This is a genomic window from Stenotrophomonas sp. 82F1 (genome assembly GCF_056861525.1).
In genome coordinates, this window is the sequence record NZ_JBSPUD010000026.1 from 1 (window position 1) to 54,335 (window position 54,335).

Below are 54,335 nucleotides of genomic sequence, written 5' to 3' on the forward strand. Positions count from 1 at the left end.
TCCCAACTCTCCCCCCGCTCCCCCCCCCCCGCATGCCGCCGCCCCCCCCCCGGCCCCCCCCCACCGGGTTCTGGGAATGTGCCAAACAAGGATGGCAGCCACCGGGTTCTGGGAATGTGCCAAACAAGGATGGCAGCCACCGGTTCAATGGCCCGGCGATGGCCTTACATTGGTAGGTGCCGACCGTTGGTCGGCACAATTTCTCAGCTGCGATGAACCCTGAAGAAGCGTGCCGACCAACGGTCGGCACCCACCGGGGTCTGGGAGTGTGCCAACCAAGGTTGGCACCTACCCGTGCAACGGTGGTCAGCCGGCCGTACGCAGCGGCGCCATCTTCCACAGCAGCGCGCGGAACGGGGCCAGCAGGCATACGCCGATCGCCAGCTTCACCGCCAGGTCGCCGGCGGCCCAGCTCACCCACGGCAGGGTGGAGCCAGCAAACGCGATCGACCAGAAAATGGTGGTGTCCACCGTCGCGCTGCAGGTGGTGGCCACCATCGGCGCGCGCCACCAGCTGCCACGGCGCAGGCGGTCGAACACGGTGATGTCCAGCAGCTGGGCCACGATGAAGGCCGAGCAAGAAGCGATCGCAATGCGCGGCGTCGCCACCCACACCGACAGCAGCACCGCCACCGCAAAACCAATCCACGCCACGCGGCGGGCCGGGCCCGGGCCGAAGCGGCGGTTGATCAGGTTGCTGACCAGAAACGCGACCGGATAGCTGAAGGCGCCCCAGGTCAGCCAGTCATTGATCGGGTACTGCACCAGCACGTTGGACAGCAGCACCACCGCGCTCATGGCCAGCACCGCCAGCACCAGGGCGCGGGCGGTCAACGGGGCAAAAACAGGCGCAGGACGCACGGACATGGCGAGCCAGGGGAAAAAGGGGATCGTCCATTATCCGCCCGGCCCGCCGCAAAGCCAAAAACGGCCGTTCAGCTTTACAGCTGCTCGCTCAGCGCGTCGCCGGCGGCATAGGCCGTGGGCACATAGGCCAGGGCCTTGCCGTCGCTGTTCTTCACCGTCCAGCCGGCACCGGCATCGGTCGGGTCGAAGCGCACCTGCTGGCCGACCACGAAGCCGGCCACCGGGTCATCGCCCTCGATCGCCGGCCACTGCAGGGTGGCAGTCTGGTCAGCCTTGTCCGGTACCTGCAGCTGCACCTGGCGCTCGCCGGCGGCGGTGGTCGCCACCTGCTTCACTTCCATCGGCGGCAGCGGCACCGCCGGGGTGCGCTCGGCGACTTTGCCATTGCGCTCGCTGGCCTTGAACGGCGCCTTGGACAGCGCTGCAAGGCCCATCGAGGTAGCCAGCGGAACCGACACCACGATCAGTGAAGTGACCAGCACGCTGGCCTGGCCACTATTGATGTGCGGGGCGGCGCCGGCGTGCACGGTCGGCACCGTCAGGGTCGAGAGCAGCAGGGCGGTGGCGGGGGCGCGCAGGGAACGAAGCATGGTGACCTCCTGGTCGGGAAGAGAAGCAGCGGCTCAGCGCTGCGTATCGAAAATGTCGCGTGGGCCGGTGGCTTCGGGCAGGTATTCCAGTGGCCGGCCCTGGTTGTCGCTCACCTGCCAACCGTCGCCCGATCCGGTGGGTTGGAAGTTCACGGTCTGGCCCACGTTGAACTGCACGGCCGGGTCGCCGGGGCGCTTGGGCCATTGCATGGAGGCGGTGTTCTGCGGGTTGCTGGCGTCCCGCAGCAGCACCTCGCGGCGACCATCGACGGTGGTGGAAATGGCGCTGACCTGCATCTGCGGTAGCTTCACCGCGCCCTGGCCCGCGGGCACGCCGGTTTCTTCGGCTTCTTTGGCCGCCGCCGCTTGCGCAGCTGCCGCCATCGGTGCGGACATCTCCAGGCTCGGCCCCTCGGGCACGCTGTTCTGGATGATCACGATGCGGCGCTCGGCATGTGCCGGCGCTGCAGACAACAGGCTGCCGCACACAAGCACGGCCAACGCGGAAAACGGCAGGTTGCGCATCATCTTCTCCTTGCCAGGTCAGGGCGCAGCGGCGGCAGTGTCGGCCGTCGCATGCGCAATGGTCAGTTCCTGCTGCAGCTGGCTGCGCTGGTGCAGGAAGTCGAATACCGATTCCACCGTCACCACCGAGTAGTTGCCGGAAATACGTTCACTGGCCAGATGGTCGGTGGTGGTGGCGTTGGCCACGAACAGGCGCGCACCCACGCGCTTGCCCAGGCCGATATGCAGCACGCTGGGCTGGTACTTCTGCGCACGCAGCCAGTGCTGTGCCTGTTCGCGCTTGACGATCACCGGGCCACCTTCAGCCTGCACCATTGCCGCGGCCAGCACTTCCAGGATCCACTGGTTGGAATTCTGGAAGTCGGTGGCGAACGGATAGGCCACGACGTTGTACTTGGATTCGTGCAGCGCCTTGGGCTGGATCGCCGGTGCTGCCAGCATCCGCTTCAGTGCCAGCTGCAACGCCGGCGGCGGCACGCCGATGCGCAGGTCGGTATGGGTGCCGCTCTCGCCGACGAAATTGCCCAGGCCCTCACGGTACAGCTGCGAACTGTCGGTCTTGCAGCGGTTGAGCAGGTGCATCGCGCGCCAGCGGCCGTCGTCCTCGCGCAGCAGGAAGGCCAGGTGGCTGTGGCGCAGGCCGTAGCGGCTCAGGTCCTGGCCACCACGCGCGGCGATCACCACGTCCACGTCGGGCAGCGCATCCAGGCGCTCAGCGGTGGCCCACGCCACATCGAACATCGCCGCCTGCGCGGCCACGCTGGGGTAGCGCTCCAGGCAGGTGCCGCTGTCGGCCCATGCCGGCGCGGAAGCCAGCAGGCCCATCAACAACAGCAGACCGCAGCGCAGGCGATGCAGACGTTCCATGTATACCGCTCCAGAGGCGGGCAGGCCCGCGCGCCGATCATACCCGCATCGCTGGAATCAACGCTCCACGCCCTTGCGCCGCAATTCCTTGTCGCAGGCATCGCTGATCGGCGCGATCGGCAACGGCGGGCGCTCGTTGCGCGGATTGCGCAGCGCCGGCTGCTCGCGGTAGGCATCCAGCTGCTGCTGGCACGCGTGCGACAGCGGGTCCAGTTCGGTGGGGGTGGTGGAACAGGCCGCCAGCAGGGCCAGCGGCAGCAGAAGCAGGGTGCGCATGGGGACGTCCAGTCCGAGGGGGAGGCTGGACTCTAACTGCGCCGACGGATCGAAATGTTCAAAAAGCGCTGGACGGCATCACCCCAGCGCCAGCCGCGCTTTGACCTCGGCGGCAATCCGCGCGGTCTCGCGCAGTGGTTCGATGCGGTCGTAGTGCCAATCCAACCAGCGCGGCTGCAAACGCCCGCGTTCGCGCAGCTGCTGCTGGAAGCGCGCCAGCCGTCCCTGCGCCGTATGGGCCAGGGCCACCATCACCGGCATGCGCGTGGCGCTGGCCTCGGACAGCAGGTTCACCGAATCGGGCGACACCACCACCCGGTTGGCCCAGCCGAGCAGACCTGCATACGGGTTCACGCCATCGCCGCCATCGCCCCAGATCACATGCGGCAGGTCGGCGAACTTCGCGCGCAGGATCTCGGCCAGCGCCGGCGGCGTGCGCCGCGAGGTCGTCGCCAGCAGGCTGCCACCCTCGCTGCGGATCTGTTCGGCCAGCGCCTGGAACACGTGCACCATCGCCGTCTCATCCCAGGGTGCCAGCGGCGTCGGGCCGCCCACCAGCAGCGCGGTGCGCGGGCCGGGCAGGGTGCTGAAGCTGGCGAACGCGGCGCGGCCCAAGGCCAGCCAGTCATCGTCCACCGGGTTCAGGCTGCCGATCAGGGTCAGCACGTTGCTGCCGCGCAGGGCGTCATGCTCGGGCACCACCACCACGTCCCAGTGGCGGCAACCGATGCGCGGGTCGAGGATCTGCACCACCTGGCTGCCACGCGCACGCAGCACGCGCAGCGCTCCGGCGGCCTGGCGGCCACAGCCGATCGCCAGCGCAGGCGCCTCGGCAGCGAGGGACGCGAACGCCTCGCCGTAGCCGCTCACATCACCGGGCAAGCGCCGCGGCGACAGCCAGCGCCACGGCGCGCGGGGTTGCAGTACCAGGGGGCGGTGGCTGCCCAGGCGCAGCGCCGTCGCCAGCGCGACCGCCTGGCGGACATTACCGGCACGGCCATCGGTGACCGTCCATGGCGTGCTCGATCGTTTCACCATTGGCATTAATTCGTTTCAATCCTGCTGGGTGTTGCAACAGTCGCGACACTCTACACTGCGGATCGACGTTCCGCCCCGCGCCGCCCGCGGGCACTGACCTTAGCCGCCCTGGAGATCCACCGATGTCCCACGCGCTCGACGCTGCTGCACTGGACCAGTTGTTCCGCACCGCCCGTACCCAGAACGCCTTCCTCGACAAGCCGGTCGAAGACGCGCAGCTGCACGCTCTGTACGACCTGCTGAAGTGGGGCCCGACCGCCGCCAACGGCAGCCCGGCGCGCTTCGTGTTCGTGAAGTCGGCCGAAGCCAAGGCCAAACTGGCACCGGCGCTGTCCGAAGGCAACCACAACAAGACCCTGGCCGCCCCGGTCACCGTCATCGTGGCCTTCGACCAGGACTTCCACGAGAAGCTGCCGTACCTGTTCCCGCACACCGATGCCAAGGCCTGGTTCGACGGCCCGCGCGAAGGCCGCCACGAAGGCGCGTTCCGCAACGGCAGCCTGCAGGGTGCCTACCTGATCCTGGCCGCACGCGCGCTGGGCCTGGATGCCGGCCCGATGTCCGGCTTCGACAATGCCAAGGTCGATGAAGCGTTCTTCGCCGGCACCAGCATCAAGTCGAATTTCCTGGTCAACCTGGGGTACGGTGACGATTCGGGCCTGTTCCCCCGTCTGCCGCGTCTGTCCTTCGACGAAGCGGCGCGCATCGCGTAAGTCGCTGTATCGGTTTCGCGCCCGCCCGCCGTGGCGGGCCATTGCTGCACTGTGTTCCCACCCTACGATCCGGAGAGTTCCTGAGATGAGCGCCACCCGTAAACTGCTGCTGCCGCTGGCCCTGACCCTGGCTATCGCCGCCTGCTCCAAGCCGGCCGACACCGCCGCCCCGGCCGCCGATGCTGCTGCCCCGGCCGCCACCGAGCAGGCTGCCACCACCCCGGCCGCCGATGCCGCTGCTGCTGCCCCGGCGGCTGCCGCCATCACCATCGCCTCGGGCACCTACAAGCTCGACCCGACCCACACCGACGTGCTGGCGCAGTGGAGCCACTTCGGCTTCTCCAACCCGAGCGCGCACTTCGGCAACGCCGAAGGCACCCTGGTGTACGACGCCACCGACGTCACCAAGTCCACCGTGGAAGTGAAGCTGCCGCTGAGCGGCCTGAACAGCTTCACCGCCAAGTTCGACGAGCACCTGAAGAGCGCCGACTTCTTCGACGCTGCCAAGTTCCCGGCCGCCAGCTTCAAGAGCACCAAGGTCGAATCGGCCGGCACCAACAAGCTGACCGTCACTGGCGATCTGACCATCAAGGACATCACCAAGCCGGTGACCCTGGATGTGACCGTCAACGGCGGCGGCGAGCACCCGATGGCCAAGGTTCCGGCCGCCGGCTTCGATGCCACCACCACCATCAAGCGCAGCGATTTCGGCGTCGGCGCCTACGCCCCGAACGTCAGCGATGAAGTGAAGATCCGCATCACCACCGAAGCCACCGGCGAGAAGCCGGCTGCTTGATGCAACATCCCGCTCACTCGTCGTGAGAAGGCAGAAGGCCCGCTGAAAAGCGGGCCTTCTTTTTTGGGTGCTCCGGTAGGTGCCGACCTTGGTCGGCACACAATCAATCCGCAGGCCAACCAAGGTTGGCCACTACCGGGTATGCGCGCTCAGCGCAGCGTACCCAGCCACGCGGCCGACGCTTCGCTCGGGCTCTGCTTGGCCTTCACCACCAACCCGCTCGCGCGCACGAACGTCTGCGCGGCCTGTGCCACCACCTGGCGGGCGATCAGCGCGGCCTGCCTGGTCGACGCCTGCTGCTTGCGCAGCTGCACGATATGCACCGACGGGCGACCCACCGGCGCGTACTTCTGGTCGCGGCGCAGGATGTCCGCCACCTGTGCCACTTCATGTTCGGCCTGCAGGTAGCGGTGCTGTGCCTCGACCAGCTCACGCAGCGGTACGCGCGCCGCAGCCGGGTCGGCGAAGGCGGACAGCACTGCGTCGCAGGCGCTGTCGTCGGCCAGGCGGGTACGCAGCGTGTCCACGCCGCTCAGGGTCAATTTGCCCACGTGGGGCCTCGTTGGTGCAGGAAAGGAGCGCGATTGTCGCATGGGGTCGCGGTTACCATGGCGGCCGCACTGAACCACGGAAGACAACACCATGCAGGAAGCGCAGTACTGGCTCGGCGAATTCTGGACCTGCCTGAGCGTGCTCGATCTGATCGGCGGCAGCGTGCTGGGCACCCTGTTGGGGCTGGCGCTGGGCATCTTCGCCTGGCGCTGGCTGCATCGACGCGGCTGGCTGCGGCGACAGCGAGGTTGGCACCACGGGCTGCTGGCCTCGTATGTGGTGCTGCTGCCGTTGCTGGTCGCGTTCTTCGGCCTGCAACTGGGCTTCACCGCCGGCGCGCACCGCGCGCTGTTCAAGCAGCTCGATCACTTCCAGCCGCACCTGCAGACGATGGTGGAAGGCTGGAGCAGTGGCTTCACCGCCTCGCTGGAAGACGAGCGCATGCGTGCAGCGCTGCAGAGCCAGGGCACGGTGGGGGATGTTGCAGATTCGCTGGCCGCGATCTACCTGAGCGAGCATCCGTTGCCCGGCGTGGACCGGCTGGGTGACGGGCCGATGGCACGTGGCGTGGGCTGGGTGATCGGCAAGGTGCGCGCCGGGCTGCTGCGCGCGATGGTGGAAGACACGCTGATCGACAAGGCCGGCACGGTCGGCCTGGAGCCGAAGATGGTGCGCGAGGCGCTGACGATGCGTATCGACGAACTGCTGCATACACGCGGCGTGCTGCGGCTGGTGAAGGCGCAGATCAACGGCATGATGCCGGGCGTGTACCTGGGGTTGCTGCTGCCGCTGGCGATCATCGCGCTGCTGCTGGCGCTGGAGATCTGGGCCGCGCATCGGTTCGGGTGGGTGCGTGGGGCTGCGCCCCGCGCTCTTGTAGAGCCGAGCCCATGCTCGGCTCATCGCGCGTAGCGCGAGGGCGGATAGAGCAGCAGCCGAGCATGGGCTCGGCTCTACATAGTCAAAGACGTGCGGGCCAACGGTCCGCGCCCACCGGCTGCCCGGTCAATCGCCGTCCTGTTCGTCCGGGTGCGCCTTCCAGTAACCGGTCGAGCGGATCCAGTCGCGCGGCACGCCCAGGTGGCCTTCGATGAACTTGCGCATCATCCGTGCGCGGCGCGATTCGGTGGCGATCCAGTAGAACGCATCGCCGTCCGGCGCCTCGAAGTCGGTCAGCATGTCTTCCAGCAGCGTGCTGCTGGCCGCCGGAAAGCCATTGCGCTCCAGCCAGTGGATGCGCACGTTCTCGTACTGCGGCAGATCCTGGCGCTCGTCCTCGTCGGCCACTTCGATGTACGCCTGTACCTCGGCGCCTTCGGGCAGCACGTCCAGCCAGCGGGCGATGGCCGGCAGCGCGGTTTCATCGCCAATCAGCACATAGGCGTCGTAGCTGTCGGCCACCACGAACGAACCGCGCGGGCCGCCGATCACCAGCGTGTCGCCGGCCTGTGCGCGCTCGGCCCACGGCCCGGCAATGCCCTGGTCGTGCAGCACGAAGTCGATGGCCAGCTCGCCGGTTTCGTGGTCCCACCAGCGCGGAGTGTAGTCGCGCGCCGGCGACGGCTGCTTGCCGTCCGGATAGCTGCGGCCCTCGGCGGTCAGCACCGGCAGCACCATCTCGCCGCTGGTGTTGGGGAAGAAAAGCTTGATGTGGTCGTCGGCGCCGGGCGAATCGAAGCCGGCCAGGTCGTCGCCGCCCAGCACGATGCGGCGCATGTGCGGGGTGACAGTCTCGGTGCGCAGCACCGTCAGTTCACGGAAGCGCACATCCAGGCGCAGGCGCGAGTTGTGATGTTCGGTCATGGGGGTACCTGTCAGAAGGTCGCGCGGGGGCGCGCGGCATGGGGGAAGACCTGGCTGGATTCAGTCTGGCTGGGTCGTAGAAAAGGGAGAGGACACGTTGCTGCCCTGGCCATTGATCAGCGCCGACGCGCGCGACAGCAGCGCCGCCACCTGCTCGGCTTCGCCGTCGGCCCAGCGCCCGTGGTGGTGCACCAGCGCCAGCTTGAACTCGCGCAGCGCAGCGGCCAGTGGCGCCGGCAGCGAGGCCTTGGTGATCTCGCGGGCGCGGTCGAACGCGCGCCGCTGCGCCAACCGCACCTGGGTGCGCTGCACCTTCAGCTCGAACTCGCCGGCGCTGGTGATGCGGAACACACGGCGGCCGTCCACCTCTTCCGATTCCACCCAGCCGGCCTGCTCGAAGCTGGCCAGCAGCGGGTACATGGTGCCGGCACTGGGGGTGTAGGCCTGCATGAACATGGTGCTGATGTGCTGCATCAACTCGTAGCCGTGGCGCGGCTGCTCGCCGATCAGCGCCAGCACCAGCAGGCGCAGGTCGCCACGGCTGAGCACGCGCGGCTGGCCGTTGCGGCGGGGTACCGCGGCATCGTCGGTGCGGCTTTTGGGGGAGGGGGAGCGGCCCATTTCGATATATCGGTAACGTGTGCCGCAAACGATATATCGATAAGCCGGACCCGACAAGTACGGTTTCGGCCACAACGCTTGCCAGATCGGGCCATGCAGCCAGCTACTGCAAGGGCTGAAGGGGAGGGTTGCGCGCGGCGCAGGCCACCGTTGCGCGGCCTGACATCCGTATCGGGCCACGCAACGGCGCTGCGGGTTCCGCCCCGGGCGGGGCGCAGCAGACGAGCGGCGAACCGCGGGAAGGGGCCTGCTCGCCGCCAACCGTGCGCAGCGGCGCCCTCTGCGTCGAGAGGCGCGCGCGACACGTTGTCGCGGGTTCAGCGGCAGCCCGTCAGACAACGCCGACACGGCGCCGGCCTTGCCCTACAACGGTCATCCGCAGCAGTAACACTGCGTCCTGCGCATGGGCGCAGCAGGCCGCGAACGACAGCTGGCGCAGCCCTTGCAGGCAGCAACAGCGGCCTGCAGCAGTGCTTTGTCCCGCCGGTGGACGTCCCGGGACATGCCATGCAGACAGGGGTGGCCTGCCTCCATACGCCAGCGTAGCCAAGTGACGAAAGCCCTTGGTGCGCTACACTTTGCGGTCTAGAAATCTATCAACAGTCGCGCGCGTGCGTGCGGTAATGGGAGCGCTAATGAACTGGTTGAACGAGGTGCTGAACAACGACCCGAATCCTGTGGAAACCCAGGAGTGGATCGAGTCGTTGAAGGCCGTTATTGATGTCGAGGGCCCCGAGCGCGCGCATCAGCTGCTGGAAGGCATGGTGGAACTGACCCGTCGTTCGGGTGCCTATCTGCCGTTCTCTCCCACTACCGAATACGTCAACACCATCGAGCCGCAGCTGGAGGCCAAGAGCCCGGGCAACGCCGAACTGGAATGGCGCATCCGTTCGATCATCCGCTGGAACGCGATGGCCACCGTGGTCCGCGCCAATCGCAAGCCGGGTGACCTGGGCGGCCACATCGCCTCGTTCGCCTCCGGCGCAACGCTGTACGACGTGGGCTTCAACCACTTCTGGCGCGCCCCCAGCGAGAACCACCCGGGCGACCTGCTGTTCATCCAGGGCCACAGCGCCCCGGGCATCTACGCGCGTTCCTTCCTGGAAGGCCGCATCAGCGAAGAGCAGCTGGACAAGTTCCGCATGGAAGTGGACGGCGGCGGCCTGTCGTCGTACCCGCACCCGTGGCTGATGCCGGAATACTGGCAGACCCCCACCGTGTCGATGGGCCTGGGCCCGCTGGCCGCCATCTACCAGGCGCAGTTCATGCGCTATCTGGAAAACCGTGGCCTGATCGAGAAGTCCGACCGCAAGGTGTGGTGCTTCATCGGCGACGGCGAGAGCGACGAGCCGGAAACCCTGGGTGCCATTGCGCTGGCCGGCCGTGAAGGCCTGGACAACCTGATCTTCGTGGTGAACTGCAACCTGCAGCGCCTGGATGGCCCGGTGCGCGGCAACGGCAAGATCATCCAGGAACTGGAAGGCGTGTTCCGTGGCGGCGGCTGGAATGTCATCAAGCTGCTGTGGGGCGGTTACTGGGATGCCCTGCTGGCCAAGGACACCAATGGCGTCCTGAAGAAGCTGATGATGGAAACCGTCGACGGCGAATACCAGAACTGCAAGGCCTTCGGCGGCGCGTATACCCGCGAGCATTTCTTCGGCAAGTACCCGGAAACCGCTGCGATGGTGGCCGGTCTGTCCGACGACGACATCTGGCGCCTGAACCGTGGTGGCCACGACCCGCACAAGGTGTACGCTGCCTACCACCAGGCCGTGAACACCAAGGGCATGCCGACCGTGATCCTGGCCAAGACGGTCAAGGGCTACGGCATGGGCAGCGCCGGTGAGGCACTGAACCCGACCCACCAGACCAAGAAGCTGGACGACGAAGCGGTGCGCCACTTCCGCGACCGCTTCAACATTCCGGTGACCGACGCGCAGCTGGCCGACGGCCAGGTGCCGTTCTACCACCCGGGCCCGGATTCGCCGGAAGTGCAGTACCTGCAGGAACGCCGTGCGTCGCTGGGTGGTTACCTGCCGCAGCGCCGCCGCAAGGCCGAAAAGAGCTTCAATGCACCGAAGCTGGAAAGCTATGAGCGCCTGCTGAAGAGCAGTGGCGAGCGCAGCTACTCCACCACCATGGCCTTCGTGCAGAGCCTGAACATCACCCTGCGCGACAAGGAACTGGGCCCGCACATCGTGCCGATCGTGGCCGACGAAGCCCGTACCTTCGGCATGGAAGGCCTGTTCCGGCAGATCGGCATCTACGCGCCGTTCGGCCAGAAGTACAAGCCGGTCGACGCCGACCAGCTGATGTTCTACCGCGAAGACCAGAGCGGCCAGGTGCTGCAGCAGGGCATCAGCGAGCCGGGTGCGATCAGCTCGTGGATGGCCGCCGGTACCAGCTACTCGGTCAGCAACGTGCCGATGCTGCCGTTCTACATCTACTACTCGATGTTCGGCTTCCAGCGCGTGGGTGACATCGCCTGGCAGGCTGCCGACATGCGTACCCGCGGCTTCCTGCTGGGTGGTACCGCCGGCCGCACCACGCTGAACGGTGAAGGCCTGCAGCACGAAGATGGCTTCAGCCATCTGGTGGCCGGTGGCATTCCGAACGTGCGCAGCTACGACCCGACCTTCGGCTTCGAAGTGACGGTGATCCTGCAGCACGGCACCAAGGCGATGATGGAAGATCAGATTGACGAGTACTACTACGTCACCCTGATGAACGAGAACTACACCCACCCGGAAATGCCGGAAGGTGCGGCCGAAGGCATCGTCAAGGGCATGTACCTGCTGACCGACGCCGGCAAGCCGAAGAAGGGCGAGCTGCGCGTGCAGCTGCTGGGTTCGGGCACCATCCTGCGCGAAGCCATTGCCGCGGCCGAGCTGCTGGACAAGGACTTCGGCGTGACCGCCGACATCTGGAGCTGCCCGAGCTTCAACGAACTGCGTCGCGATGGTTTCGACGTGGAACGTGCCAACCGCCTGCATCCGGAAGGTGAGCAGCGCAAGGCCTACGTGACCGAGCTGCTGGAAGGCCGCCAGGGCCCGGCGATTGCCGCCACCGACTACGTGCGTGCGTATGCGGACCAGATCCGTGCGTTCGTGCCGATGTCGTACACCGTGCTGGGTACGGATGGGTTTGGCCGTTCGGATACGCGTGCGAACCTGCGCCGGTTCTTTGAGGTTGACCGGTACTACATCGCGCATGCCGCGATTGCGGCGCTGGCGAAGGACGGGAAGATGACGGCTAAGGATGTGGCCCGGGCGATCAAGCAGTACAAGATTGATCCGGAGAAGGCTAACCCTGTTGGGGTTTGATTTGTTGCCACTGTGCAAAAGGAAGAGGAGGCCAAGGCCTCCTTCTTTCTTTTACAGGGAAGAGACCAATGAGGTCGATTGATTTGTCCGTCGAACGGGTCGAAGGCGCAGCGAAAGTCTTCTGCGCGAGTTCCATTCGTGCAATGGCTGACGACGCGTCGTCAGCGGTTAGAAACTTTGGGCGATTCCTGGATGGAGACGTACTAAAGGGAACGGAAGGGAGCTCGACAGTTAGGGAGCTCTTGGAGCAGATTCACCTCCAGCTCTCTAGGCACCGACCAGACGAATACTTCTACAAGAGCGTCCTTCTGGACCGTATTGTCAGGGGAAGCTTCCGTCCGCATACCGTTGCCGTATTCAATGAGCACCGTGTGCGAAAGAGCCGAGCGGATCTGGTTTTCGTGCGACATGAGGGAGTAGTGTACGAGGTGAAAACGGGCTTGGATGACCTCGCAAAAGCTCCCGCTCAGATTGCAGACTACTACTCAAGTTTTACCCATGTGAATTTGGTATTGGACAGGCGCCATGTCGAGCGCGCTTTGCATGTGGTTCCAAGTAGCGTCGGGATTATGACTTTGAATCGAAGCCGAGGCCTGACAATTCATCGGCGTAGCGTCAAATTTACGGCGGGACTATCGAGCGTTGCAATGTTCGATGCCATGCGTCGGGACGAGTACTTGGAGTTGCTCTCGGCCGCGGACAGGGATCTTGACGTCAGTAGCCATAAATCGGTTTTGCAGCAGATTGAAAGCATGGACCCGGTTGAGGTGCATTCCCACTACATGGCTGCTTTGCGCAGACGTGGACTTGCAAGGCCGCGCATTAAGGACATTGCTGATCTTCCCGCAGCGCTGCTGCCGGCTGCTTATCTCTACAAAATGACAGCTAGACAGTGGGGGGCCTTGATCAACCTGCTTGACAGAGATGTGATGGACGTCTTAGAAAGAGACTCCTGACGGAACAGGGGGGGAGGGACATGTACTTTCCGTACATGCGTGGAAATCTGAATGAGCTATTTGCAGTCTCGGAGTTAGCAAAGGTCACTGCCGGTCCGGGCTTGGTACTTCCCATCTTCCGAGTCGAGAAGATGGATGCTCACCTGTATCGCAGGCTTGAGGTTATTGTTGAGCAAGGGCAGCGTATTGCTGTCATCGCAAATGCCGTTGCGCCAGAGTCGCAGGCACGTTTGTCGGAGTTTGTGAGGAAGCTCCTCCTGGAGTTCCCCACTTTAGTAATTCCTGCCTTCGAGATTTGCTCAGGCGAAATGAACGTTGCCGCCAAACTCTTTGTTCGTTCTTTCGGCGCCGAACAAGTAATGCTGGTGCACCGTATGTCTGCGCCTGCGCATGAAGTTCATCGAGCGTTCGCGAAGCTGCAGAATCCTGCGATCCATGTGTATTTTCAGGCTGCCCACCCAGAGGCGAGTCAACACGGCCTAGCATCATGTACGGACGTGGTGATCAGTGACCCATTCATGAGAAAGGCGAAGAACGGACTCTACCCCGCTCAGAGCCCCTTCTCGTCGGCTTTTGGTCTGTATCGACAAGCCGGATTCCTAGGGTTTGGGGATTTTGGCATTGTCGGGGACTACTACAAGGCCGGCGGAGGACGTGCTTCAAACGTTGCCTTGCACCTGACGGAGCGGCTACGAAACAAGTTCGTATGCAATCACTTCGTATCAGGTGACCATTTGGTGGACTCCCATATCCATTTCCAGTACGCAGATGCACTAGACAAGCTTCGAGCCTATGTGGGCAATCCGCCATCGGCAGGATTTGGAAGCTCAGGTCTGATCGATGGCTATCTCGTAGATGGGGCTTTTCATACCTTGGGGGTAGCTAAACGATGGTCCTTGAAAGGGCATATTCACACCATGCAGAACGCGCTGATGTCTGTTAACGCTCCACGCTCCATATGATTTCTTACGTATCCAAGGACATGGGTAATGAAGCTCGAATTTAGGTCGCTTCCTCCAGGAGAGATGGAGCGAGATCCAACGCAGCGCGACCAGTTCAACAACGATGAGGTCGAGTTGGTCGAAGCTCTGGTTAGAGAGTCGATTCAGAACTCGCTTGACGCATCCACTGGAGGGGCTGTCGAGGTGCGGTTCAGATTCTCCGTGATGGAGGGTAAATCAGCCACCCGCGCCTATGAGTTTCTGGATACGAATGAGCTGGACAAGCATTTGACGCTCTGTGGCCTTAGCCCGGTTTCGGACACCCGATCTGTCTCGATCTTGGTAATCGAAGACTTTGGCACGACGGGGCTGAAAGGTAACTGGAACTCATGGGATCAAGGCCCATTCTGCGACTTCTGGAGACGAATGGGAAAGTCTCACAAGGGAGGTAAATCGCTTGGCCGTTGGGGGCTGGGGAAGCTCGTGTTCTCAAGCTCGTCAAGTGCGCGTACGTTGGTTGGGCTTACCATTCGAGATAACGACACCTCTCCCCTTTTGATGGGGCAAGTAGTCTTGAAACATCATGAACTCGCGGACGGTACTCGTATTGATTCCCACGGCTTCTACTGTGACTTGGATGATGGTGGCATGCAGCTGCCGTCTCGAGACGCCTCAAGGATTGCGGCTTTCAATGACCTCTTTGGATTATCAAGAGTCAAGGAGCCCGGCCTTTCCGTAGTAATCCCGTTCCTGAGGTCTGATGTAGATAGCAACTCGGCGCTACGCGCGGTTGTTACGAATTACTTCGTTCCCATCCTTTTCGGGAGGCTCGTCGTTCAAGTAGATGGGGCGCGGATTTCGGCGAAAAATTATGGCGAAGTAGCGCTTTCAGTTGCGAATAATGACGAGCGCCTTACCGCGACAATCAACTTCATCGATGAGATCAATAGGATCTACAAAATTGCCGCGACGCCGCCATTGGAGCTGCCCGCCGGATGGGCGCGATCTCAGGGAGACCTCATTCCAGATGTAGACGCGGTCAGGACTTTGTTCCAGGGCGGGCAAGTATGCGCATTCAGAGCTCCACTAAAGCTGTTGCGGAAAGATGGTACTCCGGTTGCCTCACATGTCGACGTCTACTTGAAGAAAGCAGATGTTGATGTCGATGCAATGTTTGTCCGCCGATCAATTGTCCTATCTGCGGAAAAGAGATACTTCCGTGGGAAGAAGACGGCATGCGCGATTCTTGCGGAGGACGACGGTGTCGCTGAATTTCTTGCCGATGCTGAGAATCCAGCACATACGGGTTGCTCGGCTAGCGCGGAACGAGTCGTAGCCCGATGGAGGGCCCCTCGCGAGCGGTTGAAGGAAATTCGCGATCTTGCGCAGCGACTGTACTCGTTGCTCAGCGTTGATGTCGAAACTATTGATAAGGACGCGCTCTTTGATTTCTTCTCTGTCCCTAGTGAGGATGGCGCGCGCGGCGGTGGTGCTGGCGGGGAAAAGGTCGATCGACCCGTCATGCCTAAGGTGAGCCCCACGCCCACCCACTACAAGGTCCACTCGACTGATCGTGGATTCGCGGTTGTCGGTGACGCTAGTGCTCCCCCAGGGCTGGTTGTCCAAGTGTCAGTGGCCTACGACCTCGTTCGGGGTGATCCCTTTGCAAAACACCACCCATCAGATTTCGACCTCAGAGTCGGGAGTATTCTGGTGGAATCCGATTCGGCTGATTTCACGCCCAAGACGGCATTCACGGGAATCATTACGAGTAAAGGCGGCGCGTTCCGTGTGGAGTTCAGTGGGTTCGACATGAACCGCGATATCGCTGTCTTGGCGGAGGTGAAGTCATGAGAAGGAGGTTCAATCACACTGGGCGAAAGAGGATAGAACAATCATCCTGTTCCATTTCACTTGACATGGAAGGGGGTATGCAGCGCTTTCGAGCTCATATTGATCTCGCCGGCCTGAGTCTGCCCAATGATGCTCGCGTCTACGTTGAAGCATATGTCAAGAACTCGACCATGCGATTCGACTTTGGGACGGTTCTCCATCTAAAAAACGGAGAGGTTCATGAGCTTGGTGAGTTGGATGCCAGTGGTTCCGTGCTCTTCAGAGTTCGCGTTGTTGATGAGTCAGAACGCATTGGGAGGATCCTTGCTGCCGCAAACCGACTCCGACCGAGCAGCGACGAAGGGAAGGCTGGTAGGCGATCCATTCTTCCAGTCAGATCAGCTGACCTTGGCTCGCAAGTTTGGAAGGTTGAGGTTGATCCCGATGACGGTCCGATGCTTAGCGTAAGCAATAGAGTTCCAAGTCTGAAAGAGGAACTCATCGCTAATCCAGTTTACGCAGCCTTGATTCTTCCCCATGTCTTGCGCGTGATTGTTGCCAGCATCGTTGCCCGTGGAGCCATCGATAGCCAAGATTGGGCTGCGGACTGGGTCACGTGGGTGAATCGGGAGTGCGGGATTGATCTGGTTGTTCAGATTGACAACGAAGTTTTATCGGAAGACATCGAGGATGACGTTGCCGAAGCGTTCTCGGCTCGCCACGCGCTGTTGGAGAGAATGATGACGAGCATGGAGGTGCAGTGATGGTCTGTCTGTCTCGGCTGAATGCCGCTGGGATCTCCATCTTCGAGGAATTCCTGAGCAAGCTTGACGCCGACCCAACCGCACGTGTTCCCGTCGAACTTCTTGACGATGATCGGTATTCCCAGTGCGTTGATGGATCCATTGAGGTTGATCAGCGCAAATTTAAGAATGGATATGAGCTGGGTGAGTATCTAAACAGCATTCTGCTCCCTCTTCCCGTTTCCTCGTTCACTAAGGATGCGGGGATGTGGACGTGGCTATCCCTGATGTTCTTTGATTACATTAGTCCCGCTGACTCGACGGGGTGGAGGCGTGGACGAGAGCGAGCCATCTATGTATTGAGTCCGAGCTTCTCATTCAGAAGCTACTATCGCCATGTTATGAGATCGGCCTGGCAGAGTTATCACGTTCACGGAAAGGCATCGCGAGTTCTCTTGAACACAAGCGCCGACGGTGCTCTTAGATCTGATGTCTCCGAGCAGATTGGTGCGTACGCGGACATATTTAAGACACGGAGTATCATCAGGCTTGCGGATCGCCTCTGGTATGACGACAAGAAGTGTGGGCTGAAGCGTGGCGCAGGCGGGAAGGGGAGCGGTACTCCACGACGTTTAGTTGCGGTCCTTCGTCAGCTTCAACTTACCTACGATCTTGAAGATTGTTCAGTTGATCTATTGTTAGAACTTCTTCCGGCGGAGTTTGATCGCTGGAGGTGAACGCCTCTCCCGTTGACGTGTTCAATCGGCACACTATTCCCTTACTAAACGCTAGCTCTAAAGGGTGACCCACCGGAGGATATGATGAATGCATTGGTGAACTCGGGGAGTATCGCGCTTGGGCTATTCGATTCCGCATCAGAGAAGGAAGTAACTGCAACGGATCGTGGGAAAAGCGCCTATGTATTGTCTCGGGGTCAGGTGGCTGTTCTAACCAACGCCGGGCGAGCGCCGAAGCATGAGGATCCGTTTGATGTATCAATCTTGTTCGATGCCACGATAACCACCGCTGAGGCGACATTCTATGAGTCTGAGCGTGCACCCGACGCAAGCAGGAAGGGGGAGTTGCGCTTAGGGCGGGAGATAGTCTCCCAGTGGATGAGGGTTGGTGACCTTGTTGTCATTGCAAACATTGGCGAGCGGGTGTTTGCGTTCCGCAAGGGGGATTGTCCTGCGGACCCCGAGCAGCTCGCTGAAGTGCTTGCAAAAAGTGCGCCCGCTAGGATTATGGCGCGCGCATTGGGGGTTGCGCCGAGCGGAAACAAAAAGATCGTCCAGCGAAGCGTGTATGAGCGCAATCCGTGGGTTGTCGCAGGAGCTCTCCTTCGTGCAGGCGGGAAGTGCGAGGTGGAAGATTGCGAGGTTTCCCTGTTCTTGCGGGATGATGGCTCGCCATACTTAGAGGTTCATCACATCGAGCCACTTTCCGACGGCGGCCCGGATGTGCTTGAGAATGTCGCGGCCATATGTCCGATGTGCCATCGCAGATTGCATCACGGGAGCGACCGCAGCGCGATTTCCAAGCGCCTCGCTAGTGGGATTCGCTTGAAAACGGCGACACTTTAACGGCGAATTGAAGTGGGGTTCAGCTGTAGCCTTTCCTTGTGCAGATACCTATCAGCGAAAACGTGGAACAATAGAGCGAGCGCTGGCCCCCCGGTGCAAGTCGAGGTTGGTCCTTTTCCTGGACCGATGACGTCAGGACCGTTCGGTTCGCTGGAGCGGGCCCTGATAAGCCGCCATGGGTCGCACGGGCGGGGAGCGTGCGCCTTTCCTGCCGCGCGCGGACAGCTGCGGCACAATCATCGGTCGCTGAGGATGGAGATCTTGGAAGCGGCACTGCTATCATCACCACACCATCTAAGTAGAAACTGGTTGGTCATCACAGGGGGGGCGTGTCGATCAGAAGGCGGGGAGATCGCCCTCACCTATTACATGCCGAAGAGAGAGGTTCTTTGCCTTTACAAACTTTAGGAAGTTGTGCGCGAGCTCATCGCTCACTTTGCTCAAACGGACGCCAATCTCTGTCGGGCCACATGCTGCTGGATCGTCGCCGTTCACTGCGACGAGTTCGGCGTGCTCCAGAATTTCAATCTCCTCCCTGACGTCGCCGCCACGGTACTCACGCACAACCGTGTGGTGAAGTGTGTGCGACCATGCGCCATCAAATCAGCTGGATCGCTTGCGGTTGCGTCGCTCGAGTAGGACCACAAGGAACTCGCGAGTAACCCGCGGCAGTCTTGCCAATTCCCTTCCAAGCTTCTTCAGGCCACCCTGAATCTCGCTGAGATCGATGTCATCTAGTGCAACGCCCGCCCTATCTGCAGAGAACTCTGCGAACGCTATGCCATTGCCAATCCTAGGTTGGATGCGGGGCTGCCATAGATCATATCCGCTAGTGGGATAGGTGTCTTTCTCATCCGGAACTTCAAGCTCTACATGTACCTTCGCGACATTCGCTCGGACTGTTCGGTGGAAGCGTTCCAAGGTGAATATGTCTAGATTTAGAGCCTTGTGCGCGAGAGTGTTCATATCCCATACGCAGTTGCTGTGAAAACTCAGCTCATTGGCCATGTTGGCATCTAAAGTTTAGCTTTGTTGTCTCTCGCAAACGGACAATACAACAAGATTTTTGTATTCATTCTTCTGGTCTGACGTGATCTTGCGGAGAGTATCGTTTACCTTCTGGGAGGTGGCAGATGAGGTGACTTGAATCGCCAGTCCGTTCTTTCTATCGCCAAGATCTAGTCTAGGTTCGTTCGAGTGCTCTTCATTCAGCTCTCAAGATTTGCGTTAAGCAGGCAGTTTAGTACGTCTCGGAAGAAGTTTTCGCAGAATAGCTTAAGGTCCGTGAGCCCTAAGCGATTGCGCATCTTCACCTGTGCACTTATCGAAGCGAGCTCGTCAACAATCTACCCGATGTAATGGCCGCGAGTGATCATGGGTTAATAGTCCTGAAAGAAAGGGCGGTCTCAAGAAGCAAGCGCAACACGTGATGAGCATCGCAACGTGATTGAGGTACTCCTGGCTCGGCCTCGACAGATCAATGCCCTTGGGCAGGAACTGCCGAAGCAGTCCGTTGGTGTTCTCATTGCTGCCGCGCTGCCACGGCGCGTGTGGATCAGCAAACCACACGTCGATGTCCAAGCGGTCCATCAGCTCTGGGTAGCACGTGAGCTCCGTGCCTGGATCGTAAGTCAAACTCGTGCGAATGGATTCATGCAGCTTTTTCAGTTGCCGACTGAAGCCCTCCAGTGCCGCTTCCGCTGTGCAGCCGTCCATCTTGCAGAGGATCACAAAGCGCTTCTTTCGTTCGACCAGCGTCCCAACGCAGGAGCGGTTGAAAGCACCCTTGATCAGGTCGCCTTCCCAGTGACCCGGAACCAGTCGCTTCTGTACTTCTTCCGGGCGATGCACAATGCGCAGCTGCTCAGGAACCCTTGTCCGCTTTGCTGCTGTCGTGCGGCGTAGCCCTCGCGTCGGCTTACTCTGCCGAAGGGCTTCCACCAGCTCTTTCTTCAGCCCTCCACGCGGGTGGGCATAGATGTTGGCGTAAATAGTCTCGTGGCTTACGCGCTGGCTGGAATCGTCCGGGTGCTTGGCGCGAAGCTTGGCAGCAATCTGCTGGGGCGACCAGCGATACAGAACCAAGTGATCACGGACGAACTGAAAGCGCTCGCTGCCCTCGATCAGTCGGCGGCGCCGAACAGAGCGTAGTCGACGGCGCCGAACAGAGCGTAGTCGACGGACACGATAGTCTCTGCCGGCCTCGGTGGCGCTGTACGCTCCAACGTCTTGCCGGGCCAACTCGCGGCTCAGGGTCGAAGGGCTCCGCCCCAAGCGCTTGGCGATGGATCGCATACTCTTGCCATCCTGGATATCGATCTGGACAACAGCGCGTTCTTCCTCGCTCATATGGTTGTAATGCCTGGACATGCTGACACCCTACTCGTTAGTGGGGTGTTGCACTTGGAGATTGAGTCTAAGCATGTTGCTTCCGTGTTGGGATGAAACTGTCGTCCCCCGGATCATCCTCCAAGTAATAGAACTGGCCGCTTGCGAGCCAGTTCTTCGTCAAAGAAATCCCGGAAGGAGATCACGTTCGTGTCGTGATAGTAGAGGGACTCATTGGTCTTCATCTTCAACGACTCCGGCACCACCAGCGTGATCTCTGCCTTTCGTAGATCTGCAAGCGCTTCCTTCGAAACCCGGTCATCCACCGTAGCCAGAAAGATTGCACAATTGAAGCGTTCGTGGGTGATCTGCTTCCATCGCTCGCGTAGAGTCGTCTTGGCCGAAAGAATGGCTGCGTCTTCATATCGCCGCTGCGTGTCCAGGGCTACCGTCGCCTGATCAGGAAGGACGAAGTCCGGCCGTCGCTGGCCAAGAATTGCCTGCGCCTCGAACCTCACTCCCCCCTCCTTCAACATGGCGGCCAGATGGGTCTCAAATGACTTTCCAGCTCGGCTCTTCCGCTGTTGGCTCGCAGAGAGAAATATCGAGTTCAAGGACGCGAAACCGCGTACAGCTGCAGTCGCAGACCGATCATGCTGGGCTAGAACTTTGGCGACTTCTACTGCCCTCATGCGGAGCTCATGTCGGCGGTAGATTGAAAACTCGATGTCCCTGCTTACGCGCATGAGAGCGTCGCCAGGCTTTTTGATATCCCATGGGTTGAACGTCTTCGACCTCACAGATCTGAGGAAATCCAACCGCGCCTCATCCGCAAGCACAAGCGAATCAGGAAGCTTCGAGTACTTCGCAACGAGCGTCTCGACGGTGCCAGTCCTGATCGCGGCATCGATCTCGCTGATCAGTTCCGCAGCTTCGTCCGACTCGATGGCCGAGGCGCGTTTGAACTTCGATGGATCGAAAAGATCGAAGTGGAAGTTCGCTTGGATGTCGAGGCGACTCTCAAGCATTTCCGCTTCCGTAGATGCTGAGTCGATCACCATGAACCAGTGATGCGCATCCCCTTCAGGCTCTTCAAGCGTCCCGCCCAGAAGCCATGATGCGGGATTGAGGCCAGCAAAAAGCTCTGCGGGAATCCTCGTGAAGTGGCACTCAGAGCCCTTGTTGCTGTAGTACTTGATACCTGAGTCGCTCCTGACCTCACCGGTTTGAGGCCAGAAGGATGGACAGTCAGCTTCCAGGATATGCGGGATGTCTTCCCGGGCATGAAGCTTCGGAAAAAATTCAGACTCGCGTACGGCGCGGGGCACATAGAAGCCATACTGATGGCCGCCACCCTCATTAGCCCACGATGCATCATTACGCGAGAGTTTTTTCAGAAACAGCTTGCCGCTGCGGCCGACAAAGGACTCCATCAGCGACCACTGGTCTGAGCTCTGCTCCAGAAAATCCATGTCCACGTTAGTTCTTCCTCAATGAGCTGTTTGTCGTAGGGTCCCGGCCAAGTGATCTAGGAATGAAGCCTGCTCAAGGGCGGTCTTGCCGCGCAGGGAGCACTCCCATACGGTCAGCACCCGCCAGCCCAGGGCTTCAAGCTCGGCGGTAACGCGCAGATCCCGGATCCTGTTCTTGCCAATCTTATCTGCCCAGAACTCCGGGCGCGTATTCGGCAGTCGGTATAGCGGACAATCATGCCCATGCCAGAAGCACCCGTGGACGAACACCACGGTCCGATACTTAGGCAGCACGATGTCTGGTCTGCCAGGCAGCTTTGCACCACCCAGTCGATACCTCAGCCCTCGAGCATGGAGGCCCTTGCGGACAAGGACCTCCAGCTTGGTGTTCGAACCACGGATCCGCGACATCTGCGCGGACCGCTGCTCCGGGGTGAGGCTGTCGACCAAGGTCAGGCCTTGGCCTTCTTCTTAGCCGGCTTTGCCGGCTCCGAATCAGACTTCTGGGGCAGGTGAGGAACCATGATGCGGGCGACTTCAGCGATCACCGGCACAACCACTGAGTTTCCGAACTGCTTGTAGGCACGGGTATCGGAAACTGGAATGCGGAAGTTGTCATCAAAGCCCATCAGACGGGCGCACTCGCGCGGCGTCAGTCGGCGCGGATTCTTCTTCGGGCCTTGGGAAATGAGGATCTCCGAACCATCCTTGTAGTAGCGCGCGGAGAGCGTACGGCAGGTGCTTTCAGGGGTCACTAGGCCGAAGCCGAAACCGTTGCCCTTGTCCCGGTGCTTGGTCGCATAGTTCTGCAGGTACTCCCAGAGCTTGTCCGACAGCGTGTACTTGTCCAGTACCTTGCCCTTTGCACCACCGATGTAGGGCTGATCCTCCCCCTCACTGCCATCCTGCTTGTGCAGAACGGAGGCCATGCGGGGCGAAATACCAAAGTCAGGCAGTTCGAGGTCGTCGAAATTGAATGCGGTCTCTTCGCGGAAGCCTACGATGATGATTCGCTCGCGATGCTGAGGGCCGAAGTGCTTGCCGTTGATGACCTTGGCTTGCACGTGGTAGCCCAGCTCGTTCTTCAGCACGTCCATGATTGTTGAGAACGTACGGCCCTTGTCGTGGCTCATCAGGTTCTTCACGTTTTCCAGAAGGAAAGCGCGTGGACGCTTGGCGTCGATGATGCGGGCCACGTCGAAGAACAGCGTGCCCTGGGTCTTGTCGGAGAAGCCGTGCGGACGTCCAAGGGAGTTCTTCTTGGATACACCGGCAATGGAGAAGGGCTGGCAAGGGAAGCCAGCCAGCAGCACATCGTGGTCCGGAACGTCGTTCTCCTGGACCTTAGTGATGTCCGATGCGAAGACGTGATCGGGGCCATCATGGAAGTTGGCCTTGTATGTCTTTACAGCGTACGGATCCCATTCGCTGGTGAATACACAGCGGCCGCCCTGCTTCTCGAAAGCAGTACGGATGCCACCGATGCCGGCGAACAGATCGATGAATCGGAACTGGCCCTCGCCAGACGGTGGCTCACCGAAGGGCAGAAGGCGTTGGCGGATCGCATCGGCGATGTAGGGCTTGGGTTCGGTCTCGCGCAGCTGCCAGCGGCGGACCGTCTTCGGATCAACTCCCAATGCCTGGGCGACCTCCTTGGGGCTGAAGCGTTGGAGGGAGAGGTCGATCAGTTCGTACGCGTTCATGGGCGCTCCGGGAATTCGGGGGACAGTATGTCCAATTTCTTCCCGTGGGTGAAGTGGGGCAATCAGGGCTTGCCTCGGCACGCTGTCGGGGCAACGCCTCTAGAGAAGGGGGTGGGGCTCGTCGGTCCAGTCCGAAACGCATGGCGGCTTGAGAAGCCGGGGGCATCTTCCACCGGGTCGATCTCAAAAGCTGAGACCCATCATTTCCGAGGAGCGGTCGGTGCTACTTGGGCCAACTCTGCCAACCACCCGCCCGATGCCTGCTCAAGCTTCTGGCCCGACAGGAGCTTCAGGATCTCTGGTGAGATCTTCTGACCCTCCTCACCATAAGTGCCAAGTCTGGAAAAGATCGATACCGGCAGCTCCCGGAATCCAACGGTTCCAGTCCCAGTGATGGTCGTGTGCTTGGCGGATTTTCGCAGGGGTTTCCGTTCGATCAGATCGATCTTCTGGCGTGTCATCTCAACCCCAATGACGGCAGCACGCTCGCGCAACTGCCTGTTGTTGAAGAGATACATGGGCTTGACCGTGATGTCGCGGACGGGTTTGACAATGATCATGTGCGCAGGCCTCAGGCCGGCATCGGACATGAACCTCATCATGCGCAACTCGCCATCGTTCAACCCGAAGTTGTCGCCTGACCCCATAGGGAACTTATGCTTGAGTTCGAGCATCCAGAGTTCCTCACGGAATAGACAGATCCTGTCCAGGTTCCACGTGCCGATGAAGAATGGCTGCAGCAGGAAATTCACAAGGAGCCGCGGAATCACCAGCTGCGTCCAGATCTGCTCAGTGCTGAGCGCCTCGGCAAGGAATCCCCAGATGGCTGTGTTCTGGCGCACCTCATTCTTGACATCTGGTGCGACGGCTTGGTACCTCCGCTTTCGTCCGATATCCCGAACCAGATCCGCCAGAGGCCGTCTTGGCGTCAAGTGCTTCGAATCCCATAGACTGGCATGGAAATCATCGTTGATCAGCTCAAGGTGGTACACGGTGAACACCTTTGCGAGAGCGTCAAGGTAACGTCGTTGTCCCGGCTGAGTGCCCCGGAGCCACACGAAAGCGACTGGAGGAGATCCGGCCGTGGGGGATTTAACAACGAACGTTTCCAGGTCCAGAAGCTGCAGATCACCATTCGATTCACTCGCCGCGTGTTCGAGCATTTGATCGAAGGCGCGTTCAACGACCATGCCCTCGAGAACCTGATGTTTGTCCCACTTCAAAATCTCGTGTGCCAGATCGCGATCAGTGCGATCAAGCGAACTGACGGTTCCCCAAGGAGTTTCGTCCATCATGCTTCGACGTACCTGTCATTTTTCGACAGGATAGCGCCAGAAGCTGTCGCATACGGCACTTAGCCCGATCTAAAGGGTTCACCCCCGTTTTCACGGCCACTTACAAGAAGGCCGATCCAAGCCATAAGGAGTGTTCATGTCAAAGCGTAGGAAGTTCAGTGCCGAGTTCAAGCGCGTTGCGGTTGAGCAGGTGAGCCAGCCCGGTGTCACCTGCGCCCAGGTGGCCCGGGAGATCACCAATCCCATCAACATGAGCGTGGTGGTGATAACTACGGGCGGCACCCTCATGGGCAGCGCTGCGGCAGCACCGCCGCAGCGCACCAGACCCGCAGCGTAGTAGGCACTACCCGCGCACCTGCAGGCACGCACTGGCCTGCGCCGTTAGCGCCACACAAGCCATCTTCAACCCCTCCATCACCCGATCCCCCAGGTACTCCTCGGGTGCGCCATTCTGCCGCGTGCGCTCCGCAGCCAACATCAACTCCGCCACCACGCGCAGCCCAGCCAGCGCGCAATCCGCATCCGCCAACTGAAGGCACCGCCCAGGCAGTTGATGCCGCTCCGGCCAAGGCTGGCCGTCCGCAGCCGCACCGGTGCCGATGCGACGCAGCGTGGCAACGAAGGTGTTGGGATCGGCAGACGGTTCGCGCTCGGCTTCGGCGTTGTCCGGATCGTACTGCGCGTGCAGGGAACGGAAGTCCGATGTGTTCATGGCAATGCTCCGTACAGGACAGATAGCAGCGCCACCGATAAAGGCGGCGGACGATGCGTGGCTCGAAAACCGGTGAATACCCAAGCCGGCGGGTCCGAAGACCCCCACGCACCGCCCGCCATGGAACGCGAACGGATTGCCAGCCGGCGCCATCCGAAGATGGCGCCGACTGGCAAGCGCAAAGCACTGGGTATTCAGACGGGTTTTCGAGTCCCGCGCCACCCTTTTCCGGTGGCACGCCAAGAGATACCCGCACAGATGCCAAATGCCAAGAAACTGCAGAACTGACGATCGCCAGTCCTGACGCTTTCGGGATTGTCGCACACGGTGTTAAGCCGGCACGCGATTGCGCCGCAACGGTCTTGAAGGGCTTGGCGCTATTGGCCCCAAGCGCAGGATGCCCACAGCCAGGCCCATGGCGTAGGACCAATTGCGACAGATTGGAGCAGCGGTTCAGCCGGGCGGCGCCTCGGCCGTGGGCACGAAGCTCAAGCGCACCCGAACCCGCGCATGCCGCGCGACGCCCTCAAGCACGACCGGTTCGAAGCGCCACTGGTCCACTGCGGTAAAGGCTGCACGATCAATCTCCCGCAGTCCGCTGGACCGCGCCACCATCACGTTGGAAACGTGGCCCAGCTCATCCAGTTGAGCAACCAACAGCACCTCCATGGGAACCTGCAGCACGGTATCGGGCGGCGTGGCAGGGGCCGTGGAATACACAACCGCAGGCGCCTGTTGCAGCTCGAAGGTGGGGTTGTCACCGCGCTCTACGACCACTTCGGTGGAAACCTGCGGGTCTGCCGCCATGGTCATGGCAGGTGTAGCGCCCAGCAGCATCAGAACGAGCTTCAGTGCCAGGGCGGCGTTCAAACGGGGCATGCGTGGTTTCCATTCTGGTACGCTGCCAGCATAGCGGCCATCCCCTGGCATCGCTTGCCTTGAATGCCGGCGTGCCGGACGGCTGCGCGGATCACACAGGCACGCCCGGTCGTGGGCACAGCGCATCGTCACGTTCCAGGTCGTAGTCGCCGCCGAAGGCGAGCGCTGCGTCGCGTGGTGGAAGGTCTGCGTAGCTGCGCAGCAGGTACTCATCCATGCCGGCATCGCTATGGTCGATGGCGAACAGGTGGAGGAGCTCTTTGTCGAAGGCTTCCAGCCATGTGGGGTCGATCTTGGCCATGGTCATCCTCCAGTGGGGAGCTGAGTTTGGCCGCGGTAGATCTCACAGGATGGGATAGGAGCTCGACAATCACTTGATTTCATTCTGGTCCGATTGCCAGCCCGGGCAGGTCGGGGTAGAAAAGCTACGGCTTATCCAGGTGAGCATTCACCAATCATCTGCACATGGGCTGGGAACATCAGGAAAACTACGCTCCAGTGTCGGAGCGAGAGTGAGAGGGAAGCAGCGCATGGATCCGATTTCAACCCGCCATCCTCGAAAAAGGGAGTTCTTTCTCCTTGAGCCAGGGGCGATAAGCGGCCCTGCCTGCGGGGTCGTCTTCGAGAATCTGGATCGCCTGCTGTCTCCCCCTCGCATGATCTTGCTGCCGGAGGAAGGCGGCGTCCCCTCGCTTCGCGAGCCGCCGCGCCTGATACTTAGATTGAGCGAAGGACCGCCGCCTGGGGATCTGGAGTCGGGGTTCTGCGGCTACTGGCTGGTCTCTGAGCGGCTGCATGACGTGATGGTTTCCGTCGATCCCCACGCCTTCGCCTTTGCGGAAGTCGACTATCGTCTGGAAGATCGGAGCCAAGGTGATCGCCGCTTCCTGTGCAGTGTGGTCCAGGTCATTGACGCGTTGGACGAAGGTGCCTCCAAGCTCCTCATCGACACCACGGAGGAATTCATCAACGGGAAGTTCTACGACTTGGGCGGCGGTGCGAGTGTGACGTTCGACCGGGAGAGGCTGGGGCAGGCTCACGTCTTCAGGACTCCATTCTCCGGCTCTGTGTTCTGTGACCGCGTGTTTAGGGACGCAGTGGCTGCAGCCGGGATAGACACTGACAGCGATGCCGACGGCGTGTGGTTGACGGATGCGGCGGATCTTTAGGGTGTGGCCCCTGCCGGCAGAGAATCCATGAGTGGCTGGCCTTCACATAACTGACAGCCGATGCCTTCCCGAAACCCGGCTATGTCTCTACGTTGGAGTGCGAACATCTGGATGAGAGGAAAAAGCATGGAACCGTCGAAGCCGCCCCATTCTGTGCCTGGCGAATTCTTCCTCCTGATGCCTGATACCACGCGCGGGGGAAAGGGGCACGGCGTTGTGTTCGAGAACGCGAAGCGGCTGCGCATCCCGCCTCGCCTGATCCTGCGGCCAGAAGAAGGGGGATTTCCGCCCATGGCGGAGAAGCCGCTGCTGGTGTACTCAGCAAAGAAGGGGAGCCTCCCAGAGAATCTGGAGGGGGGGCTGAGCGGCTACTGGATGGTCTCCGAGCGATTACGCGACGCTCTTGTCTCTGTGGATCCGGCTGGCTTTGAGTTTGTAGAGTGTGACTACCGCACTGCCGATGGATCCAAGGGGCCGCGGTACTTCCTGTGCGATGTAACCCGTGAGCTCGATGCGGTGGACGAAGAAGCCTCGAAACTTCGGATCATCACTGACGCAGGCTATCGAGGTGGGAAGTTCTACGATCTCAGGGGCGGAGCAAGTCTGGCGTTCCGCAAGCAGGTCATTGGTCGAGCCAGAATATTCCGGACGCCTTACTCGGGAAACCTCGTCTTCTGCGACAGAGAGCTCCGCGACGCTGTGTGGAACGCTGGAATCGGTGGGCCGCGTGCATCGCGAGGCCTCTGGTTCACTGACGCGGCCAGCATCTAAGTCAGAGTTCTAATGGCCGGACTTTTGGCCGCCCTCCAGATTCGCTTCAATTGCTCATGAGCGACTTCGATTCACATCAAAACGTGGGATGACAAGCATGGGATCGAACTTCAACAATCAGCCGCGCGAGAGGGCATGGCGTTGAGATCGAGAATGAGGACGCACTGCTGACGCCTCCCAGGCTGATCATCCGCCCCGAAGAAGGCGGTTTTCCTCATCTGGCGCAGAGGCCGCGTCTGGTTCTCGACCCAAAGCTGGGGGATCCACCGCAGGACCTCGAAGGAGGAATGAGCGGCTACTGGTTGGTATCGGGGCGCCTCAAGAAGGCCTTCACTGAAATCGATTCCGATGCCTTTGAGTTCGTGGAGTGTGATTGCCGGCTTCCGGACGGCACAGAGGGCCCAACGTACTACCTGCGCGAGGTTGCTCGCGAACTGGATGCCGTCGACGAGGAAGCATCGAAGTTCTGGGTCAACGTTGATGGGGGCTATCCTGGCGGAAAATTCTATGACCTTCGTGGCGGAGCAAGCTTGGCGTTCAAGAGGGAAGTAGTCGGGGACAGTCATGTCTTCCGAAGCCCGTACTCCGGTGATCTTGTCTTCTGCGATCGCATGTTCCGGGATGCCATACGGGGTGCGGGAATCGGAAGTGACAGGGAAACGCGCGGTCTGAGGTTCAAGGACGCATTCAGAATATGAGCCAATTTCACACAGCTCGCTGTCAGATCCAGATCTGATCGATGTAAGCTATCTCACAGATCGTATTGCAAGAAACCCAAAGGAAAACGACGATGGAATCGACGGCAATCAATGGGCCTGAATCGAGAAGATTCTTCTTGTTTGCGCCGGACCTTGAAAGCAATCGTCCGTTCAGAGGGGCGGTCTTCGAGAACGTTCAGGCGCTGCTGTCGCCACCGCGGATAATCCTTAGGCCAGAGAACGGTGGATTTCCCGAGCTCCGGGAGATGCCCCGAATTGTGTTCGATGCTTCTCAGGGGCCTGCGCCGCGGGATCTGGAGGGTGGCTTCAGCGGGTACTGGCTGGTTTCGGAGCGACTCCAGCGCGTAATGAACGCCTTGGATCCAGGCGCCTTCGCATTCGCCGAATGTGATGTTCGCTTTGCAGATGGCGCGCAGGGGCCACGCCACTTTTTGTGCGACGTAGTGAGAGAGCTGGATGCGGTGGACGAGGATCGTTCGCGGCTGGATATTGAGATTGACGATGACTTCGTCAATGGCAAGTTCTACTCGATTGCAGGCGGTGCCAGCTTGGCCTTCAAGAACGATGCACTGGCAGGAGCACATGTCTTCCTCACGCCATTCAGTACGTTCGTGATCGCTGATCGTCAGTTCGTGGATGCTGTGCATGCGGCGGGAGTGCCAGTTGATCCGGAGTCGAGTGGAATATCTTTCATTGATGCATCAGATATCTGATTAAGCATGGCTGCACGGAAGGAGCCTCCAGATGCCTCGAGTCGTTCCCAGTTTTCAGCAGCATCACGCCATCGAGCAACAGACTCTTGGCAATAGTCGCTTGCTCAAGGCTCTGGCTGATGCGGGTCACTTCAACATCGATGCCGATCAGAACCTGATCAATATGCCCCACGACAAGGCGCTCGCGCAGGCCTTAGGGGTGTCACCTCACAGCGGCGGACCGATTCGTGAGTATCGAATCGGATTGGAGGCCAATCTTGCCCGCCTCGAGCAAAGCCGGGATGGCCGAGCAGCGCTGGACGGTGACCCAGAGGCAATGGATCGCATCGCTGCCAAAGTTCATCGGTTGAGCGACATTTCACAGGTCGGCCTGGTCAACGGAGATCTGCGGACGAACACTGCTGTAGGGCAGAGCACCGATCAGGCACGTGCCCAGACGAGGGAGTTCTACAGGAGGCCCGAGGAATACGCCCTGCAGCACTCTGGACAGCTGGAACAACACCAGCAGTCTTCCGTTCTTTCCAGGCAATGGAGCGTCGTCACACCCAGCGAGAACCGCGTTGTATACACGCTCCAGCACTTTCAAGGATCCGGACAGCCGCTGATACGTGGCGGCAACATCGAGCTGCAGCGCAATGGACTGTCGAATGCCATCGCTGATGCCCATCATACCGGGCGTCTCCAAATGTCTCCGGGCGGCGTTCTTGTAGTCGAATCTGTTCTTGGTGAAGAGGTCGCGTCACGCCTTCGTGCTCCGGTCGGGCAACGTGGCGGAGTTACCTTGGACCTCCTCCTCGGCGAAGCCTCCGCCAGCCAACTGATCCGCTCCGGCGGCCTGCTCGCCTCCGGCGCCGACGCCGTCATCACCGCCCGCCGCACCTCGCAGCTGCTGGAAGAAGGCAACGGCACCGCCGCCCAGTCCGAGCTTACCCACGCCCTGGCGCGCAACGGCGGTGGCTGGATCGGCGGCATGGCCACCGCATCGGTGATTGGCACCTCCAGTTTCGTCCCTGCGGCCCTCGTCGCGGGCGATGCGCTGCTGATGAGCAAGGCCTTCGACAAGGGCGCCGATCTGCTCGACAACCGCGCCGTCTACCGGCAGACCGACAAGGCCGACGTTACCTGGCAGTTCAATGGCCTTAACTGGCAGCGCCAGGCGACCATGGACAGCGCGGGCGATGGCCTGGGCAATCCTGCCGAGCGCAGCGTGGGCGCCAGCTACGAGAAGGCCCGCGAGCTGGGCGCGTATTCCAATGTAAAAGCGGTGGAGCTGGCACTGGGCAAGGCGCCGCCGCCGCAGGACCCCTTCAGCATTCCGGCACGGGAGGGCGAGGGCCGTCTGGACAATCCCAACTGGCACCGTGATGCGCAGACCGAACAGTGGACGCGACAGGTCAAGGTGGGCGTATCCGGTGCCAACGACCGGGGTGTTTACGAGACGCAGACCGCCAGCCCCGAGCGCGCCATCGAGCTGAATCGCGAGGCGGTGCAACGCATCGAGAACAACATTGCCAACGGCAGGGCCGCCATCGCCGCCAGCTACCTGGAGACGCGCGCCGCCACCCGCGCCAGCGACTTCGTACCGCTGGTGCCCGAAGTGGTGGAACAGGCCCGCGCCAGGAGCGACGCCGTTCTTGGCTCGGACAACCAGCTCTACCAACGCGATGAGGCGGGGCAGTGGACGCATGCCGGCCAAGCAGCGACAGGCAACATCGCGCTGGAGCTGGAACTGACCCGCACGATCCAGCAACCATCGCTCGAGCGGTTCAACGAGACCATCGCTGCGTTGGAGGCGCGGCCGCTGCCTTCTGCTGCGGAGATGAACCAGAACGAGCTGCGACACAGCTACTACGCTGCGGGCATCGCGCTTACCCCCGTGTGGGAGCAGGCGATCGAACTGGCCACCACGCGCACGCGCGAGCAGCACGGCATCACCGGCCCGACGATGCAGGAGCTCGGGCCGGCGGTTGCAGGCGACGCAGGCGAATCAAGGCCCATCACCCATTACCAGGTGGGGCAGGATGGGGTGGCGCGGGCGGTGGCGACCACCACGACAGTAGAGCTGCAGGCGGCGTGGAGCGAGGTTCGTGCACGCGCTGCCGAACAGGCGCCCGTGCCGGAATCGCCTGAGTTGCGCATCGCGGTCCTGTCGCCCCGCGAGCGGGAGGCGTACCAGCAGGCCCTGCAGGAAGCCAACCGCCAAGGTGCCGCGACGGTGGATGCCGGGCAGGTGGCACGTGCGGCCGCTCAGCATGTCCAGAACGACGCATCTGCGCCCTCCGACGCCCGTGAGGCGGTGGCCGATGCACAACGCGAGGAAGCGCTGCATCGCCCGCCCGCAGCGACGGAGCCGGTGGCCGCAACGCCACCGCCGGTGGTAGTGCCGGCATTAATCCCTGAACCTGAAACACCTGAGCGCGTGCGGCATGCCGAGCAGCGTGAACAGCCGCCGCGACGCGAGCCAGAGGTAAATACGCCGCCGCGCGAGCCGGAGCCCCGCGTGGCGGACGTTCCACTGCCGGCGCAGACCGCCACTTCTGCGGTGACGCCAGCGGTGGCCGCTGAGCCCCTCAAGCAGGAACTGCCAGGGCAGGGGGCTTCGCACGAGGCAGTAGTGGACGCCACCCCGACCCGTGAGGCGGAGCCGCTCACCGCTACGCACGTTTCCGAACAGGCTGTCGAAATCCCAGACGTTTCGTCGCTCAACAGCGCAATACAGCCATTGGAGCAGAGGCCCGAGCCAGTGCCGGAACAGGCGCCACTGGTCGCAGAGCACTCATCGCCCGCCCAGCCGGTCGAACTGAGGACGCCGAAGCCTGAAGCGCAAATGCAGTCACCTGCTGCGCACGCCACCCCTCAGGCGGAGTCCGAGCGGCCGGACCTGGTGCTGCAGGAGAGCAAACTCGAATCATCCATCGAGCCGGTGGCAGAACCCGCGCGGTACCAGGCCGACATCTCGGTGCCCGATGTCGATGACGCGCTGCCCCCGCGTGACCCGCGGAGCGACCCGACCCTGCCGGGCCATCCGGATCACGCGCTGTACCAGCAGATACGGGAGGGCGTGGAAGCGCTGGATGCCCGCCACGGGCGTAGCTTCGACGAAGTGAGCGAACGGGTGACCGCCAGCCTGCTGGTGCTGGCCAAGGACAACGACCTGGTGCGTGTGGATCATGTTCTGGTGAGCAATGCGACCAGGGAGCTTCCGGCAGGACACACGCTGTTCGTTGTGCAGGGAGAGCCGAGTGATCCGGCGCATCATCGTGCGGCAATGCCTACCGAACTGGCTGCGCAGACATCGGTGGAAGACTCGATGCAGCAGTTCGACGCAGTCAGTCGCGAGGCGCAACAACGTGCCATTGCCAACCAGATGGAACAGCAACTAGAGGATCAGCGCGTGCAGCAGGATATCCAGATTCGTGCGGCCAGTATGGGGTGACACTTGCTGGCGGCAGCCGCACAACCTCATAAGGATGGAAGTGATGAACTACCGAGGAGTACAGCCATTGCGGTTCCTTCTCTGCTTGGTTGCACTGCAACTGGTCGCATGTCAGCCCAATACCGATCGCCCTGCGCCGGTCGCAGCACAAGCCGCTCGTGAAGATCTGGTGCCGCTGGTGCGGCCCCTGCCCACCGTGCCGGCGGATGCTCCCTTGGTGGTGGAATTCGACCTGGAGCCACCACCGAGCAATGCGTCACCCACTCTGTTCATCGGCATTCGTGTCAATCGAACGTTGGACGAGCAAGCGGCGACGGCCCTTCGCAGTGCGGGCAGGGATGGCCTGCAGGCCGCAGTGGTCATGAAGCGCCTGCAGGCGAATGGTGCCGTGGGCGTGCCGCTGCAGCAGGTGCAGATGCTCCCCGGTGGCGGCGGCAGCTATGAGCCCCTTGCTTCCGATGACCGTGTTTCCGGCGGATGGGTGGCCAACGCGGACACCTTGTCGCTGGAGGCTGCGGGACTTGAGACCCGTGGCGAGCAGTACGCGCAACTGGCGCTTGCTGCGGCGCGCGATCTGTCGCCTGGCCGTTATCAGGTCAGCGTGCGGCTGCTTGCACCGCTGCCGGAATTGCAGCCGTATCGACCGGAACTGTTGGTGGCGTACTCACGCAGGCCAAAATAGGCACGAAAACATCAAGACGTTCGCGGCCCAGTCGGCGCTCCTCCGCCTGCCTCGACGCAGCGCGGAGGAGTGAGCGGCTCAGATCTCAGCCATGGGGTGCTGCGTTCGCGGCAGCTCCGGCGGGCGGCTGCCATGGTTCATCACCTCGCGTACCTGGTGTTCCTGTGCGTAGAACTGGTTGGCGCAGTCCTGCGCTTCGCGCGCGTAGTCCTGCATCACGCCCATCACTGCATTGCTGGCATCGTGTTGCAGATCCACCGCGGTCAGATGCCGCATGCCGCCATGCATGAACGCCACGGAGGTCACCTGGGCCACGCATACCTCCACCCGGGTTGGTCCGAAGCGCACCGCGCCTTCGGCCAGCGTACCGTTGCCCGCGTACGCATTGCCCGCCACCCGCTGGCCGCGATGATAGGTGCCGACGTAGCGGATGCGGTACAGCGTGGACTGGAAATCGACCCGGTTCCATAGTTTGTGGGCGGAGGCCATCGCGAACTGCGCCGAAGAGATGAAGGCCAGCGCTACCAGGCCCACCATCGCATTGCCGCTGCTGCGTGCGTACACGAAGGCCAGAACCACGCCGACGACGCCCAGCAGCAGGCCGAACAGTCCCAATGCCAGCAGCGGCTGCTGACTGGGCGACTGCCACGCGGCACGGAATGCCTCGACCAGCCCTGATGCGCTCTGGTCGGCACGCACGGTCGGCTCTTCTTCCACCAGCAACTCGCCATCGAAACTGTCCTTGCTGACGTTGTGCTCGTGCACATAGCGATGATGCGGTTGCGGAATGCGACTGGAGACGCGCTGCAGAAGGCCACCGCTCAGGTCGGCCATCTGCATTTTCTCGTCCACGATGTGCCGCGCCGCCGAGGCGCTGTAGCTACCGGTCTGCGAGATCAGTGCCACGGTGAACAAGGCGCTGGCAATGAGCCCGCTGCCAAGCACGGCCAGAGTGGGCAGCACGACGGTGGAAACGGCAAACGGTGGGACGGGGACCTGCACCGGCGAGAGCGTGATGGCCAGCGGGCCGGCAATGGAGATCAGCAGCAATGTGACGATGGCCGGCCAGCGGGGCGCCGGCACGGGGCTGTTGGCCGCACCCATCGCACCCTTGCGGATCGCCGAGAGCGTGGCGAAGGGCCGCAGCACCATCACCGAGACCAGGAAGTAGAAGCCGGCCATCCACGCGAAGGCGGCTGGCTGAGCGAACACCCACGCCAGGCCGAAGCTGACCAGCAGCGCGGCCAGGTAGATTGCCCGCTGCAACTGCACCTCGGCATGCCAGCGGATGGTGGGCGGTGCGTTGATCAGGTGCGGCACCAGACCGTAGAACATGGACAGCAGCGCGCCCTCGGGACGCTGGCCCACCGGAATACCGTTGTTGATGACATTGAGCAGGTAATGCCGGTGGTGGGTTTCGTCACCCGGCAGGGCAATGAGACCCGACTCCCCGGGAACCACGGTGAAGCGGAAATAGCGCATGGCCTCGCGGATGTGCACGCCGCCGAACAGCAGCAGCGTAATGCCGGTGGCCATGCGGCCAACGGCACCGATTCCCATGCTGCGAACCTGATCGGCATTGGTAACGCTGAGCAGCAGGATGAGGCCAAACATCAACGCAAATGCACCCAACGCGAGATGCAGCGTGTTTGGCAGTCGCATGGGATTGATGGTGACGGCCTGTGCAGGCGGCGTGCTGTACTCGGTGCTCATCGGAATCTCGAAAGGACGCTCGAACGGCAATAGCGGCCGGTTTCGAGGTTTCTTGAGAGATTCAGAGGTCTGGCAACTTACCGGGGCCAAGACTCAACCCATACTCGGCGCTGGTCCCGTGGTTTCGCGCCATACGAGAAACCTGCATTCGGGCATCTCCGGCGGTGTGGGGGCAATTCAGAACTGGCCGGCTGGCGCGGTGTATAACAGCCTGGGACTGCGTGCTGGCATGTGAGGAACGGATGCAACACCTACTTGGGTTTGTGGAAGGCTCAGCAGCGGTTCGATGCTTGCTTCGATTCCTTTCACATGTCACCTCCTGAAAACCTGATCTCATACACACACGTTCGGAGTCCGGCGCCGTCATCGATGCGGTATGTCAGGAGGCTGGTACTCATGCCTTTATTGTCCGCGTCGATAGGACGCCAGAAATGCCTGATTCCGCCTCTCTGGAACGGCGATTCCCTTAGGCCCCTGTAGCCCAATCGTTCCAAGGCCTGCCCCGCGCTATCCGCATCCCAATAGCAAACGTCGCCAGGAGCTTCGGTTACTGAAGGCTTCCCAAGCTGGTAGAAGACGACCGAATGCCGGGGGTAGTCACGCGGAGATTCAACAGAGAAGTATGAGGCTGTGTAATTGAGGCCTTCTGTTATCACCAGGTCTTTGGCGACGCTCCTGATGCTGACCTTCTCGTCCGGCACCAGCGATACACCGATTGCTGAGCCGAACTTCTCAGGGCTGATGTCAGCTCGCGACTTGAGCGAATCGGCGTAGGCGAGGAGTCTCCTCTGAAGCTCCGACATCGAGATATCGGCGGGGCGGCTCACCGAAGCAGGGGGCCGGGTCTCGTCAACAGGCGTGTCTGATACGGGCGCGCATGCCGAGGATAGAGCGATCAATGCCAATAGCCCGACGGCTACTCCGGCCCGGGCCAGATACGACATAAAACGCAGTCGGAGCGACCGATCCAGTGAGATAGGGGTCGGGCGCAATCGAGGCGAAGCGCCAGAGGTTGGGGTACCCATCCGCAAGTCCATTGCAGCGTTCCAGCCACTATACGGCGGTGCCCCAAACCACTCCAGCCGCGAGCTTTCGGGGTGCTGGTACTGCACGCTGGTTCACACATTCAGCAAACCACCGCCACCCCGGCCCGGGCTCTCCACCTGCCCGCGAACCCACCTATGCGATCATCCGGTCAGGACCGCAGTACCCAACAAGGCTGAGCAGGCATGGAGCAAGCAACACGCTACACGGTAACCCTCTTTCTGGCCGCGCCCGGCACCCCGCTGAACAGCGGCGGCAGCTCACCGCGTGGCCACATGTATTTCCAGACCGCCGCCGGTGAAGAAGTACACAGCTACGGCTTCGCACCGCCGCGCCTGACGCCCGATGAGGCCGCTGCCGGCGTGCAGTACGCCGAGGTCGTACACGATGATGCCGACGAGCACCGCGACCCGTACTACAGCCGCACCCTTGAGATCAGCGAGGAGCACTACGGCTGCCTGCGCGATTTCGCCGAGGAGCCGGCCGAGTTCGGCTTCGACGTCGATCGCCCAGCCACCATCAATCGCTGCAGCGATTTCGTCTGGGCCGCACTGCACTACGCGGGTCTGCATTCGCAGCCGGCACCGCTGGATGGCGGCAGCAATCTGGGCGAGTTCGCGGTGTTGTTCAACCTGCCGGAAATCCAGTGCATTGCCGCACCGTTCCCGTCCAGCGAGCTGAATGGCGAACAGCACCACCCGATGCCCGAGCGCGAGGCCGAGCTGCACCGCGAAGGCGGTCGCACGAGCCACGAGCCGCCGCCCAGCCCGATGGAAGTGGCCGGCACGCTGCTGGACCCCTCGCATCCCGACCACCGGCTGTTCGCGCAGCTGATCCAGAAGGTGGCCGAGCTGGACGCCGCCCACGGCCGCACCTTCGACGACACCAGCCAGCGCATCAGCGCCAGCCTGCTGGTGCTGGCCAAGCAGAACAACCTGTCCCGCGTGGACCACGTGCTGCTCAGCCGGCCGACCAAGAGCAGCCACGAGGCCGAGAGCATCTTCATCGTGCAGGGCGACCGCGATGACCCTGGGCATCGTCGTGCGAGCATCGCTACGGAGGTGGCGGCGCAGACCGATGTGGCTGATTCGCTGCGGTTGAAGGAGCAATGATGCGGGCAGTGCGTGCGGTTGTTGCGTTTGCTGCGTTTGCCTTGATGGCGGGCTGCGGCAGCGCCTCACCGCCAGCTGAAGTGCCGAAGCTGTTGACCCGGGCCGAGGCTGATGCACGCACCGTGGTGCCTTTCACGCGCGGCGTGCGATTGGACAAGGCGGGGCGCATCGTGGATGTGACCTTCGAGGCGCCAAAGCCGGAGCCGCCTGCCAGTCCAACGTTGATTATCGGCCTCAGAAGCGAGGGGAAAGAGCCCGCAGAGGCCCGTGCGGTGACCGACCGCATTCAGCGCGACGGGCTCAGGGCTCGCGTACAGCTGGAGCGGCTGGATACCTCATCGCCCGAACCCATTCCGTTGTGGAGAGTTTCCGACGACGGACGCAGCCAGGTGAAGCTGTCTACGGACATTGTGGGTGAACGGCTATGGGGATCGGATGTTGCAGTGAATACACTGGCCGAAGCGGGACTGTTTTCCCAACGGCTGAGCTACAGCGAACTGCAGTGGGCAAGCGTCGGGCTCGGGGAACGAGGCCGATATCGTCTCCGGATTGATCTGCTGGAGAATCGCCCTGATCTGGAAGGGCTTCAGATGGATTTGATGGTTGGTTACCAACAACTCGGGAAGTAAGCATGCAAAAGGACTCTGCTGAACGAATCACCTTGACGGTCCACCTGGCCGCGCCAGGTACGCCCTTGGTGGCCTTGGAAAATGATGAACGGAAGCAGGTTGGCGTCTCCGATGTCGGTCACATGTTCCTGTCGCTTGATCGAGTGGGCTCCGCGGAGCCGCGGCAGAGCTTTGGCTACACCCGAACGCCAATTCCCGGCAACAACGATCTCGGGAAGGTTGTTGATTACGATCTGCGTATGTATGAAAACCCACGTTATCAACGCACCATCGAGATTACGCAGGAGCAGTACAACAAGATCGTCGAGTTCGCCAAAGATCCCGCGAAGCACGGCTTCGATGCAAAGAACTACAACCTTGCCTCCAACTCCTGCGTGGACTTTGCCTGGGGCGCCTTGAACCACGCCGGTATTCACGGCAATACCATTTTCGGTGAGTTCAAGACGTACGAGGGTACGTTGAAGGTGCTGGACAACATCGGACCGGTGCAGAGCATCCGGCCACAGGTGAAAGGTAGCGAACTGGACCGGGAAGAATGGAAGCCGATGCCCGTGCAGACCAATGCGATACAGCGGTGGTCCACGGACATCAATGATCCCGCCCGTGCAGATGCCTTGGCCTGGACCGGTACGCCGGGCGATCCCAGCCACGCCGACAACCCACGTCTGAATCAGATCCACGAGCGCGTGGTTGCGATGAATGCCTTCGGCGCCCAGAACGGCAACGTCAGCGCCAGCCTTCTCGCACTCTCCAAAGAGCAGCAGTTCGCCCGCGTGGACGACGTGCTGCTCGGCGACCGCCGTAGCGATGCAGCCCCCAATCTCTTCATCGTGCAGGGCGATCGCAACGACCCGGCGCACCAGCGCGCCAGCCTGCCGGCCGACGTAGCCGCGCAGACGCCGGTAGCTGCCTCCTTCGAGCGCATCGAGCAGCTGGCGCAGGCACAGCCGCAGCGTGATGCCCAGCGTCAACAGGAAGAGCAGCAGCAGGCCCAGGCGCACGCCCCACGTATGGTCTAGGCGTTCAGCGCCGAACAGCGCGTCCGCCATGCATCCGCAGGCGGACGCCACGGGCGCCACCTGCTACCATTCCCCCGCTACCCAGCCAGCCCCACCCCGCGCAGACAGATGCAGGGCCGGGCCGTCGAAGAACGGCCCCGCGAGCCAGGACACCCTCCGTGCCCATTGAAGGACGCTCGCATGATCCGCAATTCTCTTTTCCGTTCGGCCGCGCTGGCCGTCGCCGTGTCGCTGAGCCTCGGTGCCCCGACCGCCTTCGCCGCTGAAGCCGCCGCCGCCAGCAGCCCCGCCACCGCCGTGCAGCGCCAGGCCATCGCCCAGGGCCTGTACGAGCTGGCTTACAGCCCCAAGCAGAACGCCGTGTTCGTTGCCTCGTCCGGTGGCTTCGGTGACAACGCCGGCCCGGCCCAGGTGCTGCGCCTGAACCCGACCACGTTGGGCGTGGAAACCCGCATCCCTCTGGAGCGCAAGGCGTTCGGCGTGGTGCTGGATGACGCCCACAACCGCCTGTACGTGGGTAACACCGTGGACCTGTCGGTAACCGTGGTCGACACCGCACAGAACAAGGCCATCGGCACCGTGCAGCTGATGGAGAAGAAGACCGGCAAGGACGGCAAGGCCGCCTACACCCACGACCTGCGCGAACTGGTGGTCGACAGCGCCGCCAACCGCCTGTACGTGACCGGCCACAGCAGCCAGCCCGATGTGAGCAGCGTGCTGTTCGTGATCGATACCAACACCTTGAAGGTGATCAACACCATTCCGGGCCTGGGCAATGCCAAGGCGCCGGGCCTGGCGCTGGATGCCGCCAACAAGCGCGTGTACACCAGCAACCTGCTGGCCGATCTGGTGGTGGTCGGCACCGACTCCAACAAGGTGGAAGCCCAGCACAGGATCGCCGCCGAGCAGCCGATGAACATCGCGCTGGATCCGGCCGGCAAGCGACTGTTCGTGACCGACCAGGGCTCGGAAATGCTGCGTGGTTACCAGGCCAAGAGCAGCGGGCTGGTCAGCAAGCACCCGGGCCAGCGCGTGCTGGTGCTCGACCGCAGCAACGGCAAGGAACTGGCCAGCATCCCGACCGACGCCGGCCCGCTGGGCATCCTGCTGGATGCACCGCGCAAGCGCCTGTACGTGACCAACCGCGAAGCCGGTACGGTGACCGCGTACAACAGCGACAGCTACCAGAAGGTGGCTACCTACGCCGTGCCTACGCACCCGAACAGCCTGGCGCTGGATGCGAAGAACAACGTGCTGTACGTGAGCATCAAGAACGGCGAGAAGGATGCCAAGGGCTCGGAAGAGAGCGTGGCGCGGATCCAGCTGTGATGCGATGACGCTGGGCCACGCCCGGCGTCCTGACGCGTGAAGAAGGCAGGGCGTTTGCCCTGCCTTTTTCTTTGCTCGGTTGCAGTGCCCACCGCCAACCCGCTAGGGTTGAAGCCCATGGCAGGGAGCCAAAGGGCCTGAATCATGCTGGGTATCCACCGCTGGCTGCGCGCCGGCCTGTTGATCATCTTGAGCTCCGTGCTGGGCGCCTGTTCCAGCCGCATCCCGGAGCCGCCGGAACCGCTGGAACTGACGCAACCGATTACGGTGGATCAGCCGGGCCAAGAGGTGCGGTTCGAGTTCGAAACGAATGCGCGCAATTTCGATCCAGGCCGCACCTATGCGCTGGAGCTTGAGGTGCAACGGCAAGGCGGGCGCGAGAACGGCGAACCGGACATGCGCAAGTTGAATATTCCCTTTGAGGTGTCACTGCAGCGATGGGGCGCAGGTGCCTGGCAGGACGTTCCCACCCATGACAGCTACCAGGCACTCGCGCTTAACGCGGGGAAGCCGCTTCCTGCGTGGCACACATCCACTGTCTGGCGCTATGCAGCGTTGAGCGCTGGCAGCGGTGGCCAGTATCGATGGAGCATCGTTGCCCTGCCGTTGGAGCCTGGTGCTCGCTATCGCGCGCGGGTTCGTACCGTACAGACCACACCGGAACTACAGCACTACCTGGCTCAGGTGCGGATACATGCTGCATGGCCTGTGGGTAAATAGCTGTCCTCACGCTGTATAGCTGCCCCTTCATCCGACTCCTGATGGGTTGCCTGCTTGCCCGCCCCATGGCACAGCGGCTAGGGTTGAGGCCCATGGCAGGGAGCCAAAGGATCTGAACATGCTGGGTATCCACCGCTGGCTGCACGTCGGCCTGTTGATCATCTTGAGCACCGCGCTGGGTGCCTGTTCCAGCAGTGATCCTGTTCCACCCGAGCCGCTGGACCTCACGCAGCCGATCGCTGTGGATCAGCCGGGCCAAGAGGTGATCTTCGAGTTCGAGATGAACGGACGCAACTTCACTCCCAGCCGCATTCATGCGTTGGAACTCGAGATGCAACGCCAAAGACCGTACAGCGCGGATGCGCCGGACTTGGAGCGCTTGAACATTCCGTTCGAAGTGGTCCTGCAGCGCTGGACAGGAGGGGCTTGGAAGGATGTGCCTACCTACGACAATTACCAGGCACTAGCACTCAACGCAGGTCAGCCGCTTCCTGCGTGGCATACGTCGGATACTTGGCGCTATGCAATGTTGCGGTCAGGTAGCGGCGGGCAGTACATGCTGAGTGTCGTTGCCTTGCCCCTGCAGAACGACAACCGCTATCGAGTGCAGGTTCGCACCGTCAAAGTGACCCCGGAACTGGGCGAGTATTCGGCTCGTCTTCGCGTCCACGCTGCACGACCCGTTGGTAAGTAAGCTCTATTTACATCCCTTGGAAGGAACTGAAGGAACAATCTTATGGACAAGCCGCGCTACACCGTAGATATCGTCATTGCGGCACCCGGGACCCCTCTGCTTGATCTTTCGACCGGTAAGCAGGAGGTTGTGGATGGTGTTCTGCAGACCTCCGCGCCGGGGCACATGTTCTACGTCCTGCACGCTACGGGTGTGCCTCCCCAGAGCTACGGCTTTGCACCTGTGGTGCATGGCGACATCAATGGGCCGGGCGACATCGTGAAGAAAGATGATCTGATCTATAAGGATCCGCGATACACCCGGACGCTCGAAATCAGCGAGGAGCAATACAAGAAGCTCGACGCCTTCGGCAAAGATCCCGAGGGGTTTGGCTTCAGCAAGCACTACCAGGATGTCCGCAACAACTGCGTGGACTTCACCTGGGAAGCGCTGAACCACGCGGGCATCGAGCGGAAAAGAAGCATCGACGTGAATGCGCTGGGAGGTCCCGCCGGGCAGCTTTTCCCGGATGTCCGCATTCCTCTGGACATCAATGGCGGGGGCAAGGACGGTTATCGTCCGCTGCGTAACATCCACGGAGTCGACAGCATCGATCCGCCGTTCCCCAACAGTGATCTCAATCGTACGAAAACCAACCCGATGCCCGATCGTACGTGGAAGCATCGCCTGCTGAGCGACAACGACGACATCGGCGAGCGCAGCGGCGAGCGGGTGGCCAACGACGCACGCGTGCCGGGCGACGCGTTGCATCCGCTCGACCAGCGGGTGCGGGCAGCGCTGGGTGACGCCGCCGAGCGCCAAGGGCTGCCTGCGGGACAGCAGCCCGAGCTCTTGGCGGGCCACCTGACACGATTGGCGGTGCAGGGGGGCTACACCGAACGCGATACCTTGCAGGTGGCCTTCAGCAGCGGCGGTGCGGCGGATTCGCCGGGCTATGTTTTTCTGCAGCGCACTGGCGACACCGCTTCACCGGACCCTGCAGCGAACCGCCAGCGCTTGTCGCTGGTCGATGCCCAGCAGGGCACGGTTGAAGAGGTGTACCAACAAGCAAGCCTGCAGCATCAGGGCCGCGAGTCCAGCCGTGTCGCGCAGGAAGACCAGCTGCAGCAACAGACGCAGCAGTCCCAGCCGCGAATGGGCTGATATCGGCCCATGCCATAAAGGCGTCGATCGCATCGACGCCTGCCGGTGTTTACCCCATCCGATGCGCAGGATTCTGCTGCTGATCCTGCGCCTGTGCATCCAGCGTCTGCTGCTGGTCCTGCACCGGCTGCTGCCCACCCAGTCCCAGCTTCTGCAGTGACTCCTCGGCCGGCGTCTGCGCGGCCACGGCGGTCGGCAGCATCGCCCGCAGGTGCGCCGGGTTGGCCGGGTCGCCCTGCACCACGAAGATGTTGTGCCCAGCCGGGTGGTTGGCCGTGGCGTTGCTCACCACCACGTGGTCGGCGCGTTCCAGGCCCTGTTCGCGGGCTTTGACGGCCAGGCTGGCGGCCACGTTCTCGCTGGTGGCGTCGAACGCGCGGCCGTGCTTTTCGTCCAGTGCGGCCACGTTCTGGCGGATCTGCTGGTGAAGGGAATCGTCAGGGGTCATTGGGGGCTCCATGTGGCCGCTACCGTGTGGCCGGATGTGGCCAGTGTAAAACGGTCGCGGGCTGCGCCGGTAACCGCTTTGTTGCTAGCCTGTGGCCCGGCGACGCAGGGGATGGCGTCCGGTGCAATGGTAGCGGGGGAGAGCGTGGTGCACGGGGAGACAATCCGGACACGGGGACAGGCGGTCGCGCGGTTGCTGCTCGGCGTGGGGCTGTGGGCCTGCGCAGGTGCTGCGGTGGCTGAAACGCCGGCAGCAGCGGACGATCCCGCCTGCCCATCGCAGGACTTCACCCGTTTCCTGCAACGCTTTGCCGACCCGGCCGATGACCGGGTGCGCCTGCGCTATACCTCCGACCCGCTGGAGTACGAGGTGCCGATGCACACCGTGCGCGACGACCACCAGGGGCTGGCACCCACGCACGTCGTGCTGGAACAGGGCGGCGCGCGATTGAAACGTTTCAGCTACCGCTACCTCGCTGCGTTCGATCTGTTCGTGCCTTCGCCGGTCAGTCGTGACCCGGTCGCGCTGGAGCGCATGCGCGCAGGTACCTACAACGCGCCCAAACGCATCGAAGCGATCGACGACAACGGACAGCGCGTGACCTTCGGCAGCGACGACGAGCGCGATACCTACACCTTCGCGCGCCGCTACGGCTGCTGGATGCTGACGCGCGCCAGCAACCTGCGTGACTGAGCGGGCGCTGCGGCGCTGATGATCATTTGTCCGCCGGGCGGTGGTCGTAACTGATCACCCGCTCGGCCTGCCATTGACCGTCCACCCGGCGCCAGACCTGGATGAAACGGGCCTGCCCGGTCCAGCGTTCAACGCCATCGGTGCCACGCTCATGGAAGCGGTGGTCGCCGATTTCCAGTGCGCGATCATCCTGCAGCGGGAAGACCTGCAGCGAGCTCTCCACCAGCTCGCGCCGCAGGTGCCAGCCGCCCTTGCGCGCGCTGTCGCACAGGTTGGCCACGCTGCGGCGGAAGTCCTCGCGGCTGTTGGCGGACTTGCCATCCTTGTCATGGAAGAACTCCATGTCTTCGGTGGTCATCGCGGCGGCCCTGTCGGCATCGCAGGCATCGAAGGCCACGGCGAACAGTTGCGTGTCGGCTGCGCGGATCTGCTCGCGCAGGGTGTCGCTGGCGGGGGCAGTGCCGGCGAGTGCGGCGGCGAGCAGGGGCAGGGCGAGCAGCATGGCGAGGCTCCGTTGAGGACCGGCGCAGACTGGCACGGGGGCCGTCTCACCGTAAGCGGTCGCTGACGAAACCCGGGGAGGGCGCGACCAATCCCGTACTGGCGGGTGCGAACCGATGCAACCCGGTGCCCGTGTACGCGATGTCATGGCCTGCGCCGATTCCATCACAGGGGGCTCCGTTGCCAGTGCCTAGGCTGGATTCCTCATTCTCCCCGGGAGCTCCCATGCCTACCTCCTCCGTCCGCCTGCACATTGAAGACACCGGCGGCACCGGCCGGCCGGTGATCCTGATTCACGGCTGGCCGCTGTCGGCCGAATCCTGGAAGGCACAGGTGCCATTGCTGCGCGATGCCGGCTACCGCGTGATCAGCTACGACCGACGCGGCTTCGGTCGCTCGGAAAAGCCCGCCGATGGTTACGAGTACGACACGTTGGCCGCTGACCTGGCCGGCCTGATCGATGAGCGCGACCTGCGCGATGTCACCCTGGTCGGCTTCTCGATGGGCGGTGGCGAGGTGGCGCGCTACGTCGCCAGCCATGGTGAGGATCGCCTGCACAGCGTGGTGTTCGCTTCGGCCGTGCCGCCGTACCTGCTGAAGGGTGCGGACAACCCGGACGGGCCGCTGACCCAGGAAAAGGCCGATGAGATGCGCCAGGGGCTGGAGAAAGACCGGGAAGCGTTCTTCGACGGCTTCACCCGTGACTTCTTCAGTGCCGACGGCAAGCTGATGGTCACCGAGGACGAGCGTCAGGCTGCCATCGCGCTTGCCCATCAGTCTGACCAGAACGCCGCGCTGGGCTGCATGAAAGCGTTTGCCACCACCGACTTCCGTGCGGACCTGAAGAAGGTGACGGTACCGACGCTGGTGCTGCACGGCGACAGCGATGCCACGGTGCCGTTCGAAGGTTCGGGCAAACGCACGCACGCTGCCATCGCCGGCAGCGAGGTGGTGGTGCTGAAGCATGCGCCGCATGGCTGCAACACCAGCCACGCCGATGATTTCAATCTGGCGCTGCTGGAATTCCTGAAGAAGTAACACCGACTACGGCATCATCCGCACATGCCTACTGCCCGCACGCCGCCCTGGAAGAAGCCCAACCCGAAGGGCCAGAAGACGCAGCCGCTGACGGAGGCGCAGAAGGCGGCGGCGCGGCAGCGGGCGGAAGAGAACGGGCGCCGTTACCCGAACCTGGTGGACAACATGTGGGCGGCGAAACTGCCGCGCGGTTGAAGCCTTACTGGCTGCTGCGCCCCGCCCACGGCTGCCAACCCCATTCCCGCCATGGCGCGACGGTGCGGGCATGCATTGTCAGTACAGCGCCGGACGATGCGCTGCAGGCGCGCAGGGCATCGCGCAGCACGGCTGCATCCACCGGCTGCGCCGTGGCCACCTGCAACAGTGTGCCTCGGCGACGCACCTGCACCGGCAGCACGCCATGTACCTCGACCGGGTTGCCGGTTCGTGTCCTGCGATAACGCATGGTGATGGGACGGACAGTCTGCAGCAGGACCGGCGTGCAGGTGTCCAGCAGGCGCAGTTGCTGCTCTACCGGCGCCCGGACCTCGATGACGGTGGAGGGATAGCCCACGAAGCTCTCCACCATCACCTGGAAGCGCGGGCCGTCGGGCGTCAGGTAGACGGCCAGGCTTATCGTGCCGATGAAAACCATTGCTGCCAGCCAGATCCAGCTCCGCGGCACCTTGGGCGGTAGGGTGATGCTGTTCAGGCCGGGGCTGCGGCGCCGCAGGCGGCGATAACGCCGCTGTGCAGCGGGGCTGGGCAGCAGGCTGTCATCGGGCAGGGCAATCACCCGTGGCGGTAGACGGGCCAGCCGTCGATTGATCACCCGCGCGCCCAGCATCGCAACCGCCCCGCCCAGCAGTGCCGGCAGCACGGTACGCACGAACAGATACAACCCCAGCATCGCCAACACTCCTGCATTGAACGCACATGATCGCGCATCACCGGCGATGGTGTCGCATCTGCCAGCCGACAGCATCGATTGGCTTGGCTAGCATGCGCGTCACTTGCTGGGGATACACCGATGACCGCCTTTACTGCCCGCCTCGGGCGCTTCTTCGGCGCTGGCCTGATGCTGTTGCTGCTGCAGGTGGTGGCGCTGCTGTCGGTTGGCCTGGCCGCAGGGTACTTCCATCACCGCGTGGACCTGCTGCTGGAGCCACTGTCGCTGGCCTGTGGTGGTATTGATCCGGCCGCGCGCCTGCACGTGGCCGAGCATCTGCTGGCGCGTGCCAGCGCGCTGGATGACTGGCAGCCGCTGTTCTGGCTGCCGATGGCAACGCTGCTGCTCGCCCTGCTGGGTACGCTCCTGGTCTGTGTGCACTGGTTGCGGCATGTGGACGCGCCGCTGCGCCGCAGTGCGTGGGGCCTGCTCGCCCTGCACGCGGCGGCGTTGCTGCTGGCCAGCGCGATGTTGCGACTGTATGAGCATGTGTGGGAAGGCATCACCACGGCACTGCCGGCTGCGTGCATGACCGATCTGGCACCGGACGGGCAGGCGCTGCCGTCCTCGATGCGGCGATGGTTGCTGCAGCTGTTCGCCAGGGCCGAGCTGATGCCGCCGCACGCACCTGACGCGCTGGCCATCATCCTGTGTGGGCTGTTGCTGGCCGCGATGGTGGTTGGTGTGTGGCTGTGGCGCACCACCTCGCAGCTGACCCGGCTCTGACTCTCGCGCGGGCCGCTGACTGGCACCGACCGACGCTTCTGCGGCACTCTATACGGATGAATACGGAAACTTCATCCAAGCACACCAGCAAGTTCCTCAGTCTGGTGCTGCGCCATGAGCCCGAAAAAATCGGGTTGATCCTGGACGGCCAGGGCTGGGCCAACGTCGACGAGCTCCTGCAGAAGCTGGCTGCACATGGGCGGACGCTCGATCATGCAGGACTGCAGCACATCGTGGCGACCTGCAACAAGCAACGCTTTGCACTGAGCGATGATGGTCAGCGCATCCGCGCGAACCAAGGGCATTCGGTCACGGTCGATCTTGGACTGGTGCCGGTCGAGCCGCCACAGTGGCTGTACCACGGCACGGTGTCGCGCTTCGTCGGCTCGATCCGCGAGCAGGGCCTGCGTGCAGGCGGGCGCCATCACGTGCATCTGTCACTGGACCGGGAGACGGCCCATCAGGTCGGCGCTCGCCGCGGTGCACCGGTCATTCTCAGCGTGCACGCCGGGCGCATGCATGCTGAAGGGCATGTCTTCTACCGCTCCGCCAACGGCGTGTGGTTGACCGACCACGTGCCGCCAAAGTACATCGCCGACTGACTCGGCCCGACGCCGCGACGCCGACCCACACTCGGCTGCAAGCCTCAATCGCGTTACAGTCGTTGCATCTCATCCCATGGATGTACCGATGCGTCTGTTCCTGCGTGCGTTGCCGTTGCTGTTGTTGTCACTCACCGTCCATGCTGCCGAAGTCGATCGGCGCATTGCGGTGACCATTGACGATCTGCCCTGGGCGCGCCTGGATGAGATCGTGCCGGCCGATCTGCAGGCGCGTCATGCTGCGTTGATGGCACAGCTGCGCCAGGCTGAGGTGCCAGTGATCGGCTTCGTCAACGAAAACAAGCTGGAAGTGGATGGCCAGGTGCAGCCGGCGCGCGTGCAGATGCTGCGCGACTGGCTGGATGCCGGCTACGAGCTGGGCAACCACACCTGGTCGCACATGGACCTCAACGCCAAGGGCGTGCCGGCATTCCAGCAGGATTTCCTGCGTGGCGAGCAGGTACTGCGGCCGCTGCTGGCCGAACGCGGGCAGACGCCACAGTGGATGCGTCATCCGTATCTGCGTGCGGGGCGTACGCCGGAAGATCGCGCGGCGATGGACGTGCTCTTCAAGCAGCATGGCTACCGCGTTGCGCCGGTGACGGTCGACAACGGTGAGTGGGTGTGGGCCTTCGCCTACGCCAACGTGATGAACGAGCAGCCCGATTCACCGCAGCGCGAGGCGACGCTCGCGAGCCTGCGCAAGGGCTATGTGCCGTACATGCTGAACAAGGTGGATTACTACGAGAAGCAGTCGCAGGCGCTGCTGGGGTATGCGCTGCCGCAGGTGTGGCTGATGCATGCCAACGAACTCAATGCAGCGACCTTCGCCGAGCTGGTGGCGGCCACCAAGCGTCGCGGTTATCGCTTCGTGTCACTGCAGGAGGCGGTGCGCGACCCCGCCTATGCACGCGGCGCCGAGGGCTACAGCGGTCGCTATGGACCGAGCTGGCTGCACCGCTGGGCGATGGCCGAGAACAAGCCCAAGGAATTCTATGCTGGCGAGCCGGAAGTGCCGAAGTGGGTGATGAAGCTGGCCAAGGTGGATGGCGAGTGAGGTTCAGCGCTTGACGGCCAGCACACCGTCCAGTGCCAGCTCGGCCTTGAAGCCTGCCTTTTCCAGGCGCTTGGCCACTTCGCGCGGCACGTCGCGGCCGCTGGTCAGTTTGTTCGGCGCGCCGGTGTAGTGGAACAGGCGACCGCCCTTGCGGATGACGCGGGCGAGGTGGTCGTAGAACACCTGCGAGTAGAGTTCGCCGGCGATGCCGAAGCGCGGCGGGTCATGCAGGATCGCATCGACGCTGTTGCTGGCCACCTGTTCGATCTGCTGCGATACGTCGCCGTGGCTGAAGTGCAGGCGACCGCCAGCGGCGGCTGAATCAGGATCGGGCGACCACGGGTTGAGCGTACGCAGCCACATCACGTCGGCGTTCTTTTCGAACGAGCGGATCTGGCCGACGCCGGCCTCCAGCGCGCAGGCGGCGAAGTAGCCCAGGCCACCGCAGGTATCGAGGATGATCTTGCCTGCGGGGGCGACCAGCTCGACCTTGCGGCGCGCGTCCTCGAACGGCGACAGCTTCGAGGTCGGCAGCATCTTGATGCCGTCGATCTCGAAGGTCGGCGCGCCCCACTCGGTCGGCACCAGCTTGATCAGCGAGCCGCTGAAGCGGGAGATGGCGGAGAACTCCTCGCCATCCCAGTAGTACAGGGTGCGGTCCTTCAGCTTGCCCGGCCACGGGTAGTGCTGGCCACGGAAGGTGAAACCCTCGGCGTCCAGTTGTACAGCCGCTTCACTGCGCCCCAGGTCGAGCGAGCCCTGCCATTCGGTGGCGCCCTTGTCGTGGGCACGGCGCAGGGTTTCAGCACTGTCGCGGGTCAGCAGGGGGCCGGTGTAATGGGGCACGTTGGGTACAGGGGTGGTTCGGGGGAGGGCATGGTACCGCAGGCGCTGTGCAGCCGAGCCGGACATGGGTGCGGCGCTACCGCAGGTCGGTGCAGCTGAATCCGTGGATGGTTCCTTCTCCTGAGATCCTGCCGACGCCTCGTGAGGGCTGCATGCCCTGCAACGCGCACGAACGGCGATGGGCATCCTGGGTGGCGGCTGGCTGCCGGTCGAAGTCGTAGCGCATGCTGCCGTCTTCCTGCAGCAACCAATGCACCGTTACACGCTTGGCGCGTTCCCCTTCGATTTCCCAGTCGAAGGTGCGCATCACCACGACGTCGCCGTCATCGGTCTCACGCACCTCGTCATAAGCACCCTGGGTCTTTGCAACGATCGCGGCCAGCAGGAGAAGAACGGTCATCGGTATTCCTCCTCGAAACCGGCAGCGTGTGCCAGCGGCATCGCTGGGGCCATGGGAAGAATTGCAATCTGGCCGCTACTGACACTTCACCGCATACACCGGCCCCGCCCCGATCAACAGCAGCGCCATGTAATCGCTGTCGCGTGCCCGCGCCTTCAACGTGGCGCCGTCCTTGACGTGGAAGATGCCGAAGCCGCCGGCCATGCGGATCAGCGCGCTGTCGATCTGGTCGGCGTCGTCGCGGAAGTACTGCTGGATGTCGCTGCGGCTGGCCTTGTACAGCGCATTGGGTTCGCGCTGCCATTGGCCGTCGCGCTCGAAGGACACGAAGTACTGGCTTCCTTCCTTTTCGATGCGGAACTCGGCGGACTTGCGCGGGCTGGTGGCGAAGCAGCCGAGCATCGGGTCGGAAGAGAACGGCAGCTGGGTGTCGCCGGAACAGGCCACCAGCAGCAGGAGGGCACCGGGCAGCAGCAGGCGGAGCGCGCGCATGGGATGTCCCGACGGAGCAGGTGCGGCCAGTGTAGGCAGCACGCGGTGGCGCCCGGTACAGATTTTCGGCAAGAACCGCGGCGCGCCGGGGTCACGCGCAGCGGTGGATCTCCACGGTGACGTGCACCAGTTCTTCGTGGATCGCCAGCGCCTGGCGCACGGTGTCCGGATCGAGGGTGGCGTCACTGGTGACCACGCTGGCGGCGACGGCGTACTTGCCGCGCCCCACCTGCCACACATGCAGGTCGGCCAGGCGTGCCGGCCACGGGCCCTGTTCGATCACCTCGCGCACCTCGGCTACCACTGGCGCGTCCATCTGCGCGTCGAGCAGGATGCGGCCGCTGTCGCGCAGCAGACCGATCGCCCACACGGTGACCAGCACCGCGCCGACCAGGCCCATCACCGGGTCCAGCCAGGTCAGGCCGAGCAGCTTGCCGCCGAGCAGGGCGACGATGGCCAGCACCGAGGTGGCGGCGTCGGCCAGCACGTGCACGTAGGCCGAACGCAGGTTGAGATCGTGCCCGTGGGAATGGCCGTGATCGTGGTCATGCCCATGATGATCGCCATGATCGTGTCCGTGGCCATGATGGTGGTGGACGTGGCCGGGGCTGTCGTGCAGCCACCATGCGCAGAACAGGTTCACGCCCAGACCAACGGCGGCGATGGCGATGGCTTCGTTGTAGTGGATGGGCGCGGGCACCCACAGGCGTTCCAGCGATTGCACGGCCATCAGCGCGGCGACGCCGAGCAGGGCGATGGCGCTGGTGTAGCCGGCCAGGATCTCGATCTTCCAGGTGCCGAACGCAAAGCGCGGATCGTGTGCGTAGCGCCGTGCACAGCGGTAGGCGAACACCGAAAGGCCCAGCGCCAGCGCGTGCGAGCTCATGTGCCAGCCGTCGGCGAGCACGGCCATGGAATTGAACCACCAGCCACCGAGGATCTCGACCAGCATCATGCTGACGGTGAGCCACATCGCGCGACGGGTATTGCGTTCGGCCAGCGGGTTACCGTCGTCGAAGCGGTGTTCGTGGCGGCGGGCGGCGGCGAGGGCGTCCAGGTGCATGGGGGCGGTGATGGATGGATACCCCCATAGGGTATATGATCCGGTCATGGCGCATGTACACAGGAATCGAAAGCAGCTGCTGACCCGGGTCCGTCGCATCGGCGGCCAGGTGGCGGCGTTGGAGCAGGCGTTGAGCACGCCAGAAAGCGAGGCAGGCGACTGCGCCGACGTGCTGGTGCAGGTGGCGGCCGTGCGTGGCGCTGCCCACAGCCTGTTGATGGAACTGCTGCACGAGCACCTGCAGGAACACGTGGTGGGCGCGGAAGACCCGGCCCAGCGGGCGGCCGAAGCCGAGGTGCTGGTGGAGCTGCTGCGGCGTTACGGCAAATAGCCAGGTAGTGCCGGCCGCTGGCCGGCAACTGCAGACGACTTCCGCAGGTCATGAGGTTGCCGGCCAGCGGCCGGCACCACCCCTGCGGCGTTAGCGGTGGCGGGGCCGCGCGGTCCCCAGGTGCGTGGCGGCCAGCAGCAGGCTGCCGGTGACCGTCAGCGGGGTCTCCCACGCGTGCGAGGGCAGCGCCAGCGCGCCGGCCATCAGCAGGGCCAGGCCGATACCGGCGCTCAGCCACGCCAGCGCAGGCAGGGGATGGCGGCGTTCGGCCCGCCACAGGGCGAAGCCGGTCAGCGGCAGCGCGATGGCCACGAAGACCAAGTGCACCCATTCCGCTTCGGCCCAGACGCCGAACAGCGGCAGCGCGGCCGCCAGCAGGGGCAGTGCCAGGCAATGCAGCAGGCACAGGCTGGACAGGGCGACGGCACCGGCATCAAGCAGGGCGGCGGAGGGCGACTTCATGTGGGGAGGTTCCTTGCGCGGCAATTGTTATACAGTAACATTTCCGTTCCGCAGCCAACCCGCTCCGACATGAACACTGTTTCCCGCGCCGACCGTCGCCTTCCGGTCACCGTGCTCTCCGGCTTCCTTGGGGCCGGCAAGACCACCCTGCTCAACCAGATCCTGCGCAACCGCGATGGCCTGCGGGTGGCGGTGATCGTCAACGACATGAGCGAGGTCAACATCGATGCGCAGCTGGTACGCGATGGCGGCGCGGAGCTGCGTCGCACCGAAGAGACGCTGGTGGAGTTCAGCAACGGCTGCATCTGCTGCACGCTGCGCGATGATCTGCTGCAAGAGGTCCGGCGCCTGGCTGACAGTGGCCGCTACGACTACCTGCTGATCGAATCGACCGGGATCGGCGAGCCGATGCCGGTAGCGGCCACCTTCGCGGTACGCGATGAGCACGGTTTCAGCCTGAGCGATATCGCGCGGCTGGACACGATGGTGACGGTGGTGGATGGCAGCGCCTTCCTGGCCGATTTCGAGTCGACGCTGCGCTTGGCCGAGCGTGGCCAGCAGGCAGGGCCGGACGACGACCGCGGCGTGGTCGACCTGCTGTGCGAGCAGGTGGAGTTTGCCAACGTGATCGTGGTCAGCAAGGTGGACCAGGTGGAAGAGGAGCTGCTGCAGGACACGCTGGCGGTGCTGCGCGGCTTGAACCGTGACGCGAAGCTGCTGCTGTCCCGCTTCGGCGACGTGCCGCTTGCCGAGCTGCTGGATACCGGTCGCTTCGATTTCGATCGTGCGCAGCAGGCTCCCGGCTGGGTGAAGGAGCTGCGCGGCGAGCACACACCGGAAACCGAGGAATACGGCATTGCCAGCTTCGTCTACCGCTCGCGACGGCCGTTCCACCCGGCCCGCTTCGCGCGCACGTTGCAGCACGGCATGCCCGGGGTGATCCGCAGCAAGGGCTGGTTCTGGCTGGCCAACCGCATGGATTGGGTGGGTGAGTTGAACAGTGTGGGCGCGGCCACGCGCACGCAGGCGGCGGGCTTCTGGTATGCGGCGCGCGAGCGTGTGCGCGCCGGCCAGGAGGACACCACGCCGCTGCTGCCACCGACGCCACTGCCCTACAGCGATCTGGGCTGGGCCCGGCAGCAGGCTGACTGCTGGAGCGCGCCGCTGCCCGATGCACAGGAATTCCCGGACGCGGCCGCGCACGCGGCGATGGCGCGCCTATGGCACCCGCTGTGGGGTGACCGCCGGCAGGAACTGGTGGTGATCGGCGTACACATGGATGAGCGCGTGGTGCGGAATGCGCTGGACGCATGCCTGCTCAACGACGACGAGCTGCAGGCCGGGCCCCTGCTGTGGCAGCAGATGCCGCAGACGTTCCCAGTGTGGAAACGTGGATGAGTAGATCCACGCCATGCGTGGATGAATGCTCGGCTGGCAGT

The 54,335-nt window shown here is 62.9% G+C and carries 60 protein-coding genes and 2 pseudogenes; 32 read left to right on the top strand and 30 right to left on the bottom strand.

Annotation, left to right across the window (positions count from 1 at the left end; genetic code table 11):
- Nucleotides 1-306: 306 nt before the first annotated feature.
- The 6 genes from AC13GI_RS19145 to AC13GI_RS19170 all read right to left on the bottom strand — a co-directional run bounded on the left by AC13GI_RS19145 (nucleotide 307) and on the right by AC13GI_RS19170 (nucleotide 4,163).
- Nucleotides 307-867: a queuosine precursor transporter gene (locus AC13GI_RS19145; RefSeq protein ID WP_482997052.1), complete on the bottom strand. Its 561-nt coding sequence runs from the start codon at nucleotides 865-867 to the stop codon at nucleotides 307-309.
- 74 nt (nucleotides 868-941) lie between these two features.
- Nucleotides 942-1,457 carry a hypothetical protein gene (locus AC13GI_RS19150; protein WP_380653023.1) on the bottom strand — a complete coding sequence of 172 codons (516 nt, stop codon included), beginning with the start codon at nucleotides 1,455-1,457 and terminating at the stop codon, nucleotides 942-944.
- A gap of 33 nt (nucleotides 1,458-1,490) precedes the next feature.
- Nucleotides 1,491-1,982, bottom strand: coding sequence for a hypothetical protein (locus AC13GI_RS19155; protein ID WP_380653026.1), 492 nt, complete (start codon nucleotides 1,980-1,982; stop codon nucleotides 1,491-1,493).
- Between the two features lie 18 nt (nucleotides 1,983-2,000).
- Nucleotides 2,001-2,849: a DUF2145 domain-containing protein gene (locus tag AC13GI_RS19160; protein WP_482997053.1), complete on the bottom strand. Its 849-nt coding sequence runs from the start codon at nucleotides 2,847-2,849 to the stop codon at nucleotides 2,001-2,003.
- A gap of 57 nt (nucleotides 2,850-2,906) precedes the next feature.
- Entirely contained in the window at nucleotides 2,907-3,125 is a 219-nt protein-coding gene (locus tag AC13GI_RS19165; protein WP_032975596.1) for a hypothetical protein, read from the bottom strand.
- Between the two features lie 78 nt (nucleotides 3,126-3,203).
- Nucleotides 3,204-4,163 carry a mitochondrial fission ELM1 family protein gene (locus AC13GI_RS19170; RefSeq protein ID WP_482997054.1) on the bottom strand — a complete coding sequence of 320 codons (960 nt, stop codon included), beginning with the start codon at nucleotides 4,161-4,163 and terminating at the stop codon, nucleotides 3,204-3,206.
- A gap of 122 nt (nucleotides 4,164-4,285) precedes the next feature.
- Between AC13GI_RS19170 and AC13GI_RS19175 the strand changes: the two genes are divergently transcribed.
- The gene (locus tag AC13GI_RS19175; protein ID WP_025878215.1) at nucleotides 4,286-4,876 is read left to right on the top strand and encodes a malonic semialdehyde reductase; all 591 of its coding nucleotides are present in this window, start codon (nucleotides 4,286-4,288) and stop codon (nucleotides 4,874-4,876) included.
- Between the two features lie 85 nt (nucleotides 4,877-4,961).
- Nucleotides 4,962-5,672: a YceI family protein gene (locus AC13GI_RS19180; RefSeq protein WP_025878214.1), complete on the top strand. Its 711-nt coding sequence runs from the start codon at nucleotides 4,962-4,964 to the stop codon at nucleotides 5,670-5,672.
- 149 nt (nucleotides 5,673-5,821) lie between these two features.
- On the opposite strand, the gene AC13GI_RS19185 is transcribed toward AC13GI_RS19180, so the two are convergent.
- Nucleotides 5,822-6,223: a hypothetical protein gene (locus AC13GI_RS19185; RefSeq protein WP_251473070.1), complete on the bottom strand. Its 402-nt coding sequence runs from the start codon at nucleotides 6,221-6,223 to the stop codon at nucleotides 5,822-5,824.
- A gap of 91 nt (nucleotides 6,224-6,314) precedes the next feature.
- Here AC13GI_RS19185 and AC13GI_RS19190 point away from each other — a divergent pair, with 91 nt between their 5' ends.
- On the top strand, nucleotides 6,315-7,136 hold the full coding sequence (locus AC13GI_RS19190) for a hypothetical protein (RefSeq protein WP_482997055.1): 822 nt from the start codon (nucleotides 6,315-6,317) through the stop codon (nucleotides 7,134-7,136).
- 93 nt (nucleotides 7,137-7,229) lie between these two features.
- On the opposite strand, the gene AC13GI_RS19195 is transcribed toward AC13GI_RS19190, so the two are convergent.
- Complete coding sequence (locus AC13GI_RS19195) at nucleotides 7,230-8,027, bottom strand: siderophore-interacting protein (protein WP_482997056.1); 798 nt, start codon at nucleotides 8,025-8,027, stop codon at nucleotides 7,230-7,232.
- 60 nt (nucleotides 8,028-8,087) lie between these two features.
- Complete coding sequence (locus tag AC13GI_RS19200) at nucleotides 8,088-8,648, bottom strand: PadR family transcriptional regulator (protein WP_482997057.1); 561 nt, start codon at nucleotides 8,646-8,648, stop codon at nucleotides 8,088-8,090.
- A 635-nt stretch (nucleotides 8,649-9,283) separates the two neighbouring features.
- On the opposite strand from AC13GI_RS19200, the gene aceE reads away from it, so the two are divergent.
- The 7 genes from aceE to AC13GI_RS19235 all read left to right on the top strand — a co-directional run bounded on the left by aceE (nucleotide 9,284) and on the right by AC13GI_RS19235 (nucleotide 18,027).
- Nucleotides 9,284-11,971, top strand: coding sequence for a pyruvate dehydrogenase (acetyl-transferring), homodimeric type (aceE, locus tag AC13GI_RS19205; RefSeq protein WP_032975588.1), 2,688 nt, complete (start codon nucleotides 9,284-9,286; stop codon nucleotides 11,969-11,971).
- Nucleotides 11,972-12,114: 143 nt separating this feature from the next.
- Nucleotides 12,115-12,927: a sce7726 family protein gene (locus AC13GI_RS19210; RefSeq protein WP_482997099.1), complete on the top strand. Its 813-nt coding sequence runs from the start codon at nucleotides 12,115-12,117 to the stop codon at nucleotides 12,925-12,927.
- A gap of 20 nt (nucleotides 12,928-12,947) precedes the next feature.
- Nucleotides 12,948-13,889, top strand: coding sequence for a sce7725 family protein (locus AC13GI_RS19215; RefSeq protein WP_482997058.1), 942 nt, complete (start codon nucleotides 12,948-12,950; stop codon nucleotides 13,887-13,889).
- A 27-nt stretch (nucleotides 13,890-13,916) separates the two neighbouring features.
- On the top strand, nucleotides 13,917-15,722 hold the full coding sequence (locus tag AC13GI_RS19220; protein WP_482997059.1) for a hypothetical protein: 1,806 nt from the start codon (nucleotides 13,917-13,919) through the stop codon (nucleotides 15,720-15,722).
- Between the two features lie 77 nt (nucleotides 15,723-15,799).
- Nucleotides 15,800-16,465 carry a hypothetical protein gene (locus AC13GI_RS19225; protein WP_482997060.1) on the top strand — a complete coding sequence of 222 codons (666 nt, stop codon included), beginning with the start codon at nucleotides 15,800-15,802 and terminating at the stop codon, nucleotides 16,463-16,465.
- On the top strand, nucleotides 16,465-17,181 hold the full coding sequence (locus AC13GI_RS19230) for a hypothetical protein (protein WP_482997061.1): 717 nt from the start codon (nucleotides 16,465-16,467) through the stop codon (nucleotides 17,179-17,181). Before AC13GI_RS19225 ends, AC13GI_RS19230 begins: the two co-directional genes overlap by 1 nt.
- A gap of 84 nt (nucleotides 17,182-17,265) precedes the next feature.
- Entirely contained in the window at nucleotides 17,266-18,027 is a 762-nt protein-coding gene (locus tag AC13GI_RS19235; RefSeq protein ID WP_181393001.1) for an HNH endonuclease, read from the top strand.
- A gap of 336 nt (nucleotides 18,028-18,363) precedes the next feature.
- On the opposite strand, the gene AC13GI_RS19240 is transcribed toward AC13GI_RS19235, so the two are convergent.
- The 8 genes and pseudogenes from AC13GI_RS19240 to AC13GI_RS19275 all read right to left on the bottom strand — a co-directional run bounded on the left by AC13GI_RS19240 (nucleotide 18,364) and on the right by AC13GI_RS19275 (nucleotide 24,825).
- Complete coding sequence (locus AC13GI_RS19240; protein WP_482997062.1) at nucleotides 18,364-18,591, bottom strand: hypothetical protein; 228 nt, start codon at nucleotides 18,589-18,591, stop codon at nucleotides 18,364-18,366.
- Between the two features lie 459 nt (nucleotides 18,592-19,050).
- Nucleotides 19,051-19,239, bottom strand: a complete 189-nt coding sequence (locus AC13GI_RS19245; protein WP_482997100.1) for an SMEK domain-containing protein — start codon at nucleotides 19,237-19,239, stop codon at nucleotides 19,051-19,053.
- Nucleotides 19,236-19,334: a hypothetical protein gene (locus AC13GI_RS19250; protein WP_482997101.1), complete on the bottom strand. Its 99-nt coding sequence runs from the start codon at nucleotides 19,332-19,334 to the stop codon at nucleotides 19,236-19,238. Before AC13GI_RS19250 ends, AC13GI_RS19245 begins: the two co-directional genes overlap by 4 nt.
- A gap of 121 nt (nucleotides 19,335-19,455) precedes the next feature.
- Nucleotides 19,456-20,397: pseudogene (locus tag AC13GI_RS19255) on the bottom strand (IS30 family transposase); the annotation flags it as partial.
- 92 nt (nucleotides 20,398-20,489) lie between these two features.
- Entirely contained in the window at nucleotides 20,490-21,827 is a 1,338-nt protein-coding gene (locus AC13GI_RS19260; RefSeq protein WP_146186941.1) for a type II restriction endonuclease, read from the bottom strand.
- A gap of 18 nt (nucleotides 21,828-21,845) precedes the next feature.
- The gene (locus tag AC13GI_RS19265; protein WP_482997063.1) at nucleotides 21,846-22,277 is read right to left on the bottom strand and encodes a very short patch repair endonuclease; all 432 of its coding nucleotides are present in this window, start codon (nucleotides 22,275-22,277) and stop codon (nucleotides 21,846-21,848) included.
- 2 nt (nucleotides 22,278-22,279) lie between these two features.
- Nucleotides 22,280-23,530, bottom strand: a complete 1,251-nt coding sequence (dcm, locus tag AC13GI_RS19270) for a DNA (cytosine-5-)-methyltransferase (RefSeq protein ID WP_482997064.1) — start codon at nucleotides 23,528-23,530, stop codon at nucleotides 22,280-22,282.
- Between the two features lie 200 nt (nucleotides 23,531-23,730).
- On the bottom strand, nucleotides 23,731-24,825 hold the full coding sequence (locus AC13GI_RS19275; protein ID WP_482997065.1) for a hypothetical protein: 1,095 nt from the start codon (nucleotides 24,823-24,825) through the stop codon (nucleotides 23,731-23,733).
- Between the two features lie 136 nt (nucleotides 24,826-24,961).
- On the opposite strand from AC13GI_RS19275, the pseudogene AC13GI_RS19280 reads away from it, so the two are divergent.
- Nucleotides 24,962-25,060: pseudogene (locus tag AC13GI_RS19280) on the top strand (transposase); the annotation flags it as partial.
- A gap of 108 nt (nucleotides 25,061-25,168) precedes the next feature.
- On the opposite strand, the gene AC13GI_RS19285 reads toward AC13GI_RS19280, so the two are convergent.
- The 3 genes from AC13GI_RS19285 to AC13GI_RS19295 all read right to left on the bottom strand — a co-directional run bounded on the left by AC13GI_RS19285 (nucleotide 25,169) and on the right by AC13GI_RS19295 (nucleotide 26,717).
- A complete protein-coding gene (locus tag AC13GI_RS19285; protein ID WP_482997066.1) occupies nucleotides 25,169-25,537 on the bottom strand; it encodes a hypothetical protein in 369 nt (122 codons plus the stop codon).
- A gap of 453 nt (nucleotides 25,538-25,990) precedes the next feature.
- Complete coding sequence (locus AC13GI_RS19290) at nucleotides 25,991-26,416, bottom strand: TonB family protein (protein ID WP_482997067.1); 426 nt, start codon at nucleotides 26,414-26,416, stop codon at nucleotides 25,991-25,993.
- 91 nt (nucleotides 26,417-26,507) lie between these two features.
- Complete coding sequence (locus tag AC13GI_RS19295) at nucleotides 26,508-26,717, bottom strand: hypothetical protein (protein WP_482997068.1); 210 nt, start codon at nucleotides 26,715-26,717, stop codon at nucleotides 26,508-26,510.
- Nucleotides 26,718-26,946: 229 nt separating this feature from the next.
- Between AC13GI_RS19295 and AC13GI_RS19300 the strand changes: the two genes are divergently transcribed.
- The 6 genes from AC13GI_RS19300 (at nucleotide 26,947) to AC13GI_RS19325 (ending at nucleotide 33,906) form a co-directional block, all read left to right on the top strand.
- Entirely contained in the window at nucleotides 26,947-27,585 is a 639-nt protein-coding gene (locus AC13GI_RS19300) for an imm11 family protein (protein WP_482997069.1), read from the top strand.
- 126 nt (nucleotides 27,586-27,711) lie between these two features.
- Nucleotides 27,712-28,356, top strand: coding sequence for a DUF1629 domain-containing protein (locus AC13GI_RS19305; protein WP_482997070.1), 645 nt, complete (start codon nucleotides 27,712-27,714; stop codon nucleotides 28,354-28,356).
- 116 nt (nucleotides 28,357-28,472) lie between these two features.
- On the top strand, nucleotides 28,473-29,054 hold the full coding sequence (locus tag AC13GI_RS19310) for an imm11 family protein (RefSeq protein WP_482997102.1): 582 nt from the start codon (nucleotides 28,473-28,475) through the stop codon (nucleotides 29,052-29,054).
- A gap of 92 nt (nucleotides 29,055-29,146) precedes the next feature.
- A complete protein-coding gene (locus AC13GI_RS19315; RefSeq protein WP_482997071.1) occupies nucleotides 29,147-29,788 on the top strand; it encodes a DUF1629 domain-containing protein in 642 nt (213 codons plus the stop codon).
- A 31-nt stretch (nucleotides 29,789-29,819) separates the two neighbouring features.
- Nucleotides 29,820-33,224 (top strand): XVIPCD domain-containing protein, encoded by a 3,405-nt coding sequence (locus tag AC13GI_RS19320; RefSeq protein WP_482997072.1) that lies wholly within the window; start codon nucleotides 29,820-29,822, stop codon nucleotides 33,222-33,224.
- 43 nt (nucleotides 33,225-33,267) lie between these two features.
- Nucleotides 33,268-33,906 carry a hypothetical protein gene (locus AC13GI_RS19325; protein ID WP_482997073.1) on the top strand — a complete coding sequence of 213 codons (639 nt, stop codon included), beginning with the start codon at nucleotides 33,268-33,270 and terminating at the stop codon, nucleotides 33,904-33,906.
- Between the two features lie 78 nt (nucleotides 33,907-33,984).
- Here the strand turns inward: AC13GI_RS19325 and AC13GI_RS19330 are convergent, their stop codons facing one another.
- Nucleotides 33,985-35,619: a hypothetical protein gene (locus AC13GI_RS19330; RefSeq protein ID WP_482997074.1), complete on the bottom strand. Its 1,635-nt coding sequence runs from the start codon at nucleotides 35,617-35,619 to the stop codon at nucleotides 33,985-33,987.
- 305 nt (nucleotides 35,620-35,924) lie between these two features.
- Complete coding sequence (locus tag AC13GI_RS19335; protein ID WP_482997075.1) at nucleotides 35,925-36,422, bottom strand: hypothetical protein; 498 nt, start codon at nucleotides 36,420-36,422, stop codon at nucleotides 35,925-35,927.
- A gap of 426 nt (nucleotides 36,423-36,848) precedes the next feature.
- Here AC13GI_RS19335 and AC13GI_RS19340 point away from each other — a divergent pair, with 426 nt between their 5' ends.
- From AC13GI_RS19340 to AC13GI_RS19370, 7 genes are all read left to right on the top strand, one after another.
- Nucleotides 36,849-37,775: an XVIPCD domain-containing protein gene (locus AC13GI_RS19340; RefSeq protein WP_482997076.1), complete on the top strand. Its 927-nt coding sequence runs from the start codon at nucleotides 36,849-36,851 to the stop codon at nucleotides 37,773-37,775.
- A complete protein-coding gene (locus AC13GI_RS19345) occupies nucleotides 37,775-38,404 on the top strand; it encodes a hypothetical protein (RefSeq protein ID WP_482997077.1) in 630 nt (209 codons plus the stop codon). Before AC13GI_RS19340 ends, AC13GI_RS19345 begins: the two co-directional genes overlap by 1 nt.
- A 2-nt stretch (nucleotides 38,405-38,406) precedes the next feature.
- On the top strand, nucleotides 38,407-39,423 hold the full coding sequence (locus tag AC13GI_RS19350) for an XVIPCD domain-containing protein (protein ID WP_482997078.1): 1,017 nt from the start codon (nucleotides 38,407-38,409) through the stop codon (nucleotides 39,421-39,423).
- 180 nt (nucleotides 39,424-39,603) lie between these two features.
- Nucleotides 39,604-40,752 (top strand): YncE family protein, encoded by a 1,149-nt coding sequence (locus AC13GI_RS19355; RefSeq protein ID WP_482997079.1) that lies wholly within the window; start codon nucleotides 39,604-39,606, stop codon nucleotides 40,750-40,752.
- A 144-nt stretch (nucleotides 40,753-40,896) separates the two neighbouring features.
- Entirely contained in the window at nucleotides 40,897-41,472 is a 576-nt protein-coding gene (locus tag AC13GI_RS19360) for a hypothetical protein (protein ID WP_482997080.1), read from the top strand.
- A gap of 118 nt (nucleotides 41,473-41,590) precedes the next feature.
- Nucleotides 41,591-42,166, top strand: a complete 576-nt coding sequence (locus tag AC13GI_RS19365) for a hypothetical protein (protein ID WP_482997081.1) — start codon at nucleotides 41,591-41,593, stop codon at nucleotides 42,164-42,166.
- 42 nt (nucleotides 42,167-42,208) lie between these two features.
- The gene (locus tag AC13GI_RS19370; RefSeq protein ID WP_482997082.1) at nucleotides 42,209-43,309 is read left to right on the top strand and encodes a hypothetical protein; all 1,101 of its coding nucleotides are present in this window, start codon (nucleotides 42,209-42,211) and stop codon (nucleotides 43,307-43,309) included.
- A 49-nt stretch (nucleotides 43,310-43,358) separates the two neighbouring features.
- Here the strand turns inward: AC13GI_RS19370 and AC13GI_RS19375 are convergent, their stop codons facing one another.
- Nucleotides 43,359-43,757 (bottom strand): XVIPCD domain-containing protein, encoded by a 399-nt coding sequence (locus AC13GI_RS19375; RefSeq protein WP_482997083.1) that lies wholly within the window; start codon nucleotides 43,755-43,757, stop codon nucleotides 43,359-43,361.
- 234 nt (nucleotides 43,758-43,991) lie between these two features.
- Here AC13GI_RS19375 and AC13GI_RS19380 point away from each other — a divergent pair, with 234 nt between their 5' ends.
- Nucleotides 43,992-44,450: a hypothetical protein gene (locus AC13GI_RS19380; protein ID WP_482997084.1), complete on the top strand. Its 459-nt coding sequence runs from the start codon at nucleotides 43,992-43,994 to the stop codon at nucleotides 44,448-44,450.
- Nucleotides 44,451-44,472: 22 nt separating this feature from the next.
- Here the strand turns inward: AC13GI_RS19380 and AC13GI_RS19385 are convergent, their stop codons facing one another.
- The gene (locus tag AC13GI_RS19385) at nucleotides 44,473-44,952 is read right to left on the bottom strand and encodes a DUF4440 domain-containing protein (RefSeq protein WP_099821399.1); all 480 of its coding nucleotides are present in this window, start codon (nucleotides 44,950-44,952) and stop codon (nucleotides 44,473-44,475) included.
- 224 nt (nucleotides 44,953-45,176) lie between these two features.
- Here AC13GI_RS19385 and AC13GI_RS19390 point away from each other — a divergent pair, with 224 nt between their 5' ends.
- The gene (locus tag AC13GI_RS19390) at nucleotides 45,177-45,989 is read left to right on the top strand and encodes an alpha/beta fold hydrolase (RefSeq protein WP_482997085.1); all 813 of its coding nucleotides are present in this window, start codon (nucleotides 45,177-45,179) and stop codon (nucleotides 45,987-45,989) included.
- A gap of 24 nt (nucleotides 45,990-46,013) precedes the next feature.
- Nucleotides 46,014-46,184, top strand: coding sequence for a hypothetical protein (locus AC13GI_RS19395; protein ID WP_099782623.1), 171 nt, complete (start codon nucleotides 46,014-46,016; stop codon nucleotides 46,182-46,184).
- A gap of 4 nt (nucleotides 46,185-46,188) precedes the next feature.
- Here the strand turns inward: AC13GI_RS19395 and AC13GI_RS19400 are convergent, their stop codons facing one another.
- The gene (locus tag AC13GI_RS19400) at nucleotides 46,189-46,878 is read right to left on the bottom strand and encodes a hypothetical protein (RefSeq protein ID WP_482997086.1); all 690 of its coding nucleotides are present in this window, start codon (nucleotides 46,876-46,878) and stop codon (nucleotides 46,189-46,191) included.
- 120 nt (nucleotides 46,879-46,998) lie between these two features.
- On the opposite strand from AC13GI_RS19400, the gene AC13GI_RS19405 reads away from it, so the two are divergent.
- From AC13GI_RS19405 to AC13GI_RS19415, 3 genes are all read left to right on the top strand, one after another.
- Nucleotides 46,999-47,643, top strand: a complete 645-nt coding sequence (locus AC13GI_RS19405) for a hypothetical protein (RefSeq protein ID WP_482997087.1) — start codon at nucleotides 46,999-47,001, stop codon at nucleotides 47,641-47,643.
- 56 nt (nucleotides 47,644-47,699) lie between these two features.
- Entirely contained in the window at nucleotides 47,700-48,245 is a 546-nt protein-coding gene (locus AC13GI_RS19410) for an RNA 2'-phosphotransferase (protein WP_482997088.1), read from the top strand.
- 88 nt (nucleotides 48,246-48,333) lie between these two features.
- A complete protein-coding gene (locus AC13GI_RS19415) occupies nucleotides 48,334-49,302 on the top strand; it encodes a polysaccharide deacetylase family protein (RefSeq protein WP_482997089.1) in 969 nt (322 codons plus the stop codon).
- Between the two features lie 3 nt (nucleotides 49,303-49,305).
- Here the strand turns inward: AC13GI_RS19415 and AC13GI_RS19420 are convergent, their stop codons facing one another.
- The 4 genes from AC13GI_RS19420 to dmeF form a co-directional block, all read right to left on the bottom strand.
- Entirely contained in the window at nucleotides 49,306-50,148 is an 843-nt protein-coding gene (locus AC13GI_RS19420; RefSeq protein ID WP_482997090.1) for a class I SAM-dependent methyltransferase, read from the bottom strand.
- A gap of 76 nt (nucleotides 50,149-50,224) precedes the next feature.
- A complete protein-coding gene (locus tag AC13GI_RS19425; RefSeq protein ID WP_482997091.1) occupies nucleotides 50,225-50,548 on the bottom strand; it encodes a hypothetical protein in 324 nt (107 codons plus the stop codon).
- 75 nt (nucleotides 50,549-50,623) lie between these two features.
- Nucleotides 50,624-51,040 carry a hypothetical protein gene (locus AC13GI_RS19430; protein WP_089238360.1) on the bottom strand — a complete coding sequence of 139 codons (417 nt, stop codon included), beginning with the start codon at nucleotides 51,038-51,040 and terminating at the stop codon, nucleotides 50,624-50,626.
- A 91-nt stretch (nucleotides 51,041-51,131) separates the two neighbouring features.
- On the bottom strand, nucleotides 51,132-52,103 hold the full coding sequence (gene dmeF / locus AC13GI_RS19435) for a CDF family Co(II)/Ni(II) efflux transporter DmeF (RefSeq protein ID WP_482997092.1): 972 nt from the start codon (nucleotides 52,101-52,103) through the stop codon (nucleotides 51,132-51,134).
- 46 nt (nucleotides 52,104-52,149) lie between these two features.
- On the opposite strand from dmeF, the gene AC13GI_RS19440 reads away from it, so the two are divergent.
- Complete coding sequence (locus AC13GI_RS19440) at nucleotides 52,150-52,434, top strand: metal-sensing transcriptional repressor (RefSeq protein WP_380653094.1); 285 nt, start codon at nucleotides 52,150-52,152, stop codon at nucleotides 52,432-52,434.
- 90 nt (nucleotides 52,435-52,524) lie between these two features.
- Here AC13GI_RS19440 and AC13GI_RS19445 read toward each other — a convergent pair whose 3' ends face one another.
- Nucleotides 52,525-52,896, bottom strand: a complete 372-nt coding sequence (locus AC13GI_RS19445; protein WP_482997093.1) for a MerC family mercury resistance protein — start codon at nucleotides 52,894-52,896, stop codon at nucleotides 52,525-52,527.
- Nucleotides 52,897-52,965: 69 nt separating this feature from the next.
- Between AC13GI_RS19445 and AC13GI_RS19450 the strand changes: the two genes are divergently transcribed.
- Nucleotides 52,966-54,294: a GTP-binding protein gene (locus AC13GI_RS19450; protein ID WP_482997094.1), complete on the top strand. Its 1,329-nt coding sequence runs from the start codon at nucleotides 52,966-52,968 to the stop codon at nucleotides 54,292-54,294.
- Nucleotides 54,295-54,335: the final 41 nt, after the last annotated feature.

Bases quoted from the DNA above. Each gene is read 5' to 3' on its own strand.
- AC13GI_RS19145 (WP_482997052.1), bottom strand. From the start codon at position 867: ATGTCCGTGCGTCCTGCGCCTGTTTTTGCCCCGTTGACCGCCCGCGCC.
- AC13GI_RS19150 (WP_380653023.1), bottom strand. From the start codon at position 1,457: ATGCTTCGTTCCCTGCGCGCCCCCGCCACCGCCCTGCTGCTCTCGACC.
- AC13GI_RS19155 (WP_380653026.1), bottom strand. From the start codon at position 1,982: ATGCGCAACCTGCCGTTTTCCGCGTTGGCCGTGCTTGTGTGCGGCAGC.
- AC13GI_RS19160 (WP_482997053.1), bottom strand. From the start codon at position 2,849: ATGGAACGTCTGCATCGCCTGCGCTGCGGTCTGCTGTTGTTGATGGGC.
- AC13GI_RS19165 (WP_032975596.1), bottom strand. From the start codon at position 3,125: ATGCGCACCCTGCTTCTGCTGCCGCTGGCCCTGCTGGCGGCCTGTTCC.
- AC13GI_RS19170 (WP_482997054.1), bottom strand. From the start codon at position 4,163: ATGGTGAAACGATCGAGCACGCCATGGACGGTCACCGATGGCCGTGCC.
- AC13GI_RS19175 (WP_025878215.1), top strand. From the start codon at position 4,286: ATGTCCCACGCGCTCGACGCTGCTGCACTGGACCAGTTGTTCCGCACC.
- AC13GI_RS19180 (WP_025878214.1), top strand. From the start codon at position 4,962: ATGAGCGCCACCCGTAAACTGCTGCTGCCGCTGGCCCTGACCCTGGCT.
- AC13GI_RS19190 (WP_482997055.1), top strand. From the start codon at position 6,315: ATGCAGGAAGCGCAGTACTGGCTCGGCGAATTCTGGACCTGCCTGAGC.
- AC13GI_RS19195 (WP_482997056.1), bottom strand. From the start codon at position 8,027: ATGACCGAACATCACAACTCGCGCCTGCGCCTGGATGTGCGCTTCCGT.
- AC13GI_RS19200 (WP_482997057.1), bottom strand. From the start codon at position 8,648: ATGGGCCGCTCCCCCTCCCCCAAAAGCCGCACCGACGATGCCGCGGTA.
- aceE (WP_032975588.1), top strand. From the start codon at position 9,284: ATGAACTGGTTGAACGAGGTGCTGAACAACGACCCGAATCCTGTGGAA.
- AC13GI_RS19210 (WP_482997099.1), top strand. From the start codon at position 12,115: ATGGCTGACGACGCGTCGTCAGCGGTTAGAAACTTTGGGCGATTCCTG.
- AC13GI_RS19215 (WP_482997058.1), top strand. From the start codon at position 12,948: ATGTACTTTCCGTACATGCGTGGAAATCTGAATGAGCTATTTGCAGTC.
- AC13GI_RS19220 (WP_482997059.1), top strand. From the start codon at position 13,917: ATGAAGCTCGAATTTAGGTCGCTTCCTCCAGGAGAGATGGAGCGAGAT.
- AC13GI_RS19225 (WP_482997060.1), top strand. From the start codon at position 15,800: ATGCAGCGCTTTCGAGCTCATATTGATCTCGCCGGCCTGAGTCTGCCC.
- AC13GI_RS19230 (WP_482997061.1), top strand. From the start codon at position 16,465: ATGGTCTGTCTGTCTCGGCTGAATGCCGCTGGGATCTCCATCTTCGAG.
- AC13GI_RS19235 (WP_181393001.1), top strand. From the start codon at position 17,266: ATGAATGCATTGGTGAACTCGGGGAGTATCGCGCTTGGGCTATTCGAT.
- AC13GI_RS19250 (WP_482997101.1), bottom strand. From the start codon at position 19,334: ATGCGCAATCGCTTAGGGCTCACGGACCTTAAGCTATTCTGCGAAAAC.
- AC13GI_RS19260 (WP_146186941.1), bottom strand. From the start codon at position 21,827: ATGGATTTTCTGGAGCAGAGCTCAGACCAGTGGTCGCTGATGGAGTCC.
- dcm (WP_482997064.1), bottom strand. From the start codon at position 23,530: ATGAACGCGTACGAACTGATCGACCTCTCCCTCCAACGCTTCAGCCCC.
- AC13GI_RS19275 (WP_482997065.1), bottom strand. From the start codon at position 24,825: ATGATGGACGAAACTCCTTGGGGAACCGTCAGTTCGCTTGATCGCACT.
- AC13GI_RS19285 (WP_482997066.1), bottom strand. From the start codon at position 25,537: ATGAACACATCGGACTTCCGTTCCCTGCACGCGCAGTACGATCCGGAC.
- AC13GI_RS19290 (WP_482997067.1), bottom strand. From the start codon at position 26,416: ATGCCCCGTTTGAACGCCGCCCTGGCACTGAAGCTCGTTCTGATGCTG.
- AC13GI_RS19295 (WP_482997068.1), bottom strand. From the start codon at position 26,717: ATGGCCAAGATCGACCCCACATGGCTGGAAGCCTTCGACAAAGAGCTC.
- AC13GI_RS19300 (WP_482997069.1), top strand. From the start codon at position 26,947: ATGGATCCGATTTCAACCCGCCATCCTCGAAAAAGGGAGTTCTTTCTC.
- AC13GI_RS19305 (WP_482997070.1), top strand. From the start codon at position 27,712: ATGGAACCGTCGAAGCCGCCCCATTCTGTGCCTGGCGAATTCTTCCTC.
- AC13GI_RS19315 (WP_482997071.1), top strand. From the start codon at position 29,147: ATGGAATCGACGGCAATCAATGGGCCTGAATCGAGAAGATTCTTCTTG.
- AC13GI_RS19320 (WP_482997072.1), top strand. From the start codon at position 29,820: ATGCCTCGAGTCGTTCCCAGTTTTCAGCAGCATCACGCCATCGAGCAA.
- AC13GI_RS19325 (WP_482997073.1), top strand. From the start codon at position 33,268: ATGAACTACCGAGGAGTACAGCCATTGCGGTTCCTTCTCTGCTTGGTT.
- AC13GI_RS19330 (WP_482997074.1), bottom strand. From the start codon at position 35,619: ATGAGCACCGAGTACAGCACGCCGCCTGCACAGGCCGTCACCATCAAT.
- AC13GI_RS19335 (WP_482997075.1), bottom strand. From the start codon at position 36,422: ATGTCGGAGCTTCAGAGGAGACTCCTCGCCTACGCCGATTCGCTCAAG.
- AC13GI_RS19340 (WP_482997076.1), top strand. From the start codon at position 36,849: ATGGAGCAAGCAACACGCTACACGGTAACCCTCTTTCTGGCCGCGCCC.
- AC13GI_RS19345 (WP_482997077.1), top strand. From the start codon at position 37,775: ATGCGGGCAGTGCGTGCGGTTGTTGCGTTTGCTGCGTTTGCCTTGATG.
- AC13GI_RS19350 (WP_482997078.1), top strand. From the start codon at position 38,407: ATGCAAAAGGACTCTGCTGAACGAATCACCTTGACGGTCCACCTGGCC.
- AC13GI_RS19355 (WP_482997079.1), top strand. From the start codon at position 39,604: ATGATCCGCAATTCTCTTTTCCGTTCGGCCGCGCTGGCCGTCGCCGTG.
- AC13GI_RS19360 (WP_482997080.1), top strand. From the start codon at position 40,897: ATGCTGGGTATCCACCGCTGGCTGCGCGCCGGCCTGTTGATCATCTTG.
- AC13GI_RS19365 (WP_482997081.1), top strand. From the start codon at position 41,591: ATGCTGGGTATCCACCGCTGGCTGCACGTCGGCCTGTTGATCATCTTG.
- AC13GI_RS19370 (WP_482997082.1), top strand. From the start codon at position 42,209: ATGGACAAGCCGCGCTACACCGTAGATATCGTCATTGCGGCACCCGGG.
- AC13GI_RS19375 (WP_482997083.1), bottom strand. From the start codon at position 43,757: ATGACCCCTGACGATTCCCTTCACCAGCAGATCCGCCAGAACGTGGCC.
- AC13GI_RS19385 (WP_099821399.1), bottom strand. From the start codon at position 44,952: ATGCTGCTCGCCCTGCCCCTGCTCGCCGCCGCACTCGCCGGCACTGCC.
- AC13GI_RS19390 (WP_482997085.1), top strand. From the start codon at position 45,177: ATGCCTACCTCCTCCGTCCGCCTGCACATTGAAGACACCGGCGGCACC.
- AC13GI_RS19395 (WP_099782623.1), top strand. From the start codon at position 46,014: ATGCCTACTGCCCGCACGCCGCCCTGGAAGAAGCCCAACCCGAAGGGC.
- AC13GI_RS19400 (WP_482997086.1), bottom strand. From the start codon at position 46,878: ATGCTGGGGTTGTATCTGTTCGTGCGTACCGTGCTGCCGGCACTGCTG.
- AC13GI_RS19405 (WP_482997087.1), top strand. From the start codon at position 46,999: ATGACCGCCTTTACTGCCCGCCTCGGGCGCTTCTTCGGCGCTGGCCTG.
- AC13GI_RS19410 (WP_482997088.1), top strand. From the start codon at position 47,700: ATGAATACGGAAACTTCATCCAAGCACACCAGCAAGTTCCTCAGTCTG.
- AC13GI_RS19415 (WP_482997089.1), top strand. From the start codon at position 48,334: ATGCGTCTGTTCCTGCGTGCGTTGCCGTTGCTGTTGTTGTCACTCACC.
- AC13GI_RS19425 (WP_482997091.1), bottom strand. From the start codon at position 50,548: ATGACCGTTCTTCTCCTGCTGGCCGCGATCGTTGCAAAGACCCAGGGT.
- AC13GI_RS19430 (WP_089238360.1), bottom strand. From the start codon at position 51,040: ATGCGCGCGCTCCGCCTGCTGCTGCCCGGTGCCCTCCTGCTGCTGGTG.
- dmeF (WP_482997092.1), bottom strand. From the start codon at position 52,103: ATGCACCTGGACGCCCTCGCCGCCGCCCGCCGCCACGAACACCGCTTC.
- AC13GI_RS19440 (WP_380653094.1), top strand. From the start codon at position 52,150: ATGGCGCATGTACACAGGAATCGAAAGCAGCTGCTGACCCGGGTCCGT.
- AC13GI_RS19445 (WP_482997093.1), bottom strand. From the start codon at position 52,896: ATGAAGTCGCCCTCCGCCGCCCTGCTTGATGCCGGTGCCGTCGCCCTG.
- AC13GI_RS19450 (WP_482997094.1), top strand. From the start codon at position 52,966: ATGAACACTGTTTCCCGCGCCGACCGTCGCCTTCCGGTCACCGTGCTC.